Annotated in this window: 51 protein-coding genes (1 of these 51 cut by a window edge); 30 read left to right on the top strand and 21 right to left on the bottom strand. The window is 71.6% G+C overall.

Annotation, left to right across the window (positions count from 1 at the left end):
* Positions 1 to 1221, top strand: partial view of a transglycosylase domain-containing protein gene (locus tag EV562_RS14120; protein WP_166661775.1) — the 3' portion only. It extends 1107 nt beyond the left edge of the window; 1221 of the gene's 2328 nt are visible here — the last part of the coding sequence; its start codon lies beyond the left edge, outside the window; it ends in the stop codon at positions 1219 to 1221.
* A gap of 83 nt (positions 1222 to 1304) precedes the next feature.
* Here EV562_RS14120 and EV562_RS14125 read toward each other — a convergent pair whose 3' ends face one another.
* From EV562_RS14125 to EV562_RS14140, 4 genes are all read right to left on the bottom strand, one after another.
* Complete coding sequence (locus EV562_RS14125) at positions 1305 to 3485, bottom strand: ATP-binding SpoIIE family protein phosphatase (protein WP_133887149.1); 2181 nt, start codon at positions 3483 to 3485, stop codon at positions 1305 to 1307.
* A 297-nt stretch (positions 3486 to 3782) separates the two neighbouring features.
* On the bottom strand, positions 3783 to 4493 hold the full coding sequence (locus EV562_RS14130) for a DUF402 domain-containing protein (protein WP_133887150.1): 711 nt from the start codon (positions 4491 to 4493) through the stop codon (positions 3783 to 3785).
* Positions 4494 to 4581: 88 nt separating this feature from the next.
* Entirely contained in the window at positions 4582 to 5988 is a 1407-nt protein-coding gene (locus tag EV562_RS14135; protein WP_133887151.1) for a class II fumarate hydratase, read from the bottom strand.
* A 141-nt stretch (positions 5989 to 6129) separates the two neighbouring features.
* Complete coding sequence (locus tag EV562_RS14140; protein ID WP_166661776.1) at positions 6130 to 7797, bottom strand: fumarate hydratase; 1668 nt, start codon at positions 7795 to 7797, stop codon at positions 6130 to 6132.
* A gap of 200 nt (positions 7798 to 7997) precedes the next feature.
* Between EV562_RS14140 and EV562_RS14145 the strand changes: the two genes are divergently transcribed.
* Together EV562_RS14145 and EV562_RS14150 are read left to right on the top strand one after the other, a co-directional pair.
* Entirely contained in the window at positions 7998 to 8678 is a 681-nt protein-coding gene (locus EV562_RS14145; protein WP_133887153.1) for a DUF1707 domain-containing protein, read from the top strand.
* A gap of 105 nt (positions 8679 to 8783) precedes the next feature.
* The gene (locus EV562_RS14150) at positions 8784 to 9161 is read left to right on the top strand and encodes a WhiB family transcriptional regulator (protein ID WP_133887154.1); all 378 of its coding nucleotides are present in this window, start codon (positions 8784 to 8786) and stop codon (positions 9159 to 9161) included.
* 110 nt (positions 9162 to 9271) lie between these two features.
* Here EV562_RS14150 and glpX read toward each other — a convergent pair whose 3' ends face one another.
* Complete coding sequence (gene glpX, locus EV562_RS14155) at positions 9272 to 10303, bottom strand: class II fructose-bisphosphatase (RefSeq protein ID WP_133887155.1); 1032 nt, start codon at positions 10301 to 10303, stop codon at positions 9272 to 9274.
* 126 nt (positions 10304 to 10429) lie between these two features.
* On the opposite strand from glpX, the gene EV562_RS14160 reads away from it, so the two are divergent.
* Positions 10430 to 10966 carry a DUF4245 domain-containing protein gene (locus EV562_RS14160; RefSeq protein WP_166661777.1) on the top strand — a complete coding sequence of 179 codons (537 nt, stop codon included), beginning with the start codon at positions 10430 to 10432 and terminating at the stop codon, positions 10964 to 10966.
* A 159-nt stretch (positions 10967 to 11125) separates the two neighbouring features.
* On the opposite strand, the gene EV562_RS14165 is transcribed toward EV562_RS14160, so the two are convergent.
* Positions 11126 to 11716: a malonic semialdehyde reductase gene (locus EV562_RS14165; RefSeq protein WP_133887157.1), complete on the bottom strand. Its 591-nt coding sequence runs from the start codon at positions 11714 to 11716 to the stop codon at positions 11126 to 11128.
* A 323-nt stretch (positions 11717 to 12039) separates the two neighbouring features.
* Here EV562_RS14165 and EV562_RS14170 point away from each other — a divergent pair, with 323 nt between their 5' ends.
* Complete coding sequence (locus tag EV562_RS14170; protein ID WP_133887158.1) at positions 12040 to 12258, top strand: DUF4287 domain-containing protein; 219 nt, start codon at positions 12040 to 12042, stop codon at positions 12256 to 12258.
* Positions 12259 to 12342: 84 nt separating this feature from the next.
* Here the strand turns inward: EV562_RS14170 and EV562_RS14175 are convergent, their stop codons facing one another.
* From EV562_RS14175 to EV562_RS14185, 3 genes are all read right to left on the bottom strand, one after another.
* Positions 12343 to 12594 carry an exodeoxyribonuclease VII small subunit gene (locus EV562_RS14175; protein WP_133887159.1) on the bottom strand — a complete coding sequence of 84 codons (252 nt, stop codon included), beginning with the start codon at positions 12592 to 12594 and terminating at the stop codon, positions 12343 to 12345.
* Between the two features lie 9 nt (positions 12595 to 12603).
* The gene (gene xseA / locus EV562_RS14180; protein ID WP_133887160.1) at positions 12604 to 13812 is read right to left on the bottom strand and encodes an exodeoxyribonuclease VII large subunit; all 1209 of its coding nucleotides are present in this window, start codon (positions 13810 to 13812) and stop codon (positions 12604 to 12606) included.
* 121 nt (positions 13813 to 13933) lie between these two features.
* Positions 13934 to 15316, bottom strand: a complete 1383-nt coding sequence (locus tag EV562_RS14185; protein WP_133887161.1) for an APC family permease — start codon at positions 15314 to 15316, stop codon at positions 13934 to 13936.
* Between the two features lie 104 nt (positions 15317 to 15420).
* Here EV562_RS14185 and EV562_RS14190 point away from each other — a divergent pair, with 104 nt between their 5' ends.
* Both EV562_RS14190 and ppgK read left to right on the top strand, forming a co-directional pair.
* Complete coding sequence (locus EV562_RS14190; RefSeq protein ID WP_133887162.1) at positions 15421 to 16446, top strand: 4-hydroxy-3-methylbut-2-enyl diphosphate reductase; 1026 nt, start codon at positions 15421 to 15423, stop codon at positions 16444 to 16446.
* 29 nt (positions 16447 to 16475) lie between these two features.
* A complete protein-coding gene (gene ppgK, locus EV562_RS14195) occupies positions 16476 to 17216 on the top strand; it encodes a polyphosphate--glucose phosphotransferase (RefSeq protein WP_133887163.1) in 741 nt (246 codons plus the stop codon).
* Positions 17217 to 17226: 10 nt separating this feature from the next.
* Here the strand turns inward: ppgK and EV562_RS14200 are convergent, their stop codons facing one another.
* On the bottom strand, positions 17227 to 17820 hold the full coding sequence (locus EV562_RS14200) for a DUF6542 domain-containing protein (RefSeq protein ID WP_133887164.1): 594 nt from the start codon (positions 17818 to 17820) through the stop codon (positions 17227 to 17229).
* Positions 17821 to 18005: 185 nt separating this feature from the next.
* Here EV562_RS14200 and ychF point away from each other — a divergent pair, with 185 nt between their 5' ends.
* A complete protein-coding gene (gene ychF, locus EV562_RS14205) occupies positions 18006 to 19094 on the top strand; it encodes a redox-regulated ATPase YchF (protein WP_133887165.1) in 1089 nt (362 codons plus the stop codon).
* Between the two features lie 119 nt (positions 19095 to 19213).
* Here ychF and EV562_RS14210 read toward each other — a convergent pair whose 3' ends face one another.
* Together EV562_RS14210 and EV562_RS14215 are read right to left on the bottom strand one after the other, a co-directional pair.
* A complete protein-coding gene (locus tag EV562_RS14210; RefSeq protein WP_133887166.1) occupies positions 19214 to 20092 on the bottom strand; it encodes a hypothetical protein in 879 nt (292 codons plus the stop codon).
* Positions 20093 to 20217: 125 nt separating this feature from the next.
* The gene (locus EV562_RS14215; RefSeq protein WP_133887167.1) at positions 20218 to 20433 is read right to left on the bottom strand and encodes a DUF6199 family natural product biosynthesis protein; all 216 of its coding nucleotides are present in this window, start codon (positions 20431 to 20433) and stop codon (positions 20218 to 20220) included.
* A 552-nt stretch (positions 20434 to 20985) separates the two neighbouring features.
* Between EV562_RS14215 and EV562_RS14220 the strand changes: the two genes are divergently transcribed.
* Positions 20986 to 21297 (top strand): hypothetical protein, encoded by a 312-nt coding sequence (locus EV562_RS14220; protein ID WP_133887168.1) that lies wholly within the window; start codon positions 20986 to 20988, stop codon positions 21295 to 21297.
* A gap of 152 nt (positions 21298 to 21449) precedes the next feature.
* On the opposite strand, the gene EV562_RS14225 is transcribed toward EV562_RS14220, so the two are convergent.
* Complete coding sequence (locus tag EV562_RS14225) at positions 21450 to 22754, bottom strand: M14 family zinc carboxypeptidase (protein WP_133887169.1); 1305 nt, start codon at positions 22752 to 22754, stop codon at positions 21450 to 21452.
* Between the two features lie 257 nt (positions 22755 to 23011).
* Between EV562_RS14225 and EV562_RS14230 the strand changes: the two genes are divergently transcribed.
* Both EV562_RS14230 and EV562_RS14235 read left to right on the top strand, forming a co-directional pair.
* Positions 23012 to 24361 carry a ThiF family adenylyltransferase gene (locus tag EV562_RS14230; protein WP_133887170.1) on the top strand — a complete coding sequence of 450 codons (1350 nt, stop codon included), beginning with the start codon at positions 23012 to 23014 and terminating at the stop codon, positions 24359 to 24361.
* A complete protein-coding gene (locus tag EV562_RS14235; RefSeq protein WP_133887171.1) occupies positions 24358 to 25641 on the top strand; it encodes a hypothetical protein in 1284 nt (427 codons plus the stop codon). The genes EV562_RS14230 and EV562_RS14235 overlap by 4 nt, the downstream gene beginning before the upstream one ends.
* Before the next feature lie 88 nt (positions 25642 to 25729).
* Here the strand turns inward: EV562_RS14235 and EV562_RS14240 are convergent, their stop codons facing one another.
* Together EV562_RS14240 and EV562_RS14245 are read right to left on the bottom strand one after the other, a co-directional pair.
* Entirely contained in the window at positions 25730 to 26227 is a 498-nt protein-coding gene (locus tag EV562_RS14240) for a DinB family protein (protein ID WP_133887172.1), read from the bottom strand.
* A 56-nt stretch (positions 26228 to 26283) separates the two neighbouring features.
* Positions 26284 to 26910: a class I SAM-dependent methyltransferase gene (locus tag EV562_RS14245; protein ID WP_133887173.1), complete on the bottom strand. Its 627-nt coding sequence runs from the start codon at positions 26908 to 26910 to the stop codon at positions 26284 to 26286.
* Positions 26911 to 27024: 114 nt separating this feature from the next.
* Between EV562_RS14245 and EV562_RS14250 the strand changes: the two genes are divergently transcribed.
* Positions 27025 to 27645 carry an XRE family transcriptional regulator gene (locus EV562_RS14250; RefSeq protein WP_133887174.1) on the top strand — a complete coding sequence of 207 codons (621 nt, stop codon included), beginning with the start codon at positions 27025 to 27027 and terminating at the stop codon, positions 27643 to 27645.
* Between the two features lie 42 nt (positions 27646 to 27687).
* Here EV562_RS14250 and EV562_RS14255 read toward each other — a convergent pair whose 3' ends face one another.
* On the bottom strand, positions 27688 to 28608 hold the full coding sequence (locus tag EV562_RS14255; protein WP_133887175.1) for a LysR family transcriptional regulator: 921 nt from the start codon (positions 28606 to 28608) through the stop codon (positions 27688 to 27690).
* An 87-nt stretch (positions 28609 to 28695) separates the two neighbouring features.
* Between EV562_RS14255 and EV562_RS14260 the strand changes: the two genes are divergently transcribed.
* The 8 genes from EV562_RS14260 (at position 28696) to EV562_RS14295 (ending at position 37687) form a co-directional block, all read left to right on the top strand.
* Positions 28696 to 29526 carry an oxidoreductase gene (locus EV562_RS14260; RefSeq protein ID WP_133887176.1) on the top strand — a complete coding sequence of 277 codons (831 nt, stop codon included), beginning with the start codon at positions 28696 to 28698 and terminating at the stop codon, positions 29524 to 29526.
* 201 nt (positions 29527 to 29727) lie between these two features.
* Positions 29728 to 30861 carry a DUF4190 domain-containing protein gene (locus tag EV562_RS14265; protein WP_133887177.1) on the top strand — a complete coding sequence of 378 codons (1134 nt, stop codon included), beginning with the start codon at positions 29728 to 29730 and terminating at the stop codon, positions 30859 to 30861.
* 147 nt (positions 30862 to 31008) lie between these two features.
* A complete protein-coding gene (locus tag EV562_RS14270; RefSeq protein ID WP_133887178.1) occupies positions 31009 to 31761 on the top strand; it encodes a GntR family transcriptional regulator in 753 nt (250 codons plus the stop codon).
* A 427-nt stretch (positions 31762 to 32188) separates the two neighbouring features.
* Positions 32189 to 32380, top strand: a complete 192-nt coding sequence (locus tag EV562_RS14275; RefSeq protein ID WP_133887179.1) for an SPOR domain-containing protein — start codon at positions 32189 to 32191, stop codon at positions 32378 to 32380.
* Between the two features lie 58 nt (positions 32381 to 32438).
* A complete protein-coding gene (locus tag EV562_RS14280; protein WP_133887180.1) occupies positions 32439 to 32873 on the top strand; it encodes a (deoxy)nucleoside triphosphate pyrophosphohydrolase in 435 nt (144 codons plus the stop codon).
* Between the two features lie 69 nt (positions 32874 to 32942).
* Positions 32943 to 33341: an ATP-binding protein gene (locus tag EV562_RS14285; RefSeq protein ID WP_243860062.1), complete on the top strand. Its 399-nt coding sequence runs from the start codon at positions 32943 to 32945 to the stop codon at positions 33339 to 33341.
* 322 nt (positions 33342 to 33663) lie between these two features.
* Positions 33664 to 36267 (top strand): SpoIIE family protein phosphatase, encoded by a 2604-nt coding sequence (locus tag EV562_RS14290; protein WP_133887182.1) that lies wholly within the window; start codon positions 33664 to 33666, stop codon positions 36265 to 36267.
* Positions 36268 to 36508: 241 nt separating this feature from the next.
* Positions 36509 to 37687 carry a glycoside hydrolase family 18 protein gene (locus tag EV562_RS14295; protein ID WP_133887183.1) on the top strand — a complete coding sequence of 393 codons (1179 nt, stop codon included), beginning with the start codon at positions 36509 to 36511 and terminating at the stop codon, positions 37685 to 37687.
* On the opposite strand, the gene EV562_RS14300 is transcribed toward EV562_RS14295, so the two are convergent.
* From EV562_RS14300 to EV562_RS14315, 4 genes are all read right to left on the bottom strand, one after another.
* Entirely contained in the window at positions 37684 to 38463 is a 780-nt protein-coding gene (locus tag EV562_RS14300; RefSeq protein WP_133887184.1) for a succinate dehydrogenase/fumarate reductase iron-sulfur subunit, read from the bottom strand. The two genes, EV562_RS14295 and EV562_RS14300, sit on opposite strands and share 4 nt — an antisense overlap.
* Entirely contained in the window at positions 38460 to 40409 is a 1950-nt protein-coding gene (locus tag EV562_RS14305) for a fumarate reductase/succinate dehydrogenase flavoprotein subunit (protein WP_133887185.1), read from the bottom strand. The genes EV562_RS14300 and EV562_RS14305 overlap by 4 nt, the downstream gene beginning before the upstream one ends.
* Before the next feature lie 26 nt (positions 40410 to 40435).
* Positions 40436 to 41269, bottom strand: coding sequence for a hypothetical protein (locus tag EV562_RS14310; RefSeq protein WP_133887186.1), 834 nt, complete (start codon positions 41267 to 41269; stop codon positions 40436 to 40438).
* Positions 41270 to 41330: 61 nt separating this feature from the next.
* Complete coding sequence (locus EV562_RS14315; protein WP_133887187.1) at positions 41331 to 41621, bottom strand: hypothetical protein; 291 nt, start codon at positions 41619 to 41621, stop codon at positions 41331 to 41333.
* 301 nt (positions 41622 to 41922) lie between these two features.
* On the opposite strand from EV562_RS14315, the gene EV562_RS14325 reads away from it, so the two are divergent.
* The 7 genes from EV562_RS14325 (at position 41923) to EV562_RS14355 (ending at position 52694) form a co-directional block, all read left to right on the top strand.
* Positions 41923 to 44187 (top strand): ABC transporter family substrate-binding protein, encoded by a 2265-nt coding sequence (locus tag EV562_RS14325; protein WP_133887188.1) that lies wholly within the window; start codon positions 41923 to 41925, stop codon positions 44185 to 44187.
* Between the two features lie 132 nt (positions 44188 to 44319).
* Positions 44320 to 46227, top strand: a complete 1908-nt coding sequence (typA, locus tag EV562_RS14330; protein ID WP_133887189.1) for a translational GTPase TypA — start codon at positions 44320 to 44322, stop codon at positions 46225 to 46227.
* A 628-nt stretch (positions 46228 to 46855) separates the two neighbouring features.
* The gene (locus EV562_RS14335; RefSeq protein WP_133887190.1) at positions 46856 to 48472 is read left to right on the top strand and encodes an ABC transporter substrate-binding protein; all 1617 of its coding nucleotides are present in this window, start codon (positions 46856 to 46858) and stop codon (positions 48470 to 48472) included.
* Positions 48473 to 48607: 135 nt separating this feature from the next.
* A complete protein-coding gene (locus EV562_RS14340; RefSeq protein WP_133887191.1) occupies positions 48608 to 49537 on the top strand; it encodes an ABC transporter permease in 930 nt (309 codons plus the stop codon).
* Positions 49530 to 50492 (top strand): ABC transporter permease, encoded by a 963-nt coding sequence (locus EV562_RS14345; protein WP_133887192.1) that lies wholly within the window; start codon positions 49530 to 49532, stop codon positions 50490 to 50492. The genes EV562_RS14340 and EV562_RS14345 overlap by 8 nt, the downstream gene beginning before the upstream one ends.
* Positions 50493 to 50503: 11 nt before the next feature.
* On the top strand, positions 50504 to 51553 hold the full coding sequence (locus tag EV562_RS14350; RefSeq protein ID WP_133887193.1) for an ABC transporter ATP-binding protein: 1050 nt from the start codon (positions 50504 to 50506) through the stop codon (positions 51551 to 51553).
* Positions 51546 to 52694: a dipeptide ABC transporter ATP-binding protein gene (locus EV562_RS14355; RefSeq protein ID WP_166661778.1), complete on the top strand. Its 1149-nt coding sequence runs from the start codon at positions 51546 to 51548 to the stop codon at positions 52692 to 52694. The genes EV562_RS14350 and EV562_RS14355 overlap by 8 nt, the downstream gene beginning before the upstream one ends.
* A 69-nt stretch (positions 52695 to 52763) precedes the next feature.
* Here the strand turns inward: EV562_RS14355 and EV562_RS14360 are convergent, their stop codons facing one another.
* Positions 52764 to 53207: a hypothetical protein gene (locus tag EV562_RS14360; RefSeq protein WP_133887194.1), complete on the bottom strand. Its 444-nt coding sequence runs from the start codon at positions 53205 to 53207 to the stop codon at positions 52764 to 52766.
* A 192-nt stretch (positions 53208 to 53399) separates the two neighbouring features.
* Here EV562_RS14360 and EV562_RS14365 point away from each other — a divergent pair, with 192 nt between their 5' ends.
* Genes EV562_RS14365 through EV562_RS14375 form a run of 3 tightly spaced genes read left to right on the top strand, consistent with a single transcriptional unit; the run spans position 53400 to position 56944 of the window.
* Entirely contained in the window at positions 53400 to 55034 is a 1635-nt protein-coding gene (locus EV562_RS14365; RefSeq protein WP_133887195.1) for an ABC transporter substrate-binding protein, read from the top strand.
* A 13-nt stretch (positions 55035 to 55047) separates the two neighbouring features.
* Positions 55048 to 55971: an ABC transporter permease gene (locus EV562_RS14370; protein ID WP_133887196.1), complete on the top strand. Its 924-nt coding sequence runs from the start codon at positions 55048 to 55050 to the stop codon at positions 55969 to 55971.
* A complete protein-coding gene (locus EV562_RS14375) occupies positions 55964 to 56944 on the top strand; it encodes an ABC transporter permease (RefSeq protein WP_166661779.1) in 981 nt (326 codons plus the stop codon). The genes EV562_RS14370 and EV562_RS14375 overlap by 8 nt, the downstream gene beginning before the upstream one ends.
* Positions 56945 to 56946: the final 2 nt, after the last annotated feature.

Raw genomic sequence — 56946 nt, forward strand, 5'->3', positions numbered from 1 at the left:
GACGTCCAGGCCGGAGCCGTCTCGGTCGACCCGAAGACGGGCTCCGTCGTGGCGATGTACGGCGGCGTGAACTACCTGAAGCACTACACCAACAACGCCACCCGCGACGACTACCAGCCCGCCTCCACCTTCAAGCCGGTGATCCTCGCCGCCGCCGTCGACCACGACGCCGAGACCCAGGACGGCGTGCCGATCACGGCCAACACCCTCTACGACGGCGACAGCGAACGCCCTGTGATGGACGGCGACCAGAAGGTCGGCTTCGCCCCGCCCAACGAGGACGACCGGGACTACGGCGAGATCGACGTCCAGGAGGCGATGAACAAGTCCGTCAACTCCGTCTTCGCGCAGATGGGCACCGACGTCGGCATGTCCGAGGTCATGAAGGTCGCCGCCGACCTCGGCATGGACACCGAGGGCGAGCAGGCCGTGCCCGCGCAGACCCTGGGCAGCATGGGCGCCAGCCCCCTGGAGATGGCCGGCGTCTACGCCACCTTCGACAACCACGGCAAGAAGGTCACCCCGGCGATCGTGAAGGCGGTCGAGCACAAGGACCGCACGATCGAGATGCCCGACCCCGTGGGCGAGAACGTCATCAGCCGGGAGGCCGCGGACACCGTGACCTCCGTGCTCACCGGCGTGGTCGACGACGGTACGGCCAAGACGTCCGTGCGGGAGAACCCGCTGCGCGACGGCCAGCAGGTGGCCGGCAAGACCGGTACGTCCGACAACAACAAGTCGGCCTGGTTCACCGGCTTCACCCCCGGCCTGGTCACCTCGGTCGGCCTGTTCGGCGAGGACGACACGCCCCCGCACAAGCAGGTCCCCATGTACAGGGCGGCCGGCGTGGACTACCGCGTCAACGGCGGCGGCCCCCCGGCGGAGATCTGGTCCGCGTACACCTTCGGCGTCATGGACGAGGTCACCAAGTTCGACCTGAAGACCAAGCAGGGCGCCGCGGTCAAGCCCAGCAAGTCGCCGACGGTCTCCGAGTCGCCGAGCAAGTCGCCCTCGCAGGAGGAGACGAGCGAGGAACCGCCGCCGTCCGACGACCCGACGACCAAGGCGCCGCCGTCCAGCGACCCGACGACCGAGGAGCCGCCCGAGTCGCCGTCGCAGTCACCGTCGAACAGCGCGTCCAGCGGCGAGACACCGCCCGACGGCGGCGGCTCCACCGAGTCAGGGGAACCCGACTTCCCCGGCGCGGACCTGGCGCCGTAGTCCGCCGACGGCCACTGCACGCGCGAAGGGGCGCCCGGTGCTCACCGGGCGCCCCTTCGCGCGTCGCCGCTCCTCCGCGCGCCTCAGCCGCGGTTCAGCTCGAACCACACCACCTTGCCGGTGCTCAGCCGGGTCGCGCCCCAGCGCCGGGCCAGCCGGTTCACCAGGTACAGTCCGCGCCCGCCCTCGTCGGTCGCCCGCGCCTGCCGCAGCCGGGGCAGCTGCGGCACGTCGTCGCCGACCTCGCAGCGCAGCACGTCCGTACGCAGCAGCCGGAGCGTGACCGGCTTCGACGCGTACCGCACCGCGTTGGTCACGACCTCGCTGACGAGCAGCTCCACGGAGTCCGTGAGGTCCTCCATGCCCCAGCGGGCGAGCGCCCGCCGGGCCAGACGCCGTGCCTTGCCGGGAGCCGCGTCCTCGGGATCGAGGAACCAGTACGCCACGTCGCTGGGCGCGATGCCGTCGAAGCGGGCGGCGAGCAGCGCGATGTCGTCGTCCCGGTCGCCCGGGCCGAGCATGTCCAGCACCTCGTCGCACAGGGCTTCCAGGGGCGGCGGATGGTCGGGGCCGGTCAGCCGCGCGGTCGCCGCCAGCCGCTCCCGCAGCTGCTCTATGCCCGTCCACACGTCCCGCAGCCGGGACTCGACCAGCCCGTCCGTGTACAGGAGCAGGGTCGCGCCGGCCGGGGCGTCCAGTTCCACGGCCTCGAAGTCCACGCCGCCCACGCCGATCGGGGCGCCGGCCGGCACCCGCAGCACCTCGGCGTGGCCGCCCAGGTGCAGCAGGACGGGCGGCGGATGCCCGGCGTTGGCGACGGTGATGCGGTGCGAGACCGGGTCGTACACCGCGTACAGGCAGGTCGCCATGCGGTCGGTGCCCAGGCGCTGGGCCTGCTCGTCCAGGTGGTGCAGCACCTCCTGCGGGGGCAGGTCGAGCCCGGCCAGGGTCTGCGCGGTGGTCCGCAGCTGGCCCATGATGGCCGCCGACGTCATGGAGTGGCCCATCACGTCCCCGACGACCAGCGCGACCCGGCTGCCGGGCAGCGGGATGGCGTCGTACCAGTCGCCGCCGACCCGCGCCGTCTCGGCGGCCGGGAGGTAGCGGGAGGCCAGCCGCACGCCGGTGCAGCGCGGCAGGTTCTCCGGGAGCATCGTGCGCTGCAACTCGTCGGCGATGTACGCCTCACGCCCGTACAGCACCGCCTTGTCGATGCCGAGCGCGCTGTGCGTGGCGAGCTGCGCGGCCACCAGCAGGTCGTCGGCCTCGAAGGCGACGCGCTCCGGGCCGCGCAGGAACAGCGCGGCGCCGATCACCCGGCGCCGGCCGCGCAGCGGCGCGAGGATCGCCCTGCGGCCGTCGGGCAGTGCGAAGTCGCGTTCCTCGCCCAGCAGTTCCGGCAGCGCGGCGCGGGCGGCTGGCGCGTCCGTGAACACCGGGCGCACCCCGCGCAGCACCTCGGCCAGCGCACTGCCCGGCCGCACCTCGCACAGCTCGGCGCCGACCGTCTCCAGCTCGGACGGCTCGGGCGGGGCGGCGGGCGTGAAGGCCCCCTCGGTGTCCCGCTCGGCCGGTATCCGGTCGGTGCGCCGCAACCGCAGCACCAGCGGACCGGTGGGCCGCTCGTCGCCGACCGGCAGCGGCTCGCGCAGATAGACGAGGATGGCGTCCGCGAAGGTCGGCACGGTGGCCCGGCACAGCCCCATCACGATCTCGTCGAGGTCCATGCCGCGGGCGATCCGCCGGGTCGCGGCCCCGACGAAGCGCAGCCGGTCGCCGTCCCGCCGCATGGGCGTGGGCTGTCCGGGCGCGGTGGGCTGCCCGGTACGCCGGTCCTGCTCCGGCGGCGCCCCGCGCCGGACCGCGGCGCCGGCCGGTGCCCCGGAGCCGGACCGCAGCAGTCCGGCCCGCCCGCCGCCGACGCCCGGGGGCGCGCCGTCCGAGGGGGAGTCCCCGGGGGCCGCACCGCTCGACGGCGCGCTGCCCTGCCGCCCGCCGTCCGGCTGGACCGGGACTCCCTCGGCCACGGGCCGCGGACGGTGCGCGTCGGACTCGGCGGCGTGCTCGGCGCCGGGCTGGGCGTGCTCGAAGGTTCCCGGGGAGTCCGGGCCCGCGCCGGGCGGCGGGTCCCCGGCGGGCCCCTGGGCCGGTAACGCGGACCCGGAGGCGCCCGGCGCCCCTGGGGCACGCAGGAGCGCCCCGCGGGGATCCGTGGGGTCCGCGCCCGTCGTGGGGCGGTCGAAGGAGGTCGGGTGCTCCGTCACGCGTGTCGAATCCGTCCGTCCGGGACTGCGCGCGTCGCGTGCAGTTCGTCCCGCAGAAATCCCGATACCCGCAATCCGTGCCCACGGAACGGGATTCCCGCGTGGTCAGAGGCAGTTCCTGTGTCACCGGCGGACCGTCTGCGGCCCGTCTCCGTGTTGCCCTCGTACCCCTCGCTCACGTCCTGCCGCCCCTCGGTGACGATCGGTCAAGCACAGTGCACACTCCGCAGGTTGCCGCTGCCGCGCTCGTTGCGGAGGACGATCCTACGTTTCCTGCCGGGGGGCACATCAAGGGTCTCACGAGGACACGTGCGCGGGCGTGCGATCCCAGTCGGCCGGCAGGGGCGGTACCGGCCACGCCGGATCGGGCCGCCAGTCCTCCCAGCCGTCGGCGAACGGCGAACCCCAGGCACGGATCTCCGCGACCGCGGCACGGCCCGCCCGGCGCACCCGCTCGGCCTGCGCCGGGTCCATCAGCCGGTCCCGCTGCGCCTGCGCGAACTCGTCCTCGTCCCGCCAGTGCCAGGTACGGTCCGGGTGCACGGAGATGTCCAGGAAGTGGTCCTCGGAGTCGACCCCGCCCTCCCACCGGGTCAGCGGCTGCTCCAGATTCACGTACCAGTTCTTGAACCGCCAGCCCGGGTCCCAGAACAGCCACACCGACCAGGCCTCACCGGGCCGCGCCAGCTTCAGCACGCCCGTGCCGAACCACCGGTCGCGCTGCACCGTGCGCGGCTTGGTGTAGCGCGAGGCCAGCGGCTCCAGGTGCACGGGAGTGCCGTCGGCGAGGACCGGCTTCACGCACTCGGTGCCGGGCGCCAGCCACACGGCGAGCAGCTCGGCGTCGTCCCGCACCACGGTGACCGGACGGGCGATGTGCACGTGCGGACCGCCGTTCTCCCGGTACCGCCACAGGATCCGGCTGCCGGGCGCCCAGAAGTCCACCGGGCCCGCCGGACCGTCCGCTCCCCGTCCCGCCGTCGCGCTCACCGCTTCACCGTCTGTCATGCGGAGATATTAGGTGCCATGGCCAAGCGGCGCGCCGCCGATCGCCGCAGCGCCCGCCGGCGCCCGCCCCGGGCCCGGCCGGCGGCCCTCACGGACGGGTCATCCGCAGCACGTCCAGCGCCTCGTCGAGCTGCTCGTGCGTGAGGTCGCCGCGGTCGACGTACCCGCCCTCCAGGACGACCTGACGGATCGTCTTCCGCTCCGCCAGCGCCTTCTTGGCGACCCTGGCGGCCTCCTCGTACCCGATGTACTTGTTGAGCGGCGTGACGACGGAGGGGGACGACTCGGCGTACTCGCGGGCCCGCTCGCGGTGCGCGACGACGCCGTCCACCGTCCGGTCGGCCAGCAGCCGGGAGACGTTGGCCAGCAGCCGCACCGACTCCAGTACGTTCTTGGCGATGACCGGCAGCATCACGTTCAGCTCGAAGTTGCCGGCCGCTCCGGCGGCGGCGACCGTCGCGTCGTTGCCGGTGACCTGGGCGGCGACCATGAGGACCGCCTCGGGGATCACCGGGTTGACCTTGCCGGGCATGATGGACGACCCGGGCTGCAGGTCGGGGAGCGCGATCTCCGCGAGTCCGGTGCGCGGCCCGGACGCCATCCACCGCAGGTCGTTGGCGATCTTCGTCAGGCCGACGCCGATGGTCCTCAGCTGTCCGCTCGTCTCGACGATGCCGTCCCGGGCGCCCTGCGCCTCGAAGTGGTCGCGCGCCTCGGTCAGCGGCAGCCCGGTCGCCCGGGCCACCTCCTCGATGACGGCGGCGGAGAAACCGGGCGGGGTGTTGATGCCGGTGCCGACGGCGGTGCCGCCCAGCGGCAGCTCGGCGAGGCGGGGGAGCGACGCCTCCAGCCGCTCGATGCCGTACCGCACCTGTGCGGCGTACCCGCCGAACTCCTGGCCCAGCGTGACCGGCGTGGCGTCCATCAGGTGCGTACGCCCCGACTTCACCACGTCGGCGAACTCCGCCGCCTTGCGCTCCAGGGCGCCGGCGAGGTGGTCGAGGGCCGGGACCAGGTCCCGGGTGACGGCGGCGGTCGCGGCGATGTGGATCGAGGACGGGAAGACGTCGTTGGACGACTGGGAGGCGTTGACGTGGTCGTTGGGGTGCACGTCACGGCCGAGCCGCTCACCGGCCAGGGTGGCGATGACCTCGTTGGCGTTCATGTTGGACGAGGTCCCCGACCCCGTCTGGAACACGTCGACGGGGAAGTGCTCGTCCCACTTCCCCTCGGCGACCTCGCCGGCCGCCTCCCGGATCGCGGCGGCGACGTCCTGGTCGAGCACGCCCAGCTCGGCGTTGACCTTGGCGGCCGCGCCCTTGATCCGCGCGAGCGCCTCGATGTGCGCGCGCTCGATCCGCTGCCCGGAGACGGGGAAGTTCTCGACGGCACGCTGCGTCTGCGCCCGCCACTTGGCGTGGGCGGGGACACGGACCTCGCCCATGGAGTCGTGCTCGACCCGGTAGTCGGTGTCGTCGGTTCCGCTCGTCGTCATCGTCGTACCTCCACGAAGATCAGCACAGGGTCGGACCTACCTATTCCCCGACCGTACGGGCCGACCCGCGCCGTACCCCCACACGCGGGCGGCCCCCGCACCGTCGCCGGGTGGGGGCCGCCTCACGCGTCGCGGGGGGCGTCAGGCCAGCCCGGGGCCCCGTACCGGGATCGTCGTGAACGTGGGCGCGGGGGCCGGGTCCTGGAAGAAGTCGTTGCCCTTGTCGTCCACCACGATGAACGCCGGGAAGTCCTCGACCTCGATCTTCCAGACCGCCTCCATGCCGAGCTCCTCGTACTCGACGACCTCGACCTTCTTGATGCAGTCCTGCGCGAGCCGGGCCGCCGGGCCGCCGATCGAGCCGAGGTAGAAGCCGCCGTGCGCGTCGCAGGCGTCGGTGACCTGCTTGCTGCGGTTGCCCTTGGCCAGCATCACCTTGGAGCCGCCCGCCGCCTGGAACTGCTCCACGTAGGAGTCCATGCGCCCGGCGGTCGTCGGGCCGAAGGAACCCGAGGCGTAGCCTTCCGGCGTCTTCGCGGGGCCCGCGTAGTACACCGGGTGGTCCTTCAGGTACTGCGGCATCTCCTCGCCCGCGTCCAGCCGCTCCTTGATCTTGGCGTGCGCGATGTCGCGGGCCACGACCAGCGGACCGGTCAGCGAGAGCCGGGTCTTGACCGGGTGCCTGGCCAGCTCGGCGAGGATCGCGTCCATCGGCTGGTTCAGGTCGATCTCGACGACGTCGCCGGACTCGTCGAGGTGCTCCTGCGTCGTCTCCGGCAGGAAGCGCGCCGGGTCGGTCTCCAGCTGCTCCAGGAAGACGCCCTCGGCGGTGATCTTCGCGACGGCCTGCCGGTCGGCCGAGCAGGACACGGCGATGGCGACCGGGCAGGACGCCCCGTGCCGGGGCAGCCGCACCACGCGCACGTCGTGGCAGAAGTACTTGCCGCCGAACTGCGCGCCGATGCCGATCTTCTGGGTCAGCTCGAAGACCTTCTCCTCCAGCTCCTTGTCCCGGAAGCCGTGCCCGAGCGCCGAGCCCTCGGCCGGGATCTCGTCCAGGTAGTGCGCGGAGGCGTACTTCGCGGTCTTCAGCGCGTACTCGGCCGACGTGCCGCCGACCACGATCGCCAGGTGGTACGGCGGGCAGGCGGCCGTGCCGAGCGAGCGGATCTTCTCCTCCAGGAACTTCATCATGGAGGACTCGTTCAGGACGGCCTTCGTCTCCTGGTAGAGGAAGGACTTGTTGGCCGAGCCGCCGCCCTTCGCCATGAACAGGAACTTGTAGGCGCCGCCGTCGGTCGCGTACAGCTCGATCTGGGCCGGGAGGTTGGAGCCGGTGTTCTTCTCCTCCCACATGGTGAGCGGAGCCATCTGCGAGTACCGCAGGTTGAGGTTCCGGTAGGCGTCGTAGATGCCGCGGCTGAGGGCCTCCTCGTCACCGCCCGCCGTCAGCACGTTCTGTCCGCGCTTGCCCATGACGATCGCCGTGCCGGTGTCCTGGCACATCGGCAGCACGCCCGCCGCCGCGATGTTCGCGTTCTTCAGCAGGTCGAGCGCCACGAACTTGTCGTTGCCGGACGCCTCGGGGTCGTCGATGATGCGGCGCAGCTGCGCCAGGTGCGCCGGGCGGAGGTAGTGCTGGATGTCGTGGATCGCCTCTTCGGCCAGCTTGCGCAGCGCCTCCGGCTCCACCTTGAGGAAGGTCCGCCCGTCGGCCTCGAAGGTGGACACGCCCTCGGCGGTCACCAGCCGGTACGGAGTGGTGTCCTCACCCTGGGGGAGCAGATCGGTGTACGCGAACTCAGGCATCTCGCCCATTCCTCACTCGACATCACGCGCGGCTGGATTCCTCAGCAACGACGGCTGGCCTCCATCGGCAGCGCCAACCAGCGTAGAACCTGGCCGGGGCGCGGGGCTTGTGAGGTAAGGCTCAGTCGGCCGCTGCCCGTCCCCGACGAGGTTGTCCACAGGGCTGGTCGCGATCTATCGCGTTTCGGTACGCTACGGCGGTGGACCTTCACAAGCACGCCCCAGCCGTCCCGCGTACCTCCGAGCTGCGCGCCTCGGACGCCGACCGCGACCGTGTCGCCGACATGCTGCGCGAAGCCCTCGCCGAGGGGCGGCTCACCGCCGCCGAGCACGCCGAGCGCGTCGAGGGCGTGCTGGCCGCCAAGACCGTCGGCGAGCTGGACGTCTTCGTGCGCGACCTGCCCGCCGCCCACCGCGGCCGGGAGGCCACCGCCCCGGCGCCCAACCGGCCCACCCCGGGCGCCGTCCCCGCGGAACCCGACGAGAACGTGGTGGCGGTCTTCAGCAGCGCCGTCCGCAAGGGCCGCTGGCGGGCGAACCGCCGCATCCACGCCTACGCGGTCTTCGGCAGCGTCGAGATCGACCTCAGCGAGGCGGTCTTCGAGTACCAGCAGGTCGTCGTCAAGGCGTTCTCCGTCTTCGGCAGCGTCGAGGTGCGGGTCCCGGAGAACGTGTCGGTGCGCGGCGCCGGGGGCAGCGTCCTCGGCAGCTTCGAGGTCCACACCCACGACTCCGCCGAGGCCGAGGCCCCCGTCGTGTACGTCGACGGCTGGGCCGTTCTCGGCAGCGTCGATGTGCGTCCCAGGCGCGGCAAGGTCGTCGCGGACATCCTCGACCGGGTGCACCGCCGGGTCGAGAAGGGGATGCGCAAGCACCTGTAGCGCGGCACCGGCAGCGGTCGGGGACTCAGTGCATAGGCACGCGTACAACGGGTAAGCCTTGACGCATCGTCTCTCGCTAGCGAAGCCGTCGTCAGGAGTAGACCCGTGCTGCAACCGCCGCATTCGTCCCTGCAGGTAGCTGCCGTTCCGGCCCAGCGGGGGCCCGTGCGGGACAGGGACCAAGACGCTCCGTGGCACACCGAGGCGGTGTGCCGGCGCGACGAGGCCGGACTGTTCTTCGCCCCCTCCAAGGAACCGACCGCCGCCCGGCTCTCCCGCGAAGAGGCGGCGAAGCGGGTCTGCGCGCGCTGCCCGGTCATGGTCGAGTGCCGTGAGCACGCCCTGCTGCAACCCGAGCCCTACGGTGTCTGGGGCGGCCTCACCGCCGCCGAGCGCCGCGTGGTCCTGGCCCGGCGCCGCCGCCGCGAGGTGGAACTCAAGAACGCCGCCCGCCAGACGGGCCGCATAGCCGCGGCCGGCTAGAACTCAGGCGACCGAAAGGGCACCCTCTCCGCACCGAGGGTGCCCTTTCGACGTCGGGGCGATTCACGGCCGCGCGGAGCGTCCATGGGCGCCCCGCGAAACCCACGGAGTCACTTCGCCCGGTCGAAATCCACCGCGCTGTACGCCCGCAGCTTGCTCAGCCGGTGCTCGGAGTCGATCCGCCGCACCGTGCCCGACTTGGACCGCATCACGATCGAGTCGGTCGTCGCCGTCTCCGACCGGTACCGCACCCCGCGCAGCAGCTCGCCGTCGGTGATGCCGGTGGCGACGAAGAAGACGTTGTCCCCGGAGACCAGGTCGTCGGTGGTCAGCACCCGGTCCAGATCGTGCCCGGCGTCCACCGCCCGCTGCCGCTCCTCGTCGTCCTTGGGCCACAGCTTGCCCTGGATGGTGCCGCCCAGGCACTTCACGGCGCAGGCCGAGATGATGCCCTCCGGCGTGCCGCCGACGCCGAGCAGCAGGTCGATGCCCGTGCCCTCGCGCAGGGCCAGGATGGAGCCGGCCACGTCGCCGTCGGAGATCAGCTTGATCCGGGCGCCGGTCTCCCGGACCTCCTTGATCAGGCCCTGGTGCCGGGGGCGGTCGAGGATGACGACGGTGACGTCCTCGGGCGTGCGGCGCTTGGCCTTGGCGATCCGGCGGACGTTCACGGCCACGGGCGCGTTGATGTCGACGAAGTCGGCGGCCTCGGGGCCCGTGACCAGCTTGTCCATGTAGAAGACCGCGGACGGGTCGAACATGGAGCCGCGCTCGGCGGCGGCCAGCACCGCGATCGCGTTGGTCATGCCGTTGGCGGTCAGCGTGGTGCCGTCGATCGGGTCGACGGCGATGTCGACCTCGGCGCCGGTCCCGTCCCCGACCCGCTCCCCGTTGAAGAGCATCGGGGCTTCGTCCTTCTCGCCCTCGCCGATGACGACGACGCCGTTCATCGAGACGGTGTGGACGAGGGTGCGCATGGCGCGCACGGCGGCACCGTCGGCGCCGTTCTTGTCACCGCGCCCGACCCAGCGGCCGGCGGCCATCGCCGCGGCCTCGGTGACCCGCACCAGCTCCATGGCGAGGTTGCGGTCGGGAGCCTCCGAGGGGACGTCCAGCTCGGAGGGGAGATGATGCTCGGTCATCGGAACGCACCTTTCTGATACGACGACGGCCGGATGAGGGTGTGGCCACGACTCTATCGTCAGTCCGACAAAATGAGCAGGGGACCCCACGTATGAGCACATGAGGGACCTGCGACGATGGGGGGCGTGGCAGGTACGAACGGCAAGCAGAAGACGGCCCGGGACATGGTCCTCTCCCTGGGGGTCATCGTTCTCGCGGGACTGGTCATGTATCTCTTCATCCCGCACGACGACGACGGCGGGCCCGACCTCAAGCGGGTCGACTACACGGTCGAGCTGACCACCGCGCGCCGCGCCGCACCGTACCCGGTGGCGGCGCCCGAGGGGCTGGCCGAGGAGTGGAAGCCGACCTCCGTCCGCTACCGCGGCACCGACGGCGACTCCTGGCACCTTGGCTACCGCGCGCCCGACGGTGAGTACGTGGCCGTCGAGCAGTCGACGCGGAAGCCGGACGAGTTCATCGAGGAGGCCAGCCAGGGCGGGCGCAGGACCGCGACCACCGAGGAGATCGGCGGCCGGACCTGGACCCGCTACACCGGCGGCCGGTACGAGGCCCTGGTACTGCGGGACACCGACGGCGTGAAGGGCGCGACGACGGTCGTCGCCGGCACCGGGTCGTTCGAGCAGCTGGGCAGCATGGCCGCGGCGCTGAAGCTGGCCTGAGCCGGCGCCGTAGCCGCGCGGTCCTCCGCGGGGGCCGTCCTCGGGGGTGTCCTCGTGGGCCTTCCTCGCGGGCACGACGAAGCCCCCGGTGCGTCACCGGGGGCTTCGACGATGTGCGTGCGCGGGTCTCGGAGGACGCCGGCGCACGGACCGCGGTCCTCAGACCGTGGTGACGACCTGGTCGTAGGCCAGGCGCGGGGAGCGCGGGAACCAGGCGTCCGGGCCCGGACGGCCGATGTTGACGACCATCAGCGGGGTGTGGTCGTCGTCCAGGAACTCCTTGCGCACGCCCTCGAAGTCGAAGCCGGTCATCGGTCCGGCGGCCAGGCCGGCGGCGCGGACGCCGACGATGAAGTACGCGGCCTGCAGGGCGGCGTTCAGCGTGGCGGCGCCCTCGCGCACCGGGCGCTCGCTGAAGAAGGCGTCCTTCGCGGCGGGGAAGTGCGGGAAGAGGTGCGGCAGCTCCTCGTGGAACTCGTTGTCCGCCGAGAGGATCGCGACCAGCGGGGCGGCGGCGGTCTTGGGCCGGTTGCCCTCGGCCATGTGCGCCACCAGGCGCTCGCGGGCCTCGGGGGAGCGGACCAGCGTGATGCGCAGCGGCGACTGGTTGAAGGCGGTCGGGCCGTACTTGACCAGGTCGTAGATCGCCTGCACCTGCTCCTCGGTCACCGGCTCGTCGGTGAAGGTGTTCGCGGTGCGGGCCTCGCGGAAGAGCAGGTCCTGGGCGGCGGGGTCAAGAACGAGAGACATGCGTGATCTTTCTCCGGGTGCGTCGGCTCCACGTCCCGTGCGGGCCGGGAGCCGTTGACGGGGACGACCCTACGACAAAGAAGTTCAAGGTTCAACCAAAAAGGGGACGGCGGTGATCCGCTTCACCTGGCCGCGTGGGGCAAGGGGCGAGCGGACCTGTTCCCGCCGTCGACGCCGCACGGAAGGTGGCGTGACGGGCATCACACGTGATCGGCGATCACTTCCGGCGTCCGCCGCGGTCATGAAGGTCACATCGCCGCGCACCCCGCGCCGCCTCGGCATCGCGGAAACCGCGGCACCTCGTACCCAAGGAGCGCAACGACATGACCGCCAGCGTGAAGGGCCCGGCCTCCTACTTCCCGTCCATCGAGAAGAAGTACGGCCGCCCGGTCGCGGAGTGGAAGGACCTCGTCCGGTCCTCGCCGCTCACCAAGCACATGGAACTGGTCACCTGGCTCAAGACCGAGCACGGCCTGGGCCACGGGCACGCCAACGCGCTCGTCGCGCACACCCTGGCCGAGGACACGGCGAAGGAGGGGTAGGGGTGTCGTTCGGATCAGGCCGGCTCCGGGCGACGGTGCCCTGTTGCCGACCCCGCGACCCACGGCAAGATCCAAACGACACCCCTAGGCCCGCTCCTCGTCCTCGTCGGCTGCCTCCTCCTCGGCCAGCGCCGCGTCCAGGCGTGCCCGGGCGCCGTCCAGCCGGCGACGGCAGACCTTCGCCAGCTCCTCGCCCCGCTCCCACAGGGCGAGGGACTCCTCCAGCGTCGTACCGCCGGCCTCCAGCCGCCGGACCACCTCGATCAGCTCGTCCCGCGCCTGCTCGTACCCGAGCGCCTCGGACATCGCCGTCGGCTGCTCCACCTCGCTGGTCATCCACCCACCCTATGCGTCGACTCGTACGGAGAAATCGCCCTCGGAGACCCGCGCCCGCAGGGTCTCGCCCGGCTCCACCTCGCCGGGGTCACGGACCGCGTGGCCGTCGGCCCGCTGCAGCACGGCGTACCCGCGCTTGAGCGTCGCGGCGGGGGAGAGGGCGACCACGCGCGCGTGCGTGTGCGTCAGCTCGGAGTCGGCCCGGTCGAGGTGGTGCCGCAGCGCACGGCGGCCCCGCTCAAGCAGCGCCGTCACCTGCTCGGCCCGCTCCTCGATCATCCGGTGCGGATCCTGTATCGACGGCCGGGCCAGCGCGTGCGCCAGCCCCCGCTCCTCACGGTCGACGAACGCCGCCACACAGCGCCGGGCGCGGTCGCGCAGCAGCCGCACCCGCTCGTACTCCTCGCCGACGTCCGGCACGACCTTCTTCGCGGCGTCGGTCGGCGTGGACGCGCGCAGGTCGGCGACCAGGTCGAGCAGGGGGCTGTCCGGCTCGTGGCCGATCGCCGAGACGACCGGCGTACGGCACTGGGCGACCGCCCGCACCAGCTGCTCGTCGGAGAACGGCAGCAGGTCCTCGACGCTGCCCCCGCCGCGCGCGACGACGATCACGTCGACGTCGTCGATCGCGTCCAGCTCCTTCACCGCCTGCACCACCTGCGGCACCGCGTGCACCCCCTGCACGGGGACGTTGCGCACCTCGAAGCGGACGGCGGGCCAGCGGTGCCGGGCGTTCTCCAGGACGTCCCGCTCGGCCGCCGAGGCCCGCCCGCACACCAGGCCGATCAGCTGCGGCAGGAACGGCAGCGGCTTTTTCCGCTCCGCCGCGAACAGTCCCTCGCGCGCGAGGGACTTCTTCAGCTGCTCCAGACGGGCCAGCAGCTCCCCGACGCCCACCGGTTTGATCTCGGCGGCCCGCAGCGACAGCTGCCCCCGCGGCGCGTACCACTCCGGCTTGGCGTGCACGACCACCCGGGCGCCCTCGCCCACCACGTCCGCCACGGCGTCGAACACCTGCCGGTAGCAGGTCACGCTCACGGAGATGTCGTACGACGGGTCGCGCAGCGTCAGGAACACCACACCGGCGCCCGGCCGCCGCGACAACTGCGTGATCTGCCCCTCGACCCACACCGCGCCGAGCCGGTCGATCCAGCCCCCGATCAGCCGGGACACCTCGCCCACGGGCAGGGGGCTTTCGGGGGTCGAGTTGGCAGCCATGCGCCCGAGCGTAACGGCCGGGTCCGACAATCCGGCCCTCCGTGTCCGTCCCCGGTCACACGCCCCGGCCCACCGCGGCCGTTCCCCGTCACAGGCCCCGGCCCTCCGTGTCCGTCCCCCGTCACACGCCCGCCGGGTCCGCGTCCCTGCGGCCCCTCCACTGCACCGCCAGCACCAGCAGACCCACCACCAGCCAGACCGCCCCGACCACCTGAGCGGTCCCCGACGCCTCGACGATCACCGCGATGGTGATCGCCGCGCCCAGCACCGGCACCAGCAGGTGCCGCCACCAGCTCACCGTCCCCCCTCGGCGCCGGACCGCGAACCAGCCCACCACGCTCGCGTGCAGCAGGGTGAACGCGGTCAGCGCGCCGACGTCGACGACCGAGACCAGGTGGTCGAGGCCGTCGTCCCGGCGGGCCGCCCACACCGCCGCCGCCATCGTGATCACCGCAGACACCAGCAGCGCCACCCGCGGCACCCCGGCGTCCGTCCGGGCCAGCACGCCCGGCAGCCGCCGGTCGCGGCCCATCGCGAACAGCAGCCGCCCGGCCGCCGCCTGCCCGGCCAGCGCCGCGAACGCCGCGCCGATCGCCTTGCTCACCGCCACCAGGTCGTGCAGCCACGTGCCCACCGAGGCGTCCACGGCGTCGTAGAACGCCGACCCCTGCAGCTCCGGCTCCGCCGCCAGCCGCGCCGACGACACCGGCTCCAGCAGCGCCACCAGGTAGGTCTGCGCCACGAACAGCACACCGGCCAGCGCCAGGCAGAACAGCAGCGCCCGCGCGACCTTCGCCGACCCTCCGGTGACCTCCTCGGCGAACGTGGCGATCGCGTCGAAGCCCAGGTACGACAGCACCGCCACCGACACCGCGCCGACCACCGCCGACAGTGCGAACGCGCCCTGCGTGCCGTCCCCGGACAGCGGCGACAGCCAGTCCCGCTCGGCCCCGTCCTGCGCCAGGACCACGATCGCCGTGGCCACGAAGACGAGCAGTACGACGATCTCCATGGCGAGCACCAGGAAGCCCACCCGGGCCGCCGTCCGCACCCCCCACAGGTTCAGCAGCGTCGTGACGACCACCGCGATCGCCGTCCACACCCACCGCGACACCTCGGGGACCAGCGCCTCCATCGCGATGCCGGAGAACAGGTAGGCCACCGCCGGGATGAGGATGTAGTCCAGCATCGCCATCCAGCCCGCGACGAAGCCGGCCCCGTCGCCGAGCCCCGCGCGCGCGTAGGCGAACACCGACCCCGCCTGGGGGACCACCCGCACCATCTGGGCGTAGCTGAACGCGGTGAACGCCATGGCGACCGTGGCGACGACGTAGACCAGGGCCACCGCACCGTGCGACTTGGCGTCCAGCGTGCCGAACACGCCGACCGGCGCCATGGGCGCGATGAACAGCAGCCCGTAGACGACCAGGTCCCTGAAGCCCAGGCTGCGCCTCAGCTGCTGCTGCTCACCGGCCCCGGGGGCCGTCGTACCGCTCTGCGACATCGTTCCTCCGCCTGCGCCTCGGACTCCGTCTCCAGACGTTCCCGCCAGTCTCCCCGGCAACGCCGCACCCACGCGATCTTTGACCCGCCGAACGCGGCCTTACGATGGGTGCCATGACTGCTTCGCCTGGCCGCCGTGTCCTGCTCGCCGCCCCCCGTGGCTACTGCGCGGGTGTGGACCGCGCCGTGATCGCCGTCGAGAAAGCCCTGGAGCAGTACGGGGCTCCGGTGTACGTCCGGCACGAGATCGTGCACAACAAGTACGTCGTCCAGACCCTGGAGAAGAAGGGCGCGATCTTCGTCGAGCGGACGGAGGAGGTGCCCGAGGGGAACATCGTGATGTTCTCCGCGCACGGCGTGGCCCCCGTCGTCCACGAGGAGGCCGAGCGCGGCCGGCTCGCCACCATCGACGCCACCTGCCCGCTGGTCACCAAGGTCCACAAGGAAGCCGTACGTTTCGCCAACGACGACTACGACATCCTGCTGATCGGCCACGAGGGTCACGAGGAGGTCATCGGCACCTCCGGCGAGGCCCCCGACCACATCCAGCTCGTCGACGGACCCGAGGACGCCGCCAAGGTGGAGGTCCGTGACCCGTCGAAGGTCGTCTGGCTCTCCCAGACCACCCTCTCCGTCGACGAGACCATGGAGACCGTCGACGCGCTCAAGGACAAGTTCCCGCAGCTCATCTCCCCGCCGAGCGACGACATCTGCTACGCCACGCAGAACCGCCAGCTCGCGGTGAAGCAGATGGGCACCGAGGCCGACCTGGTGATCGTCGTCGGCTCCCGCAACTCCTCCAACTCCAAGCGCCTCGTCGAGGTCGCCAAGCAGGCCGGCTCCCGCGCGGCGTACCTGGTGGACTTCGCCGACGAGATCGACGAGACCTGGCTGGACGGCGTCACCACGGTCGGCGTCACCTCCGGCGCCTCCGTCCCCGAGGTCCTGGTCGAGCAGGTCCTGGAGTGGCTCTCGCAGCGCGGCTTCGAGGACGTGGAGATCGTCAAGGCCGCCGAGGAGTCGATCACCTTCTCCCTCCCCAAGGAGCTGCGCCGCGACCTGCGCGAGGAGGCGGCGTCCCTGGTGGCGGAGCGGGGCGGCTCGGGCACGGCGGGTACGCCCGGAGCGTGACCGTCAGTCGTCCGTCGTAACGTGGGGCCATGCAGATCTTCGGCGTGGACATCGGCGGATCCGGTATCAAGGGCGCCCCTGTGGACCTCGACAGGGGCGACCTGACCCAGGAGCGCTGCAAGGTGCTGACCCCGCACCCGGCGACCCCCGACGGCGTGGCCGACGGGGTCAAGGAGGTCGTGGAGCACTTCGGCTGGACCGGCCCGGTCGGTCTCACCTTCCCGGGCGTGGTCACCAGCGGCGCCATGGTGCGCACCGCGGCCAACGTCGACAAGAGCTGGGTCGACACCGACGCGCGCGCCCTGTTCAGCGAGCGGCTGGGCGGACTGGACGTGACGGTCGTCAACGACGCGGACGCGGCGGGCGTCGCCGAGATGCGCTTCGGGGCCGGCCGCGGCCGCAAGGGCACCGTCGTCCTGCTCACCTTCGGCACCGGCATCGGCAGCGCGGTCTTCGCCGGCGGGGTCCTCGTCCCCAACAGCGAGCTGGGCCACCTGGAGCTGGACGGGCACGACGCGGAGAAGCGGGCCTCCAGCAAGGTCAAGGAGGACCACGACATGTCGTGGGAGCACTGGGCCCACCGCGTCCAGAAGTACCTCGCCCACGTCGAGATGCTGTTCTCGCCCGAGCTGTTCGTCATCGGCGGCGGGGTCAGCCGCAAGGCCCACAAGTTCCTGCCCCACATCGAGGGCATCCGGGCGGAGATCGTCCCCGCTCAGCTCCAGAACAACGCGGGGATCGTGGGGGCGGCGATGCACGCCGCCGGCTGAGCACCGCCCGTCACGCCGGGGGGCGGTTGCGCGCGGCGGCCCGTCGTCGCCGCACCAGCCGGATCCGGCGGACGATGACGGCCGACCCGGCGACCAGCGTCCCGCCGTACAGCCACCCGGCCTCGGTGGCCAGCGCGGTCACGAGCCCCATCAGCCGCCCGCCGAGGCCGTCGCCGCTCTCGGCGACGGGGACCAGGCCCACGGCGAAGGCGATCGGCACCACCACGGGGGCGGTCAGCAGGTCGCCCCGGCGCACCCAGAGCGCGGTGAGCAGGCTCACCGGCACGAACAGCACCCCGTACACGGTCAGGGACGCGCCGAACAGCAGCTCGTCCACGAAGCCCAGCAGGGTCATCAGGGCCGCGCAGAACAGACCGCTGCCCAGCCCGGTCAGCCGTGGGTTGGGCATCTCGCGCAGGGCGCGCACCACTCTGGCCACCGGCGAACCCGGCCCGGGGGCGGGTCGCGCGGGGACCGTGCGCTGCCTCACCGGCCGCCCGAGGGGCCGCGCGGCGGCGGCGGTGCCGCCCCGGCCCTGCGAGGGCAGCGGCGCCCCGTTCCGTCGCGGTCCGTACTCTGCAGGTCGCGTCCTGTGTTGCTCCACTGGACCAACTTAGGTCGGTTTATGTGCTGAACAGCCCGACAGACACGCCGTAGGACGTGCCTTGGCCAAGCGTTCGACTCCGGACGAGGCCGGCACGGCACACCCCGTAGACTGGTGGATCGGCCCACGCCTGGCCCTGTCACCTCCCATCCAGCCTCCGCATCTCACGTACGGGAAGTCGCAACGTGTCGCTCACGATCGGAATCGTCGGTCTGCCGAATGTCGGCAAGTCGACCCTGTTCAACGCCCTGACCAAGAACGACGTGCTCGCGGCCAACTACCCGTTCGCCACGATCGAGCCCAACGTCGGCGTCGTGGGCGTCCCCGACCCCCGCCTGACGAAACTGGCCGAGATCTTCTCCTCCGAGAAGGTCCTCCCGGCCACGGTCGACTTCGTCGACATCGCGGGCATTGTGCGCGGCGCGAGCGAGGGCGAGGGCCTGGGCAACAAGTTCCTGGCCAACATCCGCGAGTCCGATGCGATCTGCCAGGTCATCCGCGCCTTCAAGGACGAGAACGTCGTGCACGTCGACGGCAAGGTCTCGCCCAAGGACGACATCGAGACGATCAACACCGAGCTGATCCTCGCCGACCTCCAGACCATCGAGAAGGTCCTGCCGCGCCTCCAGAAGGAGTCACGCATCAAGAAGGACGTGGCTCCCAAGGTCAAGGCGGTCGAGGAGGCCAAGGAGATCCTGGAGAAGGGCGACACGCTCTTCGCCCACGGCATCGTCCAGGGCACCGAGCGCAACGAGCTGCTCCACGACCTGCACCTCCTGACGACGAAGCCGTTCCTCTACGTCTTCAACGTCGACGAGGACGAGCTGACCGACGACGACTTCAAGAACGAGCAGCGGGCCCTGGTCGCCCCCGCCGAGGCGATCTTCCTCAACGCCAAGCTGGAGGCGGACCTCGCCGAGCTGGACGAGGACGAGGCCCTCGAACTCCTCCAGTCCGTCGGCCAGGACGAGCCCGGCCTCGCCACCCTCGCCCACGTCGGCTTCCGCACTCTGGGCCTGCAGACCTACCTGACGGCCGGCCCCAAGGAATCCCGCGCCTGGACCATCAAGAAGGGCGCCACCGCCCCCGAGGCCGCCGGTGTCATCCACACCGACTTCCAGAAGGGCTTCATCAAGGCCGAGGTCATCTCCTACGGCGACCTCGTCGAAACGGGCTCGGTCGCGGAGGCCCGCGCGAAGGGCAAGGCCCGCATGGAGGGCAAGGACTACGTGATGCAGGACGGGGACGTGGTGGAGTTCCGGTTCAACGTCTGACCCGCCCGGGTCCGTAGGCCGACAGGGTCCGCGGTGCGCTTCGGTGCCCTCGCCGTTCGTTGCGGCGAGGGCACCGTTCGTTCGTCCGGCGGGCGGTGTGGTTCGCGTCGCGGGGGCGGTCAGCCCTGCGTGCTGGTGCCCTGCAGTGCCTGGTCCGTCATGTCGGCCACCTGTCCGGCCGGCGGGGCCTCGGCGTCGACCTCGGTGCCGAAGTCCGAGTACTGCATCACCGTGGTCATCTTGAGCTGCTCCGGGGACCCGCTGCCGTCCGGCTCGGCGGACGCGGAGGCGGGAGCCTTGACGGTCATGTCGATCTGCTGGCGACGGAGGCGGCCCTCGTCGTCGAGCCAGACCTGCATGGGCAGCGTCGGGCCGAGCTGCTCGGCCAGCTGGTCGCCGCCCGGAATCCTGGAGACGTCCACGGAGACCTTGTAGTGCGTGGTGTCGACTCCGTCGATCTTCTCGGTGCCGGCCTTCTCGACGTTCTTGTCGATGATCGCCTTGGCGTAGGCGGCGGTCTGCGCGGGGTCGCCGATCTGCTGGTTGCTCACCCCCTGCCGCGCGGCCACCTTCTTCAGGTCGATCTTGATCCAGGACTTGCCGCCGGGAGCCTTCTGGCCGGGCACCTTCTGGTAGAGGACCTGCTCGACCACCCGCTGCTCGATGCTCTTGTCCTGCGCCGTGACGGTCATGACGCTGTCGCCCTCGGCCAGGTCGATGACACCCTCGGCGTCGGACGTGATCGTCCTGCCCTTCGCCGAGAGCTTCATGTCGATGGTCATCCGTGCCGACTCGGCTTCGGCCGTCTTGTCGTAGGCCGCGCGCACCTCCACCGTGCCCTGCTCACGGGCGCCGGTGCTCCTGCTCGCGCTCGTGCCCGGTGACGCGTCGCCCCCCTTGGCCCCGGACCCACCGTCTCCGCCGCACCCGGACAGGACGACGCTTCCCATGAGCGCGGAAAGCGCGATCGCACCGGTCTTCGTCCCCTTGACGCGCATGTGACTCCCCATCTCCCCATCGCCTTCGACGAGCCGCGGCCGTGGTCATCTCGCCCGCACGGTGTGCCGGATGCCCCGGACCGATCACAACACACCTGTATATGAGGGGATTTGGGCCACGGCTCTTAGTTCAGGGCCACCACCAGCATGGTGATGGCGGCGACGAGTACGACCCCTCCCACGACCCGCTGCATCGTGTAGCCCGCGGGAGAGGGCTCCGAGGCGTCGTAGTCCTTCACGAAAGGCTTCTGGAGGGGCCGGTTCAACTTCCACAGGAGTTGTGGTCTGACCACTTGGACCAGGGCCATCACGATGAACAGGGACAGGATCACTACGCTCATGAGAGGGTCCTTTCCTCGCCGGTGCGGTGAAGTTCAAGCTGCCCCTGGGTCGAGTGTTGAATCGCGCGTCCGCGACTGCGGTGACCTGGGCGAACGGGCTGACCGGGGCGGCGGGGGAGGAGGGGGCGACGTGCTTTTCCCGCGAGGTGTGTGGGTATGCGGGCCGGAATCAGACCCACCGCTTCGTCCGGACGGGGCGGGTCATTCGTCGCGAAAGCGCATGAAAGGCGCGAGAGTTGATGTGTTCGGCCGGTGAACGGGTGGGGTGGCCTGACCGGAATCGTTCGGTGGTGACGATTGCCGGCCTGCCGGGGACTGCAAAGGCTGTTTTTCGGTCAGGTTCAGACCTCAGCGCCACTCCGCGTCGGCCGGGGAAGTGGGTGTTCTCGCTGGTCACGGCGGGAAACGGTTGAGTCGTCAAGTTGTCTCAGAGGCTGTGGGGGAGACGAGACGCCGCTGCGGGCGCGGCTTCACGAAATGCACACTTGGTCCGTCCCGCATGCGTGGTCCCCCAGCCCGCGGCAACCACCCAGTCGCGAAGGACGACCTCCCATGAGCGCACCCGGCAGACGCATGCCCTGCTCGTCGGCCACCCGCCGGCACCACGTTCCCCCGCACCGGCTCACCCGTTCCGTCCAGCGGGCCGGCCGGCTGTTGTGCTGGAGCCTCGCCGCCGGCATGGCCACCGCCGCCACCGATCTGCTCCTCGCCCCACGAAGCGACTGGTGGCGGATGCTGTGGCCCCTGCCCTGGTTCCTCACCTGCGCGGCCGCCGTCGCCTGGGCCTGCCTGCGGGCCAGGGAGAAGGCCGCGAACCAGGACGGGGAGGAGGACGTGCCCGACGAGTGGGACCAGGCCGCCTGACGGTCCCGGGACACGTCGCCGAAGGCTGGGCGGGTCACGGCCTCCACCGCGCTGCGGAGGCGGCGGCGTCCCCCGGCCCGTCTCCGCACTCGCGTCTCCGCACCCCCGTCTCCCCGCCGCCGTCTCCGAACCCCCGTCGCCACGGGGCCGTCTCACAGCTCCAGTGCGCACTCCGCCGCGGCCACGACCGCCCGTGTCTGGAGCTCCACCTGGGTGGGCACGGGGACCGGGCGCAGGCGCAGCGACTCCTCGAACTCCGTGCACCAGGCGGTGAGGAGCCCGTCCAGTTCGTGGTGGAGGCCGGCGGCCGCCGGATCGTCGGCCGCCGCCAGGAGCCGCAGCAGCAGTCCCGCCGCGCGCAGTGGCTGGCGGCGCGCGACGACCTCCAGGGCACTGATCCCGGCCGTCGTCAACGCGGGTGAGGCGGGGGCGGGGGAAGACGCCTCCACCTGCCGGACGAGAGGCGCCCAGGAGTCGGCCACCAGGTCGTACAGGTCGTCGGCCATCCACTCCAGTACGCGTCTGGGCGGACTGTCCTCGGCCGTCGGCAGGAAGCCGCGGGCCTTCTCGAAGACGGCGGTCACCTGCCGTCCGCCCTCGCGGACCAGCCCGGACAGCTCGCGCAGGGCCCCGGCGGGGTCCGGGTGCGGGGACGGATCGTCGGCCCGGCCGGTCGCCCACAGGGGTACCTCGACGATCGCGGTGACGCCGCCGTACCGCTGGGGCGCGCACCAGGTGGACCGGCCGATGTTCTCGGACCCGGCCGCCAGCCGTGCGGTGCTGTGCGGCGGCGGCAGGACGTGGATGCCGGGGGCCGGGTTCTCCCAGTACAGGGCGTCGTACGTGCCGTGCTGGACCGGGACGCCGGCCTCGGCCGCGGCCGCCGCGTAGGGCGCGGCGAGTCCGGGCAGGTCGCGGGTCAGCTGGGTCCAGGTGCCGCCCGCGTCCACGTTGTGCAGGGAGGCCTGGAGCACGGGGCGCAGGTCGTCGATCATGTCGAACAGGGCGCGGCTCTCCGGGAGTCGCCGTCCGATGATCGGAGCCCACTCGGGCTGTTCCGCCGCGACCGGGCGGAACGCGGCGCGGTAGTAACGGGCCAGGGCGGGGCCGGGCCCGGCCGTCGCCGCCTCGACGCCCTCGCTCAGTGCGGCGCCGTCCGGGTCGAGGCACAGGACGATGTCCCAGGTGACGGCGGCGGGATCGGTCGCCGGGGACCGCCGGTCGCCGGCCGCGACCCGCTCCGCGAGCGCCAGCGCCGTGGCGCCGCCCACCGGCTCGTCCGGGTGCGGCCGGGCCACCACCAGGACGTGGCGCGGCCCGTGTCCCACCGACAGCATCCGGATCGGCCGGCCGCCCCGGGACGTGCCGATACGGCGCAGGCGGCCGGACCCGGGGAACCGGGTGACCAGCCGCCGCGCCGACTCGGTGACTTCCGCGACCGTGAGGTGGCGGTGCATCGGGCGCGTCCGGTCAGGCGCCGCCGTTGCCGGCGCTGTCGCCGGTGGTCTCCTTCTTGTCCAGCGGACGGATCTCGATCTTGTTCGCCATGCCGTCTCCTTCCGGTGGTGGCCGTCACGGCAGTGAGGGCCGTGGCGGCCGTGGTGCTGGTGGCGTGCGAGGCACGTTGTGCTCTTGTCAGCGTTCGCCGGTCGGGTCACTGTTGTCAATGTCCGTTGTGGTCCGGGTGGTTGGGGGTGGCGAGGTTGGCGCGAACATGACGGTGCACGCGATGCGCAGGCCCCGGATCAAGCCGGAGCACCGCGCCTACCGGACCGTGGAAGGCCACGTGAGGATCGGCAGCGTCGTCCACGGCATCGGCGCCGAGGTCCAGGACGCCGACGGCTGGATCTGGACGCTGGTCCAGGCGATGGACGGGACACGGGACGTCGCGGACGTCGTCGCCGTGGTGTCCCGGCGCCACCCGGAACTGCGGCTGCCCGACCCGGACATCGCCCAGGCGATGACGGACCTGACCGACGCCGGGTTCGTCGAGGACGCGGGTGCCGAGCCGCCGGCGGAGCTGTCCGAGCGCGAACGCGAGCGGTACAGCCGGGGCATGACGCTGCTGCGCTGGATGGACCTGAGCCCCAGGAGCAGTGCCTGGGAGCCGCAGCTGCTGCTGCGCCGGGCGAGCGTCCTGCTCATAGGCGTCGGCGGCACCGGCTCGGCCGCCGCCCGGGACCTGGTGGCTTCCGGAGTGGGGCACCTGCACTGCGTCGAACCGGACGTGGTCGAACTGTCCAACCTCAACCGGCAGACGCTCTATCGCGAGCAGGACCTCGGCAGACCCAAACTCGACGCGGCGCTCACCGCCCTGCGCGCGCTGAACCCGGACACCCAGGTCACCGGCGAGCGGCGCGAGGTGCGCGGCCCGGCGGACCTCGAAGACCTGCTCCGCGTTGGTGCCGGTGCCGGCACCGACAGCACCGGCGGCCCGTACGGCACCGACGGCCCGTACGGCACCGGCGCCACGGGTGACGGCGACGGCACCGGTGACGGCGACGGCACCGGTGACCGCGGCGCCACCGCAGACACCCGGGCGTCGGGCTACGACGTCCTGCTGCTCGCCGCCGACCGGCCCGCCGAGATCCGCAGATGGGCCAACCGGGTCTGCCTGGCCACGGGCACGCCGTGGGCCGAGGCCGGCTACCGCGGGCCGCTGGTCGGCGTGGGGGTCTTCACCCCCGGCCGGGGCGCGTGCTGGCAGTGCCTCCGCGACGCCGAGGTCGAACGGCGCGACCTGCGGCTCGGCCCCGGCCAGGACGAGGACGCGGCCTCGCCCCGGATGCCCTGGAACCCGGCCAACGCCGTGACCGCGGGCCTGTCCGGCGGGCTGCTCGCCCACGCCGCCCTGATGCTGCTGTGCGGCGTCCCGCCCGTCGAACCCGGATGCCGGTTCGGCCTCAACCTCATGATGCCGGGCGACCCGGTCATGCAGCGCTCGCAGCGGCGCCCCGACTGCCCGTCCTGCGCGGTGCGCCCCGACCCGGCCCGGGCGGCGTCCGGGGTCGCGGGCCCCGCACCGGGCGCGCGCCCCGGCTCCGGCGATCAGGGCCCGTCGTGACGGACACCGCCGCCGACGTCCCTCCCCGGATCGGGCCGGCCACCCGCGTCGCCCTGCACGACCTGGCGGTACGGCGGGACCGCGACGAGTGGATCGTGGGCCGCATGGCCACCCGGAACTTCGTCGCCCTGCCGGCGGCCGGGGCCCGCGCGGTGGAACTCCTGGGCGCGGGGCTGAGCGTGGCGCGTACGGAGGAGACGCTGCGCGCCGAGACCGGGGAGGAGTTCGACATCGCGGACTTCGTCGGGGACCTGGCCGCGCTGGGCTTCGTGGCGCGGATCGGCGACCGTACGGTCCCGGACGCCGAACCACCGCGGGCGTCCCTGCCGCGGCTGCGCCCCCACCACGTCCGCCTCGCTCTCCATCCGGTGCTCCCGCTGCTGTTCGGGGCACTGCTGACGGCGGCCGTCGTCGCCCTGGTGCGCCGCCCCGACCTGCTTCCCGGTTACCGCGACCTCCTGTGGAGCCGGCACGGCAGCGTGGTCCTGCTCACCGGGGCGGCGGCCGGGTGGACGTTGCTGCTGGCCCACGAACTGGCGCACCTGGTCACCGCCCGCGCGGCGGGCGTGCCGGGGAAGATGAGGCTGGGCACCCGGCTGCAGTTCCTCGTCATGCAGACCGACATCAGCGGCATCGAACTCGCGCCCCGCCGCCACCGCCTGACGGCCTACCTGGCCGGCATCGCCCTCAACCTGTCCGTGGCGTCGTCCCTGGTCCTGGTCCTCGCGGCGACGGAGACCGGGACGACCGCGCACCGGCTGCTGGCGGCGGCCCTGCTGCTTGCCCTGCTCCCGCTGCCCTTCCAGTGCATGGTCTTCACCCGCACGGACCTCTACTTCGTCCTCCAGGACCTCACCGGCTGCCGCGATCTGTACGGCGACGGTCTGGCGTACGCCCGGTACCGGTGGTGGCGCGCGGTGGGCGCGGTGCGTGCCCGGAGCGGGGTGCGCCGCGGCGCCGGTGCGCGGGCCGCGGCCTCGGGACGGGACGACCCGAGCACCCGGCTGCCCGCACACGAGCGCCGGGCCGTGCGGCTCTACAGCGTCGTCCTCGTGATCGGCACGGCGGTCTGCCTGGCCTTCATGGCCGCGGTCACCCTGCCCGCCGACATCGTCCTCCTGGTCCGCGCCGTACGGGGCCTGGGGCCGGAGCACGGACTGGCCGGCAACGCCGACGCGGTGACGGTGCTGGTGGTGCTGGGCGGGGTCAACGTCCTCTGGCTGGTCACCTGGTGGCGCAACCGCCGGGCACGCCGGGCCACGAGTGCCGTCCGACGGTGAGGGACTCCCGCCCGGGACGCCGGGACGCCGGGACGCCGGGACGCCAGGCCCCCGGGGGACCTCCGAGGACGCCACGGCGCCGGGGCGGTCAGCGTCCCGTACCGCCGTCGATCAGCTCGCGCAGGATGTCCGCGTGGCCGGCGTGGCGGGCGGTCTCCTCGATCATGTGGGTGAGGGCCCAGCGGACGCTGGGCGCGGGACGGCCCGGACGGGCCCGGGGGAGCGGTGCGCCGAGGTCGGTGCAGGCGTCGAGGACGAGGTTCGCCCGCCGGACGGCCTCCCGGTAGCGGGCCACGACCTCCGCCACGCCGTCCCCGGGCGCGGCCCGGAAGGTCGCAGGCCAGCTCCGCACCTCCTCCCCGAGGAAGAGCGCGCGCTCGACGTGGGCCAGGTGTTCGAGCAGCCCGAGCAGGTTCGTGCCGGACGGCACCGCGGCCGTACGGACCTGGGGTTCCGGGGCGCCGTCGACCTTGCCGGCGACCGAGGTCCGCAGGTAGTCGAGGAACCCGCGCAGGGTCTCCGCCTCGCTGCCTCCGGTCCGGGGCGGCGGGGTGTCCCGGCGGCGGGCTCGGGGGGTGGTGGACATGGGGACCTCCTGGTGGGCGGGCGTCCGGTGGACGACACCCTCGTGGTCGGGCGCGGTCAGCCCGCGCGGCGGACGAGCAGGACGTGGTCGACGACCTCGGCGGTGCGCCCGTCCGGTCCGGTCGCGGTCCGGCGCGCGGCCTCGGCCCGTTCGACCCGCCAGGTCGCCGGGTCCAGGGCCAGGTCCGCCGCGACCTCCTCCGGGGCCGGGTACCGGACGGCGGGGTCCTGGTCCCACGACCACGGCGCGGTGGAGCCGTGGTCGACGACCAGCAGCCGCCCGCCGGGACGCAGCGCGTGCGCGGCCGCCCGCAGGACCTCCGCCCGGTCCAGGCCGAGGGGCGTGTGCAGGTAGTGGGCGCTCACCAGGTCGAACCGGCCCTCGGGGAAGGACGCGCGCAGATCGTGCCGTACGGCGTCGACCCGGTCACCGAGTCCGTGCGCGCGGGCGTGCGCCGCGAGCCGCTCGGCCGCCACGCCGGAGATGTCCACGGCCGTGACCCGCCAGCCCCGCCGGGCGAGCCACAGCGCGTCGCCGCCGCTGCCGCACCCCAGGTCGAGCGCGTCGCCGGGAGGCAGGTCGGCGACCGCCCCGACGAGACGGACGTTGGGCCGCGGGGCGTCGGGCGTCGTACGGGCGGCGTACACACCGTCCCAGAACGCGGCCGCGTCGGTGGCACTCATGGGGACTCCTTCGGGTCGGTCGCGGACCGCCGGTCAGGCGCGGCGGATGCGGCCAGTCTCGGCAGCGGCGGCCGGATCCGGCACGGAAACTTGCCGTTGTGGCAAGGTGGCCCGATGGACGCCCGTAAGGACGACGTGGACGACGTGGACGACGTACTCGAGGCGGTGGGCCCGCGACTGCGCGCCCTGCGCCGCGAGCGCGGCATCACCCTCGCCCACCTCTCGACGGCGACCGGGGTGTCGGAGAGCACCCTGTCGCGGCTGGAGAGCGGGCAGCGCCGGGCGACCCTGGAGCTGCTGCTGCCACTGGCCCGGATCTACGGCGTCCCCCTGGACGACCTCGTCGGCGCGCCGCGCACGGGCGACCCGCGGATCCACCTGAAGCCGATCCGGTGCTTCGGCATGGTCTTCGTGCCGCTGTCCCGGCGGCCGGGCGGCACCCAGGCCTTCAAAATGATCATCCCGAGCCGTCCGGCGCCCCTCGAACCGACCCCGCAGACCCACGAGGGCTCCGAATGGCTGTACGTGCTCAGCGGCCGGCTGCGGCTGCTGGTCGGCGAGCGCGACCTCACGCTGGCGCCCGGCGAGGCGGCCGAGTTCGACACCTCCCTGCCGCACTGGCTGGGCAGCGCCGACGGCGGCGCGGTCGAACTGCTCGTCCTGTTCGGCCTGCAGGGAGTGCGCGCCCACGTGCGCAGCGGCCGTGACGCAGGGGGTGACGGCGACGGTGGCTGAGGGGCCGCCCGGACCCGGGCCGGCCGGCGTGCCGAGCCGCCGTCAGTCCCGTCGCGTCACCCGGCGGCAGGCCTCCACGTAGCCCCGCACCAGTGGCCGCACCTCGTCCTCGCGGCGCCGGGCCAGCGCGTAGCGGCTCGGGGACAGGCCGCGGACCGGGCGGGTGGTCACGCCGCCCAGGGTGATCAGCGGGGCGTTGCCCGTGGCCACCAGGCACACGCCGAGGCCGGCGACCAGCGCCTCGTATGTCTCCTCCGTGCCGGAGATCTCGGCACCGACGCGCGGTGGGCCGGCGGCCAGGGCGCGCCGTTCGTCCAGTGCCAGCCAGAAGTCGCGCAGCACGCCCGCCTCCCGGGGCAGGGCCAGGAACGGCTCGTCGGTCAGGTCGGCGAAGTCCAGCACCGGGCGGGCGGCGAGCGGGTGGGTGTCGGGGAGGGCGACCAGCCGGGGTTCCTCCGCGACCACCGTCCAGGCGTAACGGTCGGCGTCGGGCAGCGGCAGCCACACGTAGGCGACGTCGACGGTGCCGTCGGCGAGGCCCGCGGTCGAGTCCTCCCAGCTCAGCTGCCGCAACCGCAGGGCCGCCCCGGGATGGGCCGCCGTGAAGCGGGAGCGGATCGCCGGCAGCAGACCACCGCGGCCGGGGCTGGTGCTCATGCCGACCACCAGGGTGCCGCGCCGCGCCTCCCGGGCCGCCTCCACCGCCGCCGCGCCGTCGGACCAGTCGGCCAGTACCCGCAGGGCGTGCGGCAGCAGCGCCGCGCCCGCCTCGGTGAGGGTCACGCCCTGCGGGTCGCGGCGGAACAGCTCGGCTCCCAACTGGCGCTCCAGCGCCCGGATCTGCTTGCTCAACGCGGGCTGGGAGACGTACAGGCGCTCGGCCGCCCGGGTGAAGTGCAGTTCCTCGGCCACCGTCGCGAAGTAGCGCAGCTCGCGCACGTGTACGTCCGTCGTCATAGCCATGGGTTATCACCCTGGGTCTTGGACGGACAACGGGCTTTCGGGAGAGGGTCGTTGACGTCGGAACGGGCAGACACGAGGGAGACGACGATGAACAAGGTGTGGCTGATCACCGGGGCGAGCAGCGGCTTCGGACGGGCGATCGCCGAGGCGGCCCTGGCCGACGGCGACGTCGTGGTCGGCGCGGCCCGGCGCCCCGAGGCGCTCGACGACCTGGTGGCCGCCCACCCCGACCAGATGGAGGCGCTGCGCCTGGACGTCGCCGACACGGCCGCCGCCGGGGACGCCGTACGGGACGTGGTGGCACGGCACGGGCGGATCGACGTCCTGGTCAACAACGCGGGCCGCACCCACGTCGGCGCCTTCGAGGAGACCGGCGAGGACGAACTGCGCGCCCTGTTCGACGTGCACGTCTTCGGGCCGGCCGCGCTGACGCGCGCGGTGCTGCCGTTCATGCGGGAGCGGCGCTCCGGCGCGATCGTGCAGATGAGCAGCATGGGCGGGCAGATGTCCTTCGCGGGCTTCTCGGCGTACAGCGGCACGAAGTTCGCACTGGAGGGCATGTCCGAGGGGCTCGCCGACGAGGTCCGCGACTTCGGCGTCAAGGTGCTCATCGTCGAGCCGGGCTCCTTCCGCACCGGTCTGTTCGAGGCGGGCAACGCCGGGATCAGCTCGGACAGCGGGGTGTACGCCAAGGTCGGCGAGACCCGCGGGATGATCGCCGGGAGCGACGGCAGCCAGCCCGGAGACCCCGCCAAGGCGGCGGCGGTCATCCGGGCCGCCCTCGCGGCCGAGCACACCCCGCTGCGCCTGCCGCTGGGCGACGACGGCGTCGGCGCGGTCCTCGGCCACCTCGACCAGGTCCGCGAGGACGTCGAGGCGTGGGAGAAGCAGACCCGGGCCACCGCGTTCGACGACTGAGCCGCACCGGGGCGGCCGCCGCCGGTCTCGGCGCCCTGCACCTGGTCGACGCGGTGTTCGGACGGTCGCGGAGGCGGTGACGACGCCCGGCGCGCCCGCGCCCCGCGCGCCGGGGGCCGGGCGGGCCGCGCTTACGATGCGGCGGGGCAGCTTCCGAAGGCTCCGGAACCGTCCGAACCCCCGAAGAGGAGCACGGAACCCGTGTCGATACCGCCACCGCCGGGGCCCCGGGGGCACTACCCGCAGGGCCCGTACGCTCCGCAGTGGGGCCACCCCATCGGGCCCCACCCCCGGCAGGCGCCCCTGAACGGGCCGGCCGTCGCCGCCTTCGTGCTCGGCGTCCTGTGCTTCGTGCCCGCGGTCGGCCTCGTGCTGGGACTGGTCGCGCTGGCCGGGATCCGCAAGCGCGGGGAACGCGGCAAGGGCTTCGCGGTGGCCGGATGCGTCCTCTCCGCCCTGGGCCTGGCGCTGTGGACGCTGACCCTCTCCACCGGCGTCGCCGCCGACCTCTGGGACGGCTTCCGGGACGCCGCGCGCGGCGACGGCACCGCCTACTCCCTGCGCGAGGGCCAGTGCTTCACCACTCCGGGCGGCTCCCTCCAGGGCGTCACGTACGACGTGGACCAGGTGCCCTGCGACGAGGCCCACGACGGCGAGGTGTTCGCCTCCTTCGACCTGCCCGACGGCCGTTACCCGGGCGACGGGGAGATCACGCGGGCCGCCGACGACCGGTGCTACGCCCTCCAGGACGCCTACGCGATGGACCGGTGGGCGCTGCCGGCCGACGTCGACGTGTACTACCTGACCCCGACCGCCGCGAGCTGGCGCACCGGCGACCGCGGGATCACCTGCCTGTTCGGGAACACGGACGAGCAGGACACGCTGACCGGCTCGCTGCGCAACGACGCCGCACGGCTCGACCCCGACCAGCACACGTACCTGCTCGCGGAGGGCCACCTGAACCGGGCCATGGACGAGGCGCCCGCGGCGGACACCGTCGAGGACGACCTCGCGGGCTACCGGGTCTGGGCGGGGCAGGTGTCGGAGGCGCTCCGGGAGGAGATCGCGATGCTGGACCGGCGGGACTGGGACGCCGGCGCCCGGCGTCCGCTCGCCGGGCTGACCGGCGATCTGCGCGCGGCGCAGACGGAGTGGGCCCTGGCCGCGAAGGCCGCCGACGCCGACGCGTACTACGACCACTACGGCAAGGGCTACGACCTGATCGTGGCCGACAGCACGGTCACCGCCCGCAAGGCTCTGGGGCTGGCCACCACGCCGCCGGACCATGCGGGCGACGGTGACGGCGGGGGGAACGACCCCGGCATGGAGGTGTGAGAGCGGCCATAGCGGGGAGAAAGTGCCTGCGTAAAGCCCCCGGGCCGCACAAGTCATCACATCGAGTGATTCTTTGGCCTTTGCTTGCCCCGTCCAACCTACGGTTGCCACGCTGTTGCTGTCTGTACAACCTGATGGGAGCGGCCAGTGACATTCGGTGAGCAGCCGGCATATCTGCGTGTCGCGGGTGATCTCCGCAAGAAAATCGCCGACGGCCTGCTGCCGCCCCATACCCGCCTCCCCTCCCAGGCCCGCATCCGCGAGGAGTACGGCGTCTCGGACACCGTCGCCCTGGAGGCCCGCAAGGTGCTGATGGCCGAGGGTCTGGTCGAGGGCCGGTCCGGGTCCGGCACCTATGTGCGCGAGCGGCCCGTCCCGCGGCGCGTCGCGCGCTCCGGGTACCGGCCGGCCGGCGGCGCCACGCCCTTCCGGCAGGAGCAGGCCGACGGCGACGCCCGCGGCACCTGGGAGTCGCGCAGCGAACAGGCCGAGGCGAGCGGTGCCGTGGCGGAGCGGCTCGGGATCAAGTCCGGTGACCGGGTGATGTGCACGCGGTACGTCTTCCGGGAGGCCGGCGAGGCCGTCATGCTCTCCACCTCCTGGGAGCCGCTGGACCTGACCGGGCGCACGCCGGTGATGCTGCCCGAGGAGGGCCCGCTCGGCGGCATGGGCGTCGTCGAGCGGATGGCCGCCATCGACGTCGTCGTCGACAACGTCACCGAGGAGGTCGGCGCCCGCCCCGGCCTCGCCGAGGAGCTGCACGCCCTGGGTGGCGTCCCGGGACACGTGGTGCTGGTCGTCCAGCGGACGTTCTACGCCTCGGGCCGCGCGGTGGAGACCGCCGACGTGGTCGTCCCGGCCGACCGGTACCGGGTGGCGTACCACCTGCCCGTGAGGTAGCCCGGCGTCCGGCGGCCCGATGGAGCGTCAATCGGCTCGCCGGCAGCGGTAGTTCACGCGCCCTCCCGATGTGAGATGGCGCACGCCCGTCGTGCGCCTCCCGCGCCTCTTTCCTCCGCACGCGCACCTGCCTGCCCCTCGGTCACCTCGTCCGGTGCCGTCCGTGCGGCACCGGAATCCCGCCGTTCCCGCAGGTCGCTCGTATCCGCTCCGTCATGCCTGTGACCGGAGGCATCGGTGCGCGTGGACGGCGCGTTCCGCATCGTGCGCCCCCTGCGTTCTGGCTGCTTGCGTACCTCTTTGTGCAAAGTCGTATTCGCTCCGTGAAGGTTGGGCGTAGGCTCGGGCATATGCGGATTGCGGTTTCCTCGGCGGGCGGGGCGCAGAAGGTGCCGTGGACCGCGGGAACGGGAGGTGGAGGGGCGCGATGAACGACAGCACGGTCACTCTTCCCTGGCTGGTCTTCCGGCAGGACGACAACGGCAATCGCTACCGCGTGGGCAGGTATGCGACCCGGGCGGAGGCCCAGCAGATCGCGGACACGCTCGACGGCCGCGGACGCCAGCAGCTCTACTGGGTGGAGAAGCTGGGCGCGGCCGGCCCGGGCGCGGCGGACTGATCCGCCGTCGCCGGGCGGGGCCCGGACCGGTGGCCGGACAGGCCGTAGGCTCCGGCGCATGACGGAACGGATCGTGGTGGGCGCCGCCCTGTTCGACGGCGGGCGCCTGCTCGCCGCACGCCGCAGCGCACCGGCCGAACTGGCCGGACGGTGGGAGCTGCCCGGCGGCAAGGTCGAGGCGGGCGAGACGCCCGAGGCGGCGCTCGTGCGCGAGCTGCGCGAGGAGCTCGGGGTGGCGGCCGAGACCGGTGAGCGCGTCCCGGGGCAGTGGCCCCTGAGGGCGCCGTTCGTCCTGCGGGTGTGGACCGCCCGCCTGCGCCCCGGCTCCGCCGCCCCCCAACCGCTGGAGGACCACGACGACCTGCGCTGGCTGGCCCCCGGCGAGGTCTGGGACGTGCCCTGGCTCGACCAGGACGTACCGGCGGTCGAGGCCGTCCTCGCCCACCTGGGGCCGGAGTCGGAGGGCGCGGCGAGCGGTACCGAGCCCGGATAAAGGGTATGTGCCCATTAACCCCACGAAAAGGGACGGTGGTGGGGAGTAGCGGCCGGGGAAGTGATCGGCGTGAGCGGCAGCGACGGCGACTGTGCCGAGTGGGTCTTCCCCGCGGTGCCGGACGCCGTGCGCGGGGCCCGCTCCCTGGTCCGCCGCACCCTGGACGAGTGGCGGCTCGACAGCGTCGAGGACCTCACCGTCCTGCTGGTCAGCGAGCTGGTCACCAACGCCCTGCGGCACGCCACCGGGCCCATCGGCGTCCGCCTGTGCCGCCCGGCCACCACCCCCGGGATCCTGCTGGTGGAGGTCTCCGACCCGCTGCCGGAGCTGCCCCGCGAGCGAGTCGCCCGCCCCGACGACGAGGACGGCCGGGGGCTGCAGCTGGTGGCGTCCGTCACGCACCGCTGGGGCACCCGCCCCGGGGAGGCCGGAAAGACCGTGTGGTTCGAACTCGCGGTGCCGCGCTAGGACCACGGTGGGGTGACGGTGGGGGCGACCGCCTTGTGACACACCGTCGCCGGCGCCGCCGCACCCGTCCGGAATGTACGCGAATCCGCCGCCCGCTCGTCCGTCCTCCGGTACAGGCCGGTGGCAGTTGTGGAACTGCGTGGTTCGATGCCGTGTCCGCTGGTTAGAAGACTGGAAGTGTTGTCACGGTCCGGACCGAAAAGCATCGGGACCGTGCTGTGATCGTGAACACCGTGTCGTGCGGCGCCGTAGTGCTGGATACTGCGGGCAGCCGCCTCCGGTGACCGGTGCCGGACGCGGTGAGCTGGAGGGGACGGTTCGCGTGAGCGAGATACCAGCGAGGGCCGAGGAGCCCACGGAGTCCACGGCGTCCGGGGGCCCGTCGCACGGCGCGCCGCTCGGTGACGCGGTGTGGCAGAGCAGCCCGCCCGGCTCCATCTACGACTACATCAAGGTCGCCTCCTTCTCCATCGGGCCCGACGGTCTCGTCGACCAGTGGAGCCTGCGGGCGGAGCAACTGCTCGGCATCCGGGCCGAGGACGCCGTGGGCGCCGACCCCATCGAGACCTTCATCGACCCCGACCTGCGCGAACGCGGCCAGCGCAAGATGACCGAGATCCTCGACGGCCGGGAGTGGACCGGAGTGGTCCCGTTCCGGGCGCCGGCCGACGGCACGGGGCACGGGCCGCGCACGGGCGGGCGGCGCGGCCTGGCCGAGGTGTACGTCATGCCGACGCGCACCGAGGACGGGGAGAAGGCCGCCGTCTGCATCGTCGTCGACGTCCGCGTCCTGCGGAGCATCGAGACCGATCTCGCCGCCTCGCAGGCCATTTTCGGCCAGTCTCCCTTCGGTTTCCTGCTGATCGACCCCGACCTGACGGTGCGCCGCGCCAACCAGCGCTTCGCCTCCGTCTTCGGCGGCACCCCCGACGACCACCGCGGCAAGAAGGTCCACGACTATCTGCCGCGCGCCGAGGCCGACCGGGTCTGCGCGACCCTGCGCCGGGTGCTGGAGACCGGCGACTCGATCACCGACATGCACGTCACGGGCTTCGTGCCGGGCTCGGAGGAACGGCGTCACTGGTCCGTCAACCTCTACCGCGTGCACAGCGGTTCGGGCCGGCCCATCGGCGTCGCCTGGCTCGGCACCGACATCACCGCCCGGCGCCAGGCCGCCCGCGAGGCCGCCGCCGCCCGGCGCAACCTCGCCCTCCTGAACGAAGCCGGCGCCCGCATCGGCAACTCCCTCGACCTGGAGACCACCGCCCGCGAGCTGCTCGACGTCGTCGTCCCCGGCTTCTGCGACCTGGCCACCGTCGACCTCTACCAGGGCCTGCTGGTCGGTGACGAGACCCCGCCCGGCCTGGCCGACGGCAGCGCCGAGCTGCGCCGCGTCGCCTTCTCCAGTGCCGTCTCCGACGCCCCCTTCCACGGCACCGGTGAGCGGGTCGAGCTCGGCGCCGTCCACCACTACCCGTTCAACTCGCCCTGTGCCGACGCCCTGCGCACCGCCCGTCCGATCACGGTCCCCGCCGAGGACGGCGGCCTCGTGCAGTCCACGCTCGCCGTGCCGATGGTCGCCCACGACACGGTGGTCGGACTCGTCCAGTTCTCCCGCACCAAGGGCAGCGAACCGTTCGGCGACCGCGACCGCGACCTCGCCGTGGAACTGGCCGCGCGCGCCGCCGTCTGCATCGACAACGCCCGCCTCTACCGCCGCGAGCACGAACGCGCGCTGATCCTGCAGCGCTCCCTGCTCCCGCCCGGCGACCCGGAGGCCTCCGGACTCGACATCGCCTGCCGCTACCTGCCCGGCAACGCGGCCACCGGCCGGGCCAGCGAGGTCGGCGGCGACTGGTTCGACGTCATCGAACTCCCCGGCCACCGCACCGCGCTCGTCGTCGGCGACGTGATGGGCCGCGGGCTGCGCGCCGCCGTGGCGATGGGCGAACTGCGCACCGCCGTACGCACCCTGGCGCAGCTCGACATCGAACCGGCCGAGGTGCTCTCCCAGCTGGACGAGATCGCCCGCGGCCTCGGGGCGCCCTCGGGCGTCCAGCAGGCCACCCGGGCCGCCCGCCGCCCCCGCGAGGCCGACCTGTCCGAGGTCTACCTGGCGACCTGCGTGTACGCCGTCTACGACTCGGTGACCAGGCGCTGCACCTTCGCCAACGCGGGCCACCTGCCGCCCGTCCTGGTCGAGCCGGGCGAGACCGCGCTGATGCTGGACGTGCCGCCCGGCCTGCCGCTCGGTGTCGGCGGGGAGCCCTTCGAGGAGGTGGAGGTCGAGCTGCCCGAGGGCTCCCTGCTCGCCCTCTACACCGACGGCCTGGTCGAGAGCCGCGACCACCCCCTCGACGAGGGCCTCCAGGCCTTCGTCGGCGCCCTCGCCGACCCCGCCCAGCCGCTGGAGGACGTCTGCGACCACGTCCTCAACACCCTGGACAGCCACCACGGTGAGGACGACATCGCCCTGCTGATGGCCCGCGTCCAGGGCCTGCCCAGCGAGTCCGTCGGCGACTGGACCCTGCCGCGCGAGCCGCGCAGCGTCGGCCGGGCCCGCGAGTACGCCCGCGCCCAGCTGCTCGCCTGGGACATGGAGCCGCTGGTCGACACGACGGAACTGCTCGTCAGCGAACTCGTCACCAACGCGCTGCGCTACGGCGAGGGCGAGATCCGCCTCCGCCTCCTCCTCGACCGCACCCTGGTCTGCGAGGTCTGGGACTCCGGCCTGGTCCAGCCCCGCCGGCGCCGGGCCCGCGACACCGACGAGGGCGGCCGCGGCCTGCAACTGGTCGGCCTGCTCAGCGCGGCCTGGGGATCGCGCCGTACGCCGCGCGGCAAGACCGTGTGGTTCGAACTGCCGCTGCCGGGCGCCGACACCCAGCTCACCGACCCGGCGGAGGCGTTGCTGAGCCTGTTCTGACCCGGCCCGGAGTCGTCCGGGTCCGGGCCCGCCGGATGCGGCGCATCCGGCCGTACCCGGCCAGCAGCAGGGCCGCCCCGGCCGTGACCAGAGGCGGCACCAGATCGGCGGAGATCATCACCGCGCACCCCTGACCGCAACTGGAACACCGGTTCGACTCGTCCCCGCTGGCAACACGCTCGGATCGTAAGCGCGGCGCACGGCCGACGCGACCGGGGGCGGGCCGCAGGGAGGGGACACCGTGGAGGACACGGAGCAGGGGAAAGCCGGTCCGGCAGCGGAACGGAGGACCGATCCCGCGGCGCGACCGAAGACCGGCCCGGTCGCCGCCGACGGTGATCAGCCCGAGCCGGGGCCTCCCGCACCCGACGGCGAAAGCCGCCCGGGCGGAGCGGATGGGAAAACGAAGAAGAAGAAGCGGCTCCGCCGCACCCGCCGCATCGCCCTGACCGTCCTCCTCGTCCTCCTCGTCCCCCTCCTCACCGCCGAGACCGCCCTCCGGATCACCTACATGGGCGACCCCGCCGACGGCACGTACACCAGGAACCGCGACGCGATCTGGCTCGGCCACGCCTGGGTCGACGGCCGCAAGACCGACGCGGACCTCGCCGCCTTCGCCCGCCGCGTCAAGACGACCGGCATCCGCGACCTGTACGTCCACACCGGCCCGATGGAGCACGACGGCACGCTGCCGAAGTCCCTGTACCCCAGGGCTCACTGGCTGATCGACGCCGTGCACAGGCAGTTGCCCGGCGTCCGCGTCCAGGCCTACCTCGGCGACGTGCTCGCCACCGAGAGCCCCGACGGGATGCGCCTGGAGAAGGCAGCCACCCGCGCCGCCGTCGTCGGCTCGGCCCGTCAGGTGCTGGACGTGGGCTACGACGGCGTCCACCTCGACCTGGAGCCCCTGCACTCGGGCGACCGGAACTACCTCTCCCTCCTGGACGACGTCCGCGCCGTCACCCGCGCCCGCGACGCGCAGCTCTCCGTCGCCGCCCACCAGATCGACCCGCTGCCGGGCTTCCACTCCTTCTGGGGCACGGTCGCCGGGCACCCCAAGTGGTGGTCCCAGGCGTTCTTCGGCCAGGTCGCCCGCCGCGTCGACCAGATCGCCGTCATGTCGTACGACACGATGCAGCCGCTGGAGAGCCTGTACGGCGGATACGTCGCCCACCAGACCGCACTGGCCCTGGAGGCCACCCCGCCGACGACCCACCTCCTGATGGGCCTGCCCTTCTACCACGAGAACCGTTTCGGCCACTGGAACCACGCGGAGACCGTGACCGCCGCCGTGCGCGGCGTCCGACTCGGCCTGTCCCGCACGGACGCCGACCGGGAGCGGTTCGGCGTCGCGGCGTACATCGACTTCGCGGCGACCGAGGAGGACTGGACGTCGTACCGGGACGGCTGGGTGCGCTAGGGGGTGTTCCGGGACCGGCGCCCGATCTTCGACCCCAGCCACACCAGCGGGTCGTACTTGCGGTCCACGGCCCGTTCCTTCAGCGGGATCAGCGCGTTGTCCGTGATCCTGATCCCCTCGGGACAGACCTCGGTACAGCACTTGGTGATGTTGCAGTAGCCGAGGCCGTGGTCGTCCTGGGCGGTACGGGAGCGGTCCAGGCCGGTGTCAGCGGCGGCGTCCAGCGGGTGCATGTCCAGCTCGGCGACCCGCATGAGGAAGCGCGGGCCCGCGAAGGCGGGCTTGTTCTCCTCGTGGTCGCGCACCACGTGGCAGGTGTCCTGGCACAGGAAGCACTCGATGCACTTGCGGAACTCCTGCGAGCGGTCCACGTCCTCCTGCATCATCCGGTACTCGCCGGGACCGAGGTCGGCGGGCGGCACGAAGGCCGGGACCTCGCGGGCCTTGGTGTAGTTGAAGCCGACATCCGTGACCAGGTCCCGGACCACCGGGAAGGCACGCAGCGGCGTGACGGTGACGGTCTCCTCGCGGGTGAAGACGGACATGCGGGTCATGCACAGCAGCCGCGGCCGCCCGTTGACCTCCGCCGAGCACGAACCGCACTTGCCCGCCTTGCAGTTCCAGCGCACCGCGAGGTCGGGGGCCTGCGTGGCCTGGAGGCGGTGGATGATGTCGAGGACCACCTCGCCCTCGTTGACCTCGACCGTGAAGTCCTGGAGGCCGCCGCCCTCCACGTCACCGCGCCACACCTTGAAGCGGGCCTCGTAGCCGCTCATTCGGACCGGCCCTCCAGTTCGTCGTCGGCGAGGTACTTCACCAGCTCCTCCTTGTCGAACAGGGCGAGCAGGTCGGACCGGATCGGCTCGGTGGGCTGCCGCTCCAGGTCGATGCGGCCGCGCTCCGGGGCCGCCGCCGCAAGTTCCTCCGCCGGGCCGGCCAGCGAGCAGAGCAGGTTGACCGGGCGCCAGCGCCGCTCCATCGACGGGTGGTCCTCGCGGGTGTGCCCGCCGCGCGACTCGGTGCGCTCCAGCGCCGCCCGGGCCACGCACTCGCTGACCAGCAGCATGTTCCGCAGGTCCAGGGCGAGGTGCCAGCCGGGGTTGAACTGCCGGTGCCCCTCCACGCCGGCCCGGCGGGCGCGCACCCGCAGCTCCGCCAGCTTCTCCAGGGCCTGCTTCATCTCCGCCTCGCGGCGGATGATGCCGACCAGGTCGTTCATCGTCTGCTGGAGTTCCTGGTGGAGGGTGTACGGATTCTCCGGCGGCCCGGCGTCCGGCTCGTGCGTCTCGGCGGAGAACGGCCGCAGCGCCTCCGCCGCGGCGGCGTCCACCTGCGCGTCGTCCACCCGGGCCCGCGCGCCCCCGTCCGGCCGCCCCGCCGCGTACTCGGCCGCGTACCGCCCCGCCCGGCGCCCGAACACCAGCAGGTCGGACAGCGAGTTGCCGCCCAGCCGGTTGGAGCCGTGCATGCCGCCGGCCACCTCACCCGCCGCGTACAGCCCCGGCACCCCGCGGGCGGCGGCCGTGTCGGAGTCGACGGCGACGCCGCCCATCACGTAGTGGCAGGTGGGCCCGACCTCCATGGCCTCCGCCGTGATGTCGACGTCGGCCAGCTCCTTGAACTGGTGGTACATGGAGGGCAGCCGCCGCCGGATCACCTCGGCGGACATCCGGGTCGACACGTCAAGGAAGACCCCGCCGTGCGGCGAGCCCCGGCCCTCCTTCACCTCGGCGTTGATCGCGCGGGCCACCTCGTCGCGGGGGAGCAGCTCGGGCGGGCGCCGGTTGTGGTCCGGGTCGTCGTACCAGCGGTCGCCCTCCTCCTCCGACTCGGCGTACTTCTCCTTGAAGACGTCGGGGACGTAGTCGAACATGAACCGCTTGCCCTCGGAGTTCCGCAGCACCCCGCCGTCGCCGCGCACCGACTCGGTGACCAGGATGCCCTTCACCGAGGGCGGCCAGACCATGCCCGTCGGGTGGAATTGCACGAACTCCATGTTGAGCAGCGGCGCCCCGGCCAGCAGTGCCAGGGCGTGCCCGTCGCCGGTGTACTCCCAGGAGTTGGACGTCACCTTGAAGGACTTGCCGATGCCGCCGGTGGCGATCACCACCGCGGGAGCCTCCAGGACGAAGAAGCGGCCGCTCTCGCGCTCGTAGCCGAAGACGCCCGAGACCGTCCGGCCGTCCTTGAGGACACGGGTGACCGTGCACTCCTGGAAGACCTTCAGCCGGGACTCGTGGTCCCCGGTCTCGCGGAAGTCCTCCTGCTGGAGCGAGACGATCTTCTGCTGGAGGGTGCGGATCAGCTCCAGGCCCGTACGGTCGCCGACGTGGGCGAGGCGCGGGTACTCGTGGCCGCCGAAGTTGCGCTGCGAGATCCGGCCGTCCTTCGTACGGTCGAACAGGGCGCCCCAGGTCTCCAGCTCCCACACCCGCTGCGGAGCCTCCTGGGCGTGCAGTTCGGCCATCCGCCACTGGTTGAGGAACTTGCCGCCGCGCATGGTGTCGCGGAAGTGGACCTGCCAGTTGTCACCGGAGTTGACGTTGCCCATGGAGGCGGCGATGCCGCCTTCCGCCATCACGGTGTGCGCCTTGCCGAACAACGACTTGCAGATCACGGCCGTACGGGCGCCGCGCTCGCGGGCCTCGATGGCGGCGCGCAGCCCGGCGCCGCCCGCGCCCACCACGACGACGTCCCACTCCTGCCGGTCGACCACGGACATCAGAAGGCCTCACTCATCGGAACTCGTCAGAAGAAGCGCGGATCGTCGAAGACGCCGGACGCCACCAGGTACACGTAGAAGTCGGCGAGCGCCACGCTCAGCAGCGACGCCCAGGCGAGCTGCATGTGCCGGGCGTTGAGCCTGCCGACCAGCCGCCACATCCGGTAGCGCACGGGGTGCCGCGAGAAGTGCTTGAGCTTGCCGCCCACGATGTGCCGGCAGGAGTGGCAGGAGACGGTGTACGCCCAGATCAGCACGATGTTGGCCAGGAACACCACGGTGCCGAGGCCCATGTGGCCCCACGCGTAGTGCTCGTCGCGGAAGGCGAGCACGGTGTCGTAGGTGAGGATGCCCGCGACCAGGAGCGCCGCGTAGAAGAAGTACCGGTGGACGTTCTGCAGGATCAGCGGGAAGCGGGTCTCGCCGGTGTACTTCCTGTGCGGTTCGGCCACCGCGCAGGCCGGCGGGGACGCCCAGAAGCCCCGGTAGTAGGCCTTGCGGTAGTAGTAGCAGGTCAGGCGGAAGCCGAGCGGGAAGATCAGGATGATGATCGCCGGTGAGATGCCCCACCAGGTGCCGAAGAGGCCCCAGTTGGGCCCGGAGCGCATCGGCTCGCAGTTCTCCGCCAGGCACGGGGAGTAGAAGGGCGAGACGTAGGGGGCCGCGTAGTAGTCGGCGTTCGCGAAGGCCCGCCAGGTCGAGTAGACGACGAAGGCCAGCAGGCCCGCCGCGGTGGCGGCCGGTGCCAGCCACCAGCGGTCGGTGCGCAGGTGCGGGGCGCGGATCGCGGCCCGCGTCGGGGTGTGGACGCCGCCCGGTGGACGGTCTTCGGTGGCTGTCGGCTCGGTACCAGTGGCCACTGGGCGGCTCCGGTCGGTCGGGTCGGGGTGGAGGGCCTGTCTCGGGTTCGCGGAGCGGGCCCTAGGGGGCGCGGCGGTCGCGGGCGCCGAGGCCCTCGTCGTCCGAGTCCGTCCACAGCGAGCCGTCGTAGGGCGTGTCGGGGATCGAGACGAGGTCGGGGCGCCTCGGCGCGCCCGGCGCGGCGGCGGCCGCCCGGAGCAGTGCGAGGCTCTCGCGCAGGTGGTCGGCGTCGGTACGGACCCGGCGGACCTCCAGGCCGCCGCTGCCCAGCTGCTGTTCCAGCCGGGTCACCGTCCGGGACAGTTCGTCGAGGCAGCGCTGCACCGATGACAGATCGTCGTGCACGGACAAGACGTGACCTCACTTCCGTCGGACACGGCAGGGAGCGGCCGGGCGGGGACTCACGCTCATGCGCCTGAGAGTGTCGCGCGTCACACCTGTCGCTGGGAAGGGATGTGCCGCGATTGGCCGGGGCGCGTCGGTGCACGGCGGGTGGCGTTGGGCCGGCCGAGTGAGCTTACGCACCGTTGTCGCCGTGTCTCCCAGCGTCGCCGAACCGTTTCCCCTTCAGTGGCCGCATCCCCGTCCGGATACAAATGATCAACCTGAATACGGCAAATACCGCAAACGCGGCCTTCCGGAGGTAGCACAGATGTCCCACGTCGGCGTCGCACTGCGCGCGGTCATGCGTTCGGTCGCCTTCCTCACCGCGGGTGTCCTCGCGGTCCCCGCGCTGGCCGGCTGCACCTCCGACGACCCGGCGAGCAAGCCGCTCGCCGGACAGGACGTCGCCGCCGCGGCGCGCGCCAAGGTCTCCGACGGCGGCACCCTGCGCTGGGCCGTGGACTCCGTCCCGGACACGCTGAACGCCTTCCAGTCGGACGCCGACGCCACCACGTCCCGCGTCGCGCAGGCGGTGCTGCCCTCGATGTACACGCTGGACGAGGCCGGCAGCCCGGTGCGCAACCCCGACTACCTGGAGTCGGCCGAGGTCGTCGACACCGAGCCCAAGCAGGTCGTCGTCTACAAGCTGAACCAGCAGGCGGTCTGGAGCGACGGCCGGGAGATCGGCGCCGCGGACTTCGCCGCCCAGTGGCGGGCCCTGTCCGGAAAGGACAGCGCCTACTGGACCGCCCGCAACGCGGGCTACGACCGGATCGAGAAGATCGAGCGGGGGGCGAACGACCTGGAGGTCAAGGTCACCTTCAGCCGCCCCTACGCCGACTGGAAGGCCCTGTTCACGCCCCTGTACCCCAAGGACGTCATGGGCACCCCGGACGCCTTCAACGACGGCGCGCGGCGGACGCTCGACGTCACCGCCGGGCCCTTCGCGGTCAAGAAGGTCGACACCAAGGGCGACCGGGTCGTCCTCACCGGCAACCCGCGCTGGTGGGGCGCGCCCGCGAAGCTGGACGAGATCGAGCTGCGCGCCGTGCCCCGCGACAAGCGGGTCGCCGAGCTGGCCGCCGGCGAACTCGACCTCGCGGAGATCGACCCGGAGAGCGCCGACGAGGTCGCCGTGGCCGCGGCGCCCCCCGGACCGGCCACCGGCACCCCGCTGATGGGCCCCGAGGGCTCCCCGGCCGCGGGCCCGCAGGGCAGGTCCGCCGCTCAGGCGCTGCGTTCCTGGGCGGTGGCCAACGGCTCCGACGAGGAGGCCGCCGAGGAGGAGGTCCTCGCCCGCGAGGAACGGCGCGAGGCCGAGGCGAAGGCCCTGCGCCGGCAGAAGGCGCTGAGCGGCTTCGAGGTCCGCAAGTCGCTGGAGCCCGCCTACACCCAGCTCGCCCTGAACGGCTCCGACGGCCCCCTCGCCGACGAACGCGTCCGCCGGGCCGTCGCCCGCGCCCTGGACCGCGGGAAGCTGGCCGAGGCGGTGCTGAAGCCGCTCGGCCTGCCCGCCGAGCCGGTGGGCAGCCACCTCGCCCTGTCCGGCCAGCCCGCCTACGCCGACGGCAGCGGCGCACTGGGCGAGCAGAACGCCAAGGAGGCCCGGGCACTGCTCGCGGACGCCGGCTGGGTCTCCGGCGGGCCGGTGAAGAAGGCCGAGGAGGGCGAGGAAGCGGCCGGCGCCGAGCAGGAGAAGAAGGAGAAGGGCGAGAAGGGCGAGAAGGGCGAGAAGAGCGAGCAGGACGGCGAAGGCACCGACGGGGAGACGTCCGACGACGGCGACGACGGCACGTACATCGTCGGCGAGGACGACAAGAGCGGCGACGACGCCGACCGGGCGGGCGGCGACGAGGACAGCAGCGGCAAGAACACCGCGCAGGGCGGAGCGCCCGGCGCCTACGCCCCCCAGGGCACCGCGGCCCCGGCCGGCTCGGCGGCGGCCCCGCTGGCCAAGGACGGCAAGGCGCTCACCCTGCGCTTCGTGCTCCCCTCCGGCCCCGGATCCGAGACGCTGCGCACCGTGGCCGACCACGTCACGGACATGCTGAAGGAGATCGGCATCGGCACCGACATCACCAAGGTGCCGGACGAGAGCTACTTCAAGGACCACATCGCGGCCGGCGAGTACGACCTGGCGCTCTACTCCTGGCCCGCCTCCGCCTTCCCCGCCACCGACGCCCGCCCCATCTACGCCAAGCCCGTCCCGGCCGCCGACGGCTCCCTGAACGTCGCGCAGAACTACACCCGGGTCGGCACCGACCAGGTGGACCAGCTGTTCGACCGGGCCATGGCGACCCTGGACCAGAAGGAGGCCCGGGACCTGCTGCGCAAGGCCGACTCGCGGATCTGGGCGGCGGCCGGTTCCGTCCCGCTCTACCAGCGCCCCCAGCTGACGGCGGCCCGCAAGACCCTCGCCAACGCGGGGGCCTTCGGCTTCCGGACACCGGTCTACGAGGACATGGGCTTCCTGAAGAAGGGCGCCCAGGGCTCCCGCCCCACCGCCCCGTCGACGTCCTCTCCGTCGTCCTGACCCCTCCCGGCAAGCCGCAGTCCCCGGAGCCCCGTACCATTGGGTGAGGCCGTGGCATGTACCGCCCGGCAGGCCCGCGTGACACGGACGTCCGCGAGGGCCGTCATCACACCCTCCGGGAGTACGCCTCATATGGCCACGCGCCACGACATCCGCAACGTCGCCATCGTCGCCCACGTCGACCATGGCAAGACCACCATCGTCGACGGCATGCTCAAGCAGGCCGGCGCCTTCGCCGCGCACCAGCTCGAAGGTGTCGACGACCGCATGATGGACTCGAACGACCTGGAGCGTGAGAAGGGCATCACGATCCTCGCCAAGAACACCGCGGTGAAGTACCACCCGAAGGACGGCGGGGACCCGATCACGATCAACATCATCGACACCCCCGGCCACGCCGACTTCGGCGGCGAGGTCGAGCGCGGTCTGTCGATGGTCGACGGTGTCGTGCTGCTCGTGGACGCCTCCGAGGGCCCGCTGCCGCAGACCCGCTTCGTGCTGCGCAAGGCGCTCTCCCAGCGGCTGCCGATCATCCTGTGCATCAACAAGACGGACCGTCCGGACGCCCGGATCGACGAGGTCGTCAACGAGACGTACGACCTCTTCCTCGACCTGGACGCCGACGAGGAGCAGATCGAGTTCCCGATCGTCTACGCGTGCGGCCGGGACGGCGTCGCCTCCCTGACCAAGCCCGAGGACGGCACCGTCCCGACCGACTCCACCAGCCTGGAGCCGTTCTTCTCGACGATCCTGGACTACATCCCGGCGCCGACCTACGACGAAGAGGCCCCGCTCCAGGCGCACGTGACCAACCTGGACGCCGACAACTTCCTCGGCCGCATCGCGCTGCTGCGCGTGCACCAGGGCGAGCTGAAGAAGGGCCAGACCGTCGCCTGGATGAAGCGCGACGGGTCCGTGCAGAACGTGCGGATCTCCGAGCTGATGATGACCGAGGCCCTCACCCGCAAGCCCGCCGAGAAGGCCGGTCCCGGTGACATCTGCGCGGTCGCCGGCATCCCGGAGATCATGATCGGCGAGACCCTGGCCGACCAGGAGAACCCGGTCCCGCTGCCGCTGATCACGGTGGACGAGCCCGCGATCTCCATGACCATCGGCACCAACACCTCCCCGCTGGTCGGCCGCGGCGCCACCGGCAAGGGCGCCGACAACAAGGCGGTCGTCAAGGACCGCAAGGTCACCGCCCGCCAGGTCAAGGACCGGCTGGACCGCGAGCTGATCGGCAACGTCTCGCTCCGCGTCCTGGACACCGAGCGCCCGGACGCCTGGGAGGTGCAGGGCCGTGGTGAGCTGGCGCTGGCCATCCTGGTCGAGCAGATGCGCCGCGAGGGCTTCGAGCTGACCATCGGCAAGCCGCAGGTGGTCACCAAGGAGGTCGAGGGCAAGACGTACGAGCCCGTCGAGCGCATGACGATCGACGTGCCCGAGGAGCACATGGGCGCGGTCACGCAGCTCATGGGCGTGCGCAAGGGCCGGATGGACAACATGTCCAACCACGGCTCGGGCTGGGTCCGCATGGAGTTCGTGGTGCCCTCGCGCGGCCTGATCGGATTCCGGACGGAGTTCCTCACCCAGACCCGCGGCACCGGCATCGCCCACTCCATCCACGAGGGCCACGAGCCCTGGTTCGGCACCCTGACGACCCGGAACAACGGTTCGCTGGTCGCCGACCGCTCCGGCGCCGTCACCGCGTTCGCGATGACGAACCTCCAGGAGCGCGGCGTGCTCTTCACGGACCCCGGCACCGAGGTGTACGAGGGCATGATCGTCGGCGAGAACTCCCGCGCCGACGACATGGACGTGAACATCACCAAGGAGAAGAAGCTCACGAACATGCGGTCGTCCTCGGCCGACTCGTTCGAGGCGATCGTCCCGCCGCGCAAGCTCTCGCTGGAGCAGTCGCTGGAGTTCTGCCGTGACGACGAGTGCGTCGAGGTGACCCCGGAGGCCGTCCGCATCCGCAAGGTGAACCTGGACGCCCGCGAGCGTGCCCGCGCCGCGAGCCGCGCCAAGCACGGCTGACGGCCGGCCGCGCCGCACGCCGGCGCACGACGAGCGGCACCGCTCCCCACGACTCGTGCGGGGAGCGGTGCCGTTCGTCTTGGCCCGGTGCAGGGGTAGGGAAAACCCTCGATTTCCCGGTGCCACTTCGCAGGGCGGCCGGGACCGCACTAATCTGCGCGCAAACACCTCACCCGGAATGCCGGCGGACCGTCGGCAAGGGGAGCCGGCCGGCCGGATTCGACGGGTGGGCCTGGCGCGAGACATACCTGCGGGTCAGCTTGCACTCCGGCGGACCTTACGCGCAATCAATTTTCGAGTTCCGGACGTCCGTTATACGGACAGTGACCTCCGTTAGATGTGTAACAAGTCCGTTTCGCAGCGATCTCGCACCAAACCCTTTGTCCGGATTTTGAAAGATCTGGCCTCTATCTGTGATCGAACCGAGACCTCGAACCTGTGGTTCGTTCCCCTGAACATGGCAGATAGTTAGGCGCGTAGAGCTCGGACTAACGGGTCACGCGCTGACGGCGCCGACTCACGAGCGTGGGGGCACCTGACAATCTCCGACACCGGCGACGGGCAGTGGACGGCGAGACGGCATGTGCTCCTCTTTGCGGTGAACCAATGGACTCATGAGGAGGAACCCATGCGCGGTGCCAAGAGCGCCAAGTGGGTCGCGGGTGCGATAGTCGTCGCGCTGGCCGCTACTGCCTGTGGTGGCAGCGACGGTGACAGTGAGGGCAAGAGCAAGGGTTCCGGCCCCGCCGGGTACGTCTCGATCGACGTCGGCGAGCCGCAGAAGCCGCTGATCCCGGCCGACACCAACGAGTCCAACGGCTCGTACGTCATCCAGTCCCTGTTCACGCAGCTCCTGGACTTCGACGCCAAGGGCGACATCGTTTACACGAACGCCGAGTCGGTGACCACCCAGGACTCCAAGACCTGGACGGTCAAGCTCAAGGACGGCTGGAAGTTCCACAACGGAGAAGACGTCACCTCCAAGTCGTACATCGACGCCTGGAACTGGTACGCCAACATCAAGAACAACCAGCAGAACTCCTTCTGGTTCCAGGACATCAAGGGCTACGACGACGTCCACCCGGAGAAGGGTGACCCGAAGGCCGACGCCATGTCCGGCCTGAAGGCCGTGGACGACCACACCTTCACCATCGAGTTGAAGTACAAGATGCCGTACTTCAACTACAAGCTGGGCTACGCGACGTGGGCCCCGCTGCCCAAGGTCTTCTACGACGACCCGAAGGCGTTCGGCCAGAAGCCGGTCGGCAACGGCCCCTACTCGTTCGAGAAGTGGGACCACAAGAAGCTCATCCAGGTCAAGGCCTGGGACGAGTACAAGGGCCCGAACAAGGCGAAGAACAAGGGCGTCCAGTTCAAGGCCTACACGACGCTCGAGGCCGCCTACAAGGACGTCGTCTCCGGCAACCTGGACATGATCCGCCAGGTCGGCCCGACGGACCTGCCGAAGTACAAGCAGGACCTGGGCGACGGCGCCATCGAGCAGCCGTACGCGGCCATCCAGACGCTGACCCCCGCGTTCTACTCCAAGACCTTCAAGGACATCGACCCGAAGGTCCTCCAGGGTCTGTCGATGGCGATCGACCGCGACACGATCACCAAGACGGTCCTGAACAACACCCGCACGCCGGCCAAGGGCTTCACCCCGCCCGGCGTCAAGGGTTACCAGGACCTGGACACCGACGTGTTCACGTACAACCCGGCGAAGGCCAAGCAGCTCATCAAGGAGGGTGGCGGCGTCCCGGGCAACAAGTTCACCATCCAGTACAACACCGACGGTGGGCACAAGGAGTGGGTGACCGCGGTCTGCGAGTCCATCCGCAACGCCACCGGTGTGAACTGCGCCGGCGACCCCAAGCCGGACTTCGCCACGGACCTCGAGGCTCGTGACAACGACCAGGTCAAGGGCATGTACCGCGGTGGCTGGGTGGCCGACTACCCGGTGAACGCCAACTTCATGAAGGAGCTCTACCACTCCACCGCCGAGGCCAACAACGGCCGCTTCTCCAACAAGGAGATCGACGGGCTCATGAACAAGGCCGACCAGGCCAATTCCCTCGAGGAGTCCGTGAAGGACTTCCAGGAGGTCGAGAAGAAGCTGGTCGAGCACATGCCGGCGATCCCGCTCTGGTACTACCGGATCAACGGCGGCCACGGCAAGAACGTCGACAACGTCGAGGTCGACTTCCACGGTGACCTCGAAGTGTGGGCCGTCACCACCAAGTAAGAGGGGCCTCAGGGCTCTTCCAACTCGGCCGTAAGTCCGCCGCCGCCGCTCAGACAGCGGTGGGAGGTGTGGGGGGCCGTCCTCGTCACGCAGAGGCGGCCCCCTCGCCTGCGTTAACCCCTCACGGAGGCACCTATGGGGCGCTATGTCGCACGACGACTGCTCCAGATGATCCCGGTCTTCATCGGGTCAACCTTGATCATCTTTTGTATGATGTACGCCCTGCCCGGCGACCCCGTCCGGGCGATGATGGGGGATCAGGCGTACGACCCGACGGTGGTCGCGAGCATCAAGAAGGACCTCGGTCTGGACCAGCCGCTGCTGCAGCAGTACGTCCACTACATGACCGGGCTGTTCCAGGGTGACTTCGGTACCCAGATCGCCAGCCAGAGGCCCATCAGCGACGTCATCGCCGACGCCTTCCCGGTGACGATCCGGCTGACGATCTTCGCCTTCACCTTCGTCACGGTCGTGGGCATCTCCCTCGGCGTCATCGCCGGCCTGCGCCCCGACACGCTGCGGGACCGCGGACTGCTGACGCTGACGCTGGTCCTGGTCTCGATGCCGTCCTTCGTGCTGGGCTTCCTGTTGCAGTACCTGCTCGCGTTCAAGTGGTCCGTCACCACGCCGACCGTGACCGACTCGACGAACTTCGGCCAACTCGCGCTTCCCGCCATCGTGCTGGGGTCGCTGTCCCTCGCCTACGTGGCGAGACTGACCCGCACGTCGATCGCGGAGAACCTCCGTTCCGACTACATGCGCACCGCCATCGCCAAGGGGCTGCCGCGCCGCCGGGTCATCGGCGTCCACCTGCTGCGCAACTCGCTGATCCCCGTGGTCACCTTCCTCGGCATCGAGCTCGGCAGCCTGATGACCGGCGCCATCGTCACCGAGGGCATCTTCAACGTGCGCGGTATCGGTGTCGAGATCTACGAGGCGCTCACCCGGCGTGAAGGCGCCACGGTCGTGGGCATCGCCTCGCTGATGGTGCTCATCTACCTCGCCGCGAGTTTGATCGTCGACCTGCTTTACGCGGTCCTGGACCCGAGGATCCGGTATGCCTGACAAGACCATCGAGCCCAGGGTCGACGCCCTGCCCGGCGACACCGCGAGCACCGCCGGCGTCATCGTGACCGACGCGGGCCCGGCGCCCGAGAAGCCGCGCAGCCTGTGGTCCGACGCCTGGCACGACCTGCGGCGCAATCCGCTGTTCCTGGTGTCGACCGTGCTCATCGTGTTCCTGCTGGTGATGTCGGCCTGGCCGGGACTGTTCACCGACACGTCGCCGAACCACGCCGACCTGGCCAAGCACTACCTGGGCAAGCCCAACTGGGGACACGTCTTCGCCGGGGACTGGCTCGGTTACGACGTCCAGGGCCGCTCGATCTACGCCCGTGTCGTCTACGGCGCCCGCGCCTCGATCACCGTCGGTGTGGGTGTGACCGTCGCCGTCACCGTCGTCGGCACGATCATCGGCATGGTCGCCGGCTACTTCGGCGGGTGGACCGACACCCTGCTCTCGCGGCTGACCGACATCTTCCTCGGCATTCCGTTCCTGCTCGGCGCCCTGGTGATCCTCAACTCCTTCGACGACCGCACCGTCTGGGTCGTCATCATGGCCCTCGCCTTCCTCGGCTGGACCCAGATCGCCCGCGTCGCCCGCGGCGCCGTGATCACCATCAAGCAGGCGGACTACGTGGTGGCCGCCAAGGCGCTCGGTGCCTCGACGTCCCGGATCCTGTTCCGGCACATCCTGCCCAACGCGGTCGCGCCCATCATCGTCGTGGCGACCATCGCGCTCGGCGGCTACATCGCGGCCGAAGCCACCCTGTCCTTCCTGGGCGTGGGCCTCGGCGACTCGGCCGTATCCTGGGGCGGCGACGTGGCGCGCGGACGGGAGCAGCTCCGTATCGCCCCCCACACCCTGATCGTTCCGTCGGTGATGGTCTCGATCACGGTGCTTTCGTTCCTGATGTTCGGCGATGCGGTACGCAACGCCCTCGACCCCAAGCTGCGCTGAGGGAGGCGTACGTGACCATCATCGATGAAACGGCCGAGAGTTTCGGGCCGCAGGGCACGGGCCAACCACTGCTCGAAGTCCGCGACCTGCACGTGGAGTTCACCACCCGCGACGGTGTCGCCAAGGCCGTCAACGGCGTCAACTACTCCGTCGGCGCGGGCGAGACGCTCGCCGTGCTCGGCGAGTCCGGCTCCGGCAAGTCCGTCACCGCGCAGGCGATCATGGGCATCCTCGACATGCCGCCCGGCCGCATCCCCAAGGGAGAGATCTTCTTCCGCGGCCAGGACATGCTGAAGATGTCCGGCGAGGAGCGCCGGAAGATCCGCGGCAACAGGATCGCGATGATCTTCCAGGACGCGCTGTCCTCGCTGAACCCGGTGCTCTCCGTGGGCTACCAGCTCGGCGAGATGTTCCGCGTCCACCAGGGCCTGTCCAAGAAGGCCGCCAAGGCCAAGTCGATCGAGCTGATGGACCGGGTGAAGATCCCGGCCGCCGCGGCCCGGGTCAACGACTACCCGCACCAGTTCTCGGGCGGCATGCGCCAGCGCATCATGATCGCGATGGCGCTCGCCCTGGAGCCGGACCTGATCATCGCCGACGAGCCCACCACGGCCCTCGACGTGACCGTCCAGGCCCAGGTCATGGACCTGCTCGCGGAGCTCCAGCGCGAGTACCACATGGGTCTGATCCTGATCACGCACGACCTCGGGGTCGTCGCCGACGTCGCGGACAAGATCGCGGTGATGTACGCGGGGCGGATCGTGGAGACCGCGCCCGTGCACGAGCTGTACAAGCGGCCCGCGCACCCCTACACCAGGGGACTGCTCGACTCGATCCCGCGCCTGGACCAGAAGGGTCAGGAGCTGTACGCGATCAAGGGGCTGCCGCCCAACCTGACCCGCGTCCCGTCCGGCTGCGCCTTCAACCCGCGGTGCCCGCAGGCACGGGACATCTGCCGTACGGACGTCCCGCCGCTGTTCCCCGTCACCGAGCGGGACGGCGGCGAGCTGGCCGGCCGCGGCAGCGCGTGCCACTTCTGGAAGGAGACGATCCATGGCTGAGCTGAAGAAGACGGACGAGTCCATGGACGCCACCCCCAACGTCACCGACGTGGAGACGGTCGACGCCGCCACGGAGGAAGCGGCGGTGGCCGCGGTCGAGGCGCCCGTCGACCGGGGTGAGCCGATCCTCCAGGTGCGCAACCTGGTGAAGCACTTCCCGCTGACCCAGGGCATCCTGTTCAAGCGCCAGGTCGGTGCGGTCAAGGCCGTGGACGGGATCTCCTTCGACCTCTACCAGGGCGAGACGCTCGGCATCGTGGGCGAGTCCGGCTGCGGCAAGTCCACGGTCGCCAAGCTCCTGATGCTGCTGGAGAAGGCGACCGCGGGCGAGGTCTTCTACAAGGGCCAGGACATCACCAAGCTGTCCGGGCGGGCGCTGAAGGCGGTCCGGCGGAACATCCAGATGGTGTTCCAGGACCCGTACACCTCGCTCAACCCGCGTATGACGGTGGGCGACATCATCGGGGAGACCTTCGAGATCCACCCTGAGGTGGCACCGAAGGGCGACCGGCGCCGCAAGGTCCAGGAACTCCTGGACGTGGTCGGTCTCAACCCCGAGTACATCAACCGCTACCCGCACCAGTTCTCGGGCGGTCAGCGCCAGCGCATCGGCATCGCCCGCGGCCTGGCCCTCAACCCCGAGATCATCATCTGCGACGAGCCGGTCTCCGCGCTGGACGTGTCCGTCCAGGCGCAGGTCATCAACCTGATGGAGAAGCTGCAGGACGAGTTCAACCTGTCCTACCTCTTCATCGCGCACGACCTGTCGATCGTCCGGCACATCTCGGACCGCGTGGGCGTGATGTACCTCGGAAAGATGGCCGAGATCGGCACGGACACGCAGATCTACGACCACCCGACGCACCCCTACACCCAGGCGCTGCTGTCGGCGGTCCCGGTCCCCGACCCGGACGCCCGCGAGGGCCGTGACCGGATCATCCTCAGCGGCGACGTGCCGTCCCCGGCCAATCCGCCCTCGGGCTGCCGCTTCCGCACGCGGTGCTGGAAGGCCCAGGACAAGTGCGCCGAGGAGGTCCCGCTGCTGGCGGTGCCCGAGCGCTTCAAGACCTCGGACACTCCCGCGGCCCACGAGTCGGCCTGCCATTTCGCCGAGGAGAAGGACGTCGTCCACGCGGCCTGACCGCACCTGACGGCACGAGCCGGTTCCCGGTACCCCCGCACGGGGTGACCGGGAACCGGCTCTTCCCGTTCAGGCCCCGGGCCGCACGGCTCGGACCGGAGGAGGGGTCGTGGCGGCGGGGACCGCCGGCCGCCGCGTGCCGAGCCGGGCCAGGACGCGGTCGCGCAGCAGCTCGTACTCCTCGCGCAGCCTGCGTATCTCGGCCGGACGGGGGACGACGACGCCTCCGACGACGATCTCCCGGGGCCCGAACTGCTCGCGGGTGAGGTCGATCTCGACGCCCATGCCCAGGCGGTTCCACCAGTGGTAGTCCACCCGCTCTCCGTCGACGTGGACCTCTCCCCGGATCAGCTCGCCTCCCAGCAGGTCGTTGAGCACCATGGCGGTCACCCCGCACTGGTCCCGGGCCGGATTGTCCCCGGTCCAGCGCGACCGGTACTCGGGGGTGCACGTCTCGGCACTCCAACTGGCGCGGACGGCCCGCTCGATGTCGGTGAGAAGCAGCGGTGTCATGCCGGTGATCCTGCCAGGGGGCACTGACACCCGGGGGCGAGGCCGCCGCCGCCCCTCCCCGTGCATCTTCCGCACCCGTCCGGAGGACACCCGCAACCCGTATGGACCGGTCGGGTGTGCGCCGCCGGGCGGACCACCCCGAGCCTGGACGGAACGGACCAGCGGACGAGTCGGGCCACGAGGAGGCACTCCATGCGCGGAGTCACGCACGCCGGAAGAGTCGCCTGTGCGGCGGCGGTGGTGCTCGCGGCATCGGCCTGCGGCGGCGGGGGAGGGGACGGCTACGGCGGCGGGGACGGCGGCGGGGTGCTCAGCTCCTCCTGGGGTGACCCGCAGAACCCGCTGGAGCCGGCCAACACCAACGAGGTGCAGGGCGGCAAGGTCCTCGACATGATCTTCCGCGGGCTGAAGAAGTACGACCCGAAGACCGGCGAGGCGAAGGACATGCTCGCCGAGAAGATCGACACCACCGACTCGCAGAACTACACCATCACCGTCAAGGACGGCTGGACCTTCAGCAACGGCGAGAAGGTCACCGCCCAGTCCTTCGTGGACGCCTGGAACTACGGCGCGAGCCTGAAGAACAACCAGCGCAACGCCTACTTCTTCGCCTACATCGACGGCTACGACAAGGTGCACCCCGAGAGCGGCGGGCAGAGCGCCGACACGCTCTCCGGGCTGAAGGTGACCGGCCCCCTCACCTTCACCGTCAAGCTCGGCCAGAAGTTCTCCAGCTTCCCCGACACCCTCGGCTACAACGCCTTCGCACCGCTGCCCAAGGCGTTCTTCGACGACCACGACGCCTGGCTGAAGAAGCCGGTCGGCAACGGCCCCTACCAGGTCGACAACTACACCCGGGGCTCCCAGATGTCCCTGCGCAAGTGGGACGACTACCCGGGCAACGACAAGGCCCGGAACGGCGGCGTCGACCTCAAGGTCTACACCGACAACAACACCGCCTACACCGACCTGATCGCGGGCAACCTCGACCTCGTCGACGACGTCCCGGCCTCCCAGCTCAAGAACGTCAAGAACGACCTCGGCGACCGGTACATCAACACCCCCGCCGGCATCATCCAGACCCTCGCCTTCCCGTTCTACGACAACGACTGGAACAAGCCGGGGTCCGAGAAGGTGCGCAAGGGCCTGTCGATGGCGATCGACCGCAAGCAGATCACCGACACCATCTTCCAGCAGACCCGCACCCCGGCCACCGACTGGACCTCACCGGTCCTCGGCGAGGAGGGCGGCTACAAGCCGGGTCTGTGCGGCGACGCCTGCGAGTACAACGCCGAGGAGGCCAGGAAGCTGGTCAAGGAGGGCGGCGGGCTGCCCGGCGGCCAGGTCAAGATCACCTACAACGCCGACACCGGCTCCCACAAGCAGTGGGTCGACGCGGTCTGCAACTCCATCAACAACGCCCTGGACAACGACCGCGCCTGCGCCGGCAACCCGGTCGGCACCTTCGCCGACTTCCGCAACCAGATCACCGGGAAGAAGATGAGCGGCCCCTTCCGCGCCGGCTGGCAGATGGACTACCCGCTCATCCAGAACTTCCTCCAGCCGCTCTACTACACCAACGCCTCGTCCAACGACGGCAAGTGGTCCGACAAGAAGTTCGACGGGCTCGTCGACAAGGCCAACGGCCAGACCGACACCGCCGAGGCCGTGAAGACCTTCCAGCAGGCCGAGGAGGTCGTCCGGGACAACATGGCGGCCATCCCCCTCTGGTACCAGAACGGCAGCGCGGGCTACTCGGACCGGCTCTCCGACGTGGAGCTCAACCCGTTCAGCGTGCCGGTCTACAACGAGATCAAGGTCGGCTGAGGAGGCGGTCTCCATGGGACGCTACGTCGTCCGGCGGCTGCTCCAGATGATCCCGGTCTTCATCGGGGCCACGCTGCTGATCTTCCTGATGGTCAACGTGATGGGCGACCCCATCGCGGGCCTGTGCGGCGACCGGGAGTGCGACCCCGCTACGGCCGCGCAGCTGCGGCACGAGTTCGGCCTCGACCAGCCCGTGTGGCGGCAGTACCTCACCTACATGGGCAACGTCTTCACCGGCGACTTCGGCACCGCCTTCAACGGCCAGCCGGTCACCGAGCTGATGGGCACCGCGTTCCCGGTCACCATCCGGCTGACGATCGTCGCGATCCTCTTCGAGATCGTCGTCGGCATCGTCCTCGGCGTCGTCACCGGTCTGCGCCGCGGCCGTCCCGTCGACACCGGGGTGCTGCTGCTGACCCTCGTCGTCATCTCCGTCCCCACCTTCGTCACCGGCCTGCTGCTCCAGCTGCTGCTCGGCGTCAAGTGGGGCTGGATCGACCCGGCCGTCTCCTCCGAGGCGCTCTTCGGCGAGCTGATCGTCCCCGGCCTGGTCCTCGCCTCCGTCTCGCTGGCCTACGTCACCCGGCTGACCCGCACCTCGATCGCGGAGAACCGGCGCTCCGACTACGTCCGCACCGCCATCGCCAAGGGACTGCCCCGCCACCGGGTCATCACCCGGCACCTGCTGCGCAACTCCCTCATCCCCGTCGTCACCTTCATCGGCACCGACATCGGCGCCCTGATGGGCGGCGCCATCGTCACCGAGCGGATCTTCAACATCCACGGCGTCGGCTACCAGCTCTACCAGGGCATCCTGCGCCAGAACACCCAGACCGTGGTCGGCTTCGTCACCGTCCTGGTCCTCGTCTTCCTCGTCGCCAACCTCGTCGTCGACCTCCTGTACGCCGTACTCGACCCGAGGATCCGCTATGCCTGACCAGGAGCCCTACGAGCCCGAGCGTGCCGTCGCCGGCACCGGCATGGGCGGCACGATGGACCTCGGCGCCAGTGAGGCGGTCACGCTGGAGCAGCCGCCGGGACCGGACGGGGCCGACCCGCGCGACAAGCCCCGCAGCCTGTGGTCCGACGCCTGGCACGACCTGCGCCGCAACCCGGTCTTCATCGTCTCGGCGCTGGTGATCCTCTTCCTGATCGTGATCTCCATCTGGCCGTCCCTGATCGCCTCCGGCAATCCCCTCAAGTGCGACCTGGCCAAGGCCCAGGAGGGCTCCCAGCCCGGCCACCCCTTCGGCTTCAACGGACAGGGCTGCGACGTCTACACCCGTACCGTCTACGGCGCCCGCACCTCGGTCGCGGTCGGCATTCTCGCCACGCTCGGCGTCGCCGTCCTCGGCAGTGTCCTCGGCGGCCTCGCCGGGTTCTTCGGCGGCGGCGGGGACGCGGTGCTGTCCCGGATCACCGACGTCTTCTTCGCGATCCCCGTCGTCCTCGGCGGACTCGTCCTGCTCTCCGTCATCACCAGCAACACCATCTGGCCGGTCATCGGCTTCATCGTGCTGCTCGGCTGGCCGCAGATCTCCCGTATCGCCCGCGGCTCCGTCATCACCGCCAAGCAGAACGACTACGTGCAGGCGGCGCGGGCACTGGGCGCCTCCAACTCCCGGCTCCTGCTGCGGCACATCGCGCCCAACGCCGTCGCCCCGGTCATCGTCGTGGCGACCATCGCGCTCGGCACCTACATCTCGCTGGAGGCGACCCTGTCCTTCCTCGGCGTCGGCCTCAAGCCGCCCAGCGTCTCCTGGGGCATCGACATCTCCTCCGCCGCCCCCTACGTACGCAACGCCCCGCACGCGCTGCTGTGGCCCTCCGGAGCCCTCGCCGTCACCGTCCTCGCGTTCATCATGCTCGGCGACGCGGTGCGCGACGCCCTCGACCCGAAGCTGAGGTGAGC

Origin of the sequence: Streptomyces sp. BK208, from assembly GCF_004364245.1 — a bacterium.
Taxonomy (GTDB): Bacteria; Actinomycetota; Actinomycetes; order Streptomycetales; family Streptomycetaceae; genus Streptomyces.

Excerpts from the sequence above, each read along its gene's own strand:
- EV562_RS14130 (WP_133887150.1), bottom strand. The coding sequence starts at position 4,493 with ATGACAGACGGTGAAGCGGTGAGCGCGACGGCGGGACGGGGAGCGGAC.
- EV562_RS14135 (WP_133887151.1), bottom strand. The coding sequence starts at position 5,988 with ATGACGACGAGCGGAACCGACGACACCGACTACCGGGTCGAGCACGAC.
- EV562_RS14140 (WP_166661776.1), bottom strand. The coding sequence starts at position 7,797 with ATGCCTGAGTTCGCGTACACCGATCTGCTCCCCCAGGGTGAGGACACC.
- glpX (WP_133887155.1), bottom strand. The coding sequence starts at position 10,303 with ATGACCGAGCATCATCTCCCCTCCGAGCTGGACGTCCCCTCGGAGGCT.
- EV562_RS14165 (WP_133887157.1), bottom strand. The coding sequence starts at position 11,716 with ATGTCTCTCGTTCTTGACCCCGCCGCCCAGGACCTGCTCTTCCGCGAG.
- EV562_RS14170 (WP_133887158.1), top strand. The coding sequence starts at position 12,040 with ATGACCGCCAGCGTGAAGGGCCCGGCCTCCTACTTCCCGTCCATCGAG.
- EV562_RS14175 (WP_133887159.1), bottom strand. The coding sequence starts at position 12,594 with ATGACCAGCGAGGTGGAGCAGCCGACGGCGATGTCCGAGGCGCTCGGG.
- xseA (WP_133887160.1), bottom strand. The coding sequence starts at position 13,812 with ATGGCTGCCAACTCGACCCCCGAAAGCCCCCTGCCCGTGGGCGAGGTG.
- EV562_RS14185 (WP_133887161.1), bottom strand. The coding sequence starts at position 15,316 with ATGTCGCAGAGCGGTACGACGGCCCCCGGGGCCGGTGAGCAGCAGCAG.
- EV562_RS14190 (WP_133887162.1), top strand. The coding sequence starts at position 15,421 with ATGGGTGCCATGACTGCTTCGCCTGGCCGCCGTGTCCTGCTCGCCGCC.
- ppgK (WP_133887163.1), top strand. The coding sequence starts at position 16,476 with ATGCAGATCTTCGGCGTGGACATCGGCGGATCCGGTATCAAGGGCGCC.
- EV562_RS14210 (WP_133887166.1), bottom strand. The coding sequence starts at position 20,092 with ATGCGCGTCAAGGGGACGAAGACCGGTGCGATCGCGCTTTCCGCGCTC.
- EV562_RS14215 (WP_133887167.1), bottom strand. The coding sequence starts at position 20,433 with ATGAGCGTAGTGATCCTGTCCCTGTTCATCGTGATGGCCCTGGTCCAA.
- EV562_RS14220 (WP_133887168.1), top strand. The coding sequence starts at position 20,986 with ATGAGCGCACCCGGCAGACGCATGCCCTGCTCGTCGGCCACCCGCCGG.
- EV562_RS14225 (WP_133887169.1), bottom strand. The coding sequence starts at position 22,754 with ATGCACCGCCACCTCACGGTCGCGGAAGTCACCGAGTCGGCGCGGCGG.
- EV562_RS14230 (WP_133887170.1), top strand. The coding sequence starts at position 23,012 with ATGACGGTGCACGCGATGCGCAGGCCCCGGATCAAGCCGGAGCACCGC.
- EV562_RS14240 (WP_133887172.1), bottom strand. The coding sequence starts at position 26,227 with ATGTCCACCACCCCCCGAGCCCGCCGCCGGGACACCCCGCCGCCCCGG.
- EV562_RS14245 (WP_133887173.1), bottom strand. The coding sequence starts at position 26,910 with ATGAGTGCCACCGACGCGGCCGCGTTCTGGGACGGTGTGTACGCCGCC.
- EV562_RS14250 (WP_133887174.1), top strand. The coding sequence starts at position 27,025 with ATGGACGCCCGTAAGGACGACGTGGACGACGTGGACGACGTACTCGAG.
- EV562_RS14255 (WP_133887175.1), bottom strand. The coding sequence starts at position 28,608 with ATGGCTATGACGACGGACGTACACGTGCGCGAGCTGCGCTACTTCGCG.
- EV562_RS14260 (WP_133887176.1), top strand. The coding sequence starts at position 28,696 with ATGAACAAGGTGTGGCTGATCACCGGGGCGAGCAGCGGCTTCGGACGG.
- EV562_RS14275 (WP_133887179.1), top strand. The coding sequence starts at position 32,189 with ATGAACGACAGCACGGTCACTCTTCCCTGGCTGGTCTTCCGGCAGGAC.
- EV562_RS14280 (WP_133887180.1), top strand. The coding sequence starts at position 32,439 with ATGACGGAACGGATCGTGGTGGGCGCCGCCCTGTTCGACGGCGGGCGC.
- EV562_RS14300 (WP_133887184.1), bottom strand. The coding sequence starts at position 38,463 with ATGAGCGGCTACGAGGCCCGCTTCAAGGTGTGGCGCGGTGACGTGGAG.
- EV562_RS14305 (WP_133887185.1), bottom strand. The coding sequence starts at position 40,409 with ATGTCCGTGGTCGACCGGCAGGAGTGGGACGTCGTCGTGGTGGGCGCG.
- EV562_RS14325 (WP_133887188.1), top strand. The coding sequence starts at position 41,923 with ATGTCCCACGTCGGCGTCGCACTGCGCGCGGTCATGCGTTCGGTCGCC.
- typA (WP_133887189.1), top strand. The coding sequence starts at position 44,320 with ATGGCCACGCGCCACGACATCCGCAACGTCGCCATCGTCGCCCACGTC.
- EV562_RS14335 (WP_133887190.1), top strand. The coding sequence starts at position 46,856 with ATGCGCGGTGCCAAGAGCGCCAAGTGGGTCGCGGGTGCGATAGTCGTC.
- EV562_RS14340 (WP_133887191.1), top strand. The coding sequence starts at position 48,608 with ATGGGGCGCTATGTCGCACGACGACTGCTCCAGATGATCCCGGTCTTC.
- EV562_RS14345 (WP_133887192.1), top strand. The coding sequence starts at position 49,530 with ATGCCTGACAAGACCATCGAGCCCAGGGTCGACGCCCTGCCCGGCGAC.
- EV562_RS14355 (WP_166661778.1), top strand. The coding sequence starts at position 51,546 with ATGGCTGAGCTGAAGAAGACGGACGAGTCCATGGACGCCACCCCCAAC.
- EV562_RS14360 (WP_133887194.1), bottom strand. The coding sequence starts at position 53,207 with ATGACACCGCTGCTTCTCACCGACATCGAGCGGGCCGTCCGCGCCAGT.
- EV562_RS14365 (WP_133887195.1), top strand. The coding sequence starts at position 53,400 with ATGCGCGGAGTCACGCACGCCGGAAGAGTCGCCTGTGCGGCGGCGGTG.
- EV562_RS14370 (WP_133887196.1), top strand. The coding sequence starts at position 55,048 with ATGGGACGCTACGTCGTCCGGCGGCTGCTCCAGATGATCCCGGTCTTC.
- EV562_RS14375 (WP_166661779.1), top strand. The coding sequence starts at position 55,964 with ATGCCTGACCAGGAGCCCTACGAGCCCGAGCGTGCCGTCGCCGGCACC.